Here is a 55,407-nt window from a genome sequence, read left to right on the forward strand (position 1 = left end):
CAAGCGATTCGTGTGTCATCCTCAGCGTAGAATCACAACCGATTCCGCGCCGCAACACCTATCTTAGCGCATATGCCCGCAAGGGGGGGAGATTGGCAGTTCCGCTCGCAGCGCTCCTTCCTGCAACGCTGGCGATTGGCGAAAGCCGAAGAAACATTTGATCTCCCCCCTTGCGGGGGAGATGTCCGGCAGGACAGAGGGGGGGGGGGAAGGAACGAGACGTTTGTGGCCTGGGGTTCCTCGCCGTTCCCTTGAACCATCAGCGGAAGTCCATTGATCCATCAGCAATTTGCGATGGTCTTAGGTCGCCCGCTGGGCCATAGCGTTGGGCCATGGTCACCGAAACAGCTCAGCTCGATCCCGACGCCAAGGCCCGCCGCGGCTTCCTTCTGGCGCTCGGCGCCTATTTCCTGTGGGGGCTCTTACCCTTCTACATGAAGGCGGTGGCGCATCTGCCGCTCGCCGAGGTGATCGCCAACCGCGTCGTCTGGTCGGTACCGATCGCCGCCTGCGTGCTGGTCTGGGCCGGCCGCACGGCCGATTTCAAGGCGGCGATCCGCACGCCGAAGAGCATCGCCATGGCGGCGCTGACGGCGGTGCTGATCTCGATCAACTGGGGCATCTATGTCTGGGCGATCGCGGTCGACCGCACCGTCGAGACCGCGCTCGGCTATTACATCAACCCGCTGGTCAGCGTCGTCGTCGGCGCCGTGCTGCTCGGCGAGCGGCTCGACCGCCTGCAGATGGCGGCGGTGGCGCTGGCCGCGATCGCGGTGGCGGTGCTCACCGTGGAGGCCGGCAAGCTGCCCTGGGTGTCGCTGGCGCTCGCCTTCTCCTTCGCCGCCTACGGCTTCTTTAGGAAGACGCTGCCGATCGGCCCGAGCCAAGGTTTTCTGCTCGAAGTGCTGCTGCTCTCTGTGCCGGCGCTCTGCTACATCGCCTATCTGATCGCCACCGGGCAGGACCATTTCATCTCCAGCAGCGCAAAAGACACCGCGCTGCTGATCGGCTGCGGCCCGATCACGGCGGTGCCGCTTCTGCTCTTTGCCTTCGGCGCCAGGCTGCTGCGCCTCTCCACCATCGGCATCATGCAATACATCGCGCCGACCATGGTGTTCCTGATCGCCGTGCTGATCTTCGACGAACCGTTCGGCACCATCCAGGCCATAGCCTTCGCCCTGATCTGGACGGCGCTGGCCATGTATAGCTGGTCGATGTTCAGGGGCCGCGAGGTCCGGCAGCCGGCTCCCGCGACGAGGTAGGGCATTCGTCCTCAAACCCGCCCCAGTCGCCGCACGATCATATAGACGATGCCGGCGATCACGACCGACATCGCCGTCACCACCCAAAAACCCATCGGCGTGTCGACCAGCGGCAGCCCGCCGACATTCATGCCGAACAGGCCGGAGATGATGGTCATCGGCAGCAGCACTGCCGTCATCACGGAAAGGATGTAGAGCAGTTGGTTCGACTGCTCGGTCAGCTTCGCCATCAGCTCGTCCTGCAGGAGCCTTGTTCGCGCCTGCAATTGCTCGCCCTCGTGATGCAGCGTGTGCGCCCGGTGCGACAGGCGTGTTGCCATGTCGTTGATCGGGTCCGGCAGGTCTTCGCGGTGCGAATGGTCGAGATGGCGGAAGAGGTTGGTGAGCGTCGCCATCTGCCGATGGATAATCACCAGGTGTCGGCGCGCGTCGACCAGGGCTTGCCGTTCGCTGTGCCAGGCATCGCACACAATGCGGTCCTCGATGCCGTCCAGCGTGTCGCCCATCTTGTCGAGCTCGCCCGACATGCCATCGAGCGACTGGCCCATCACCGCCTCGATCAGCTCGGCCGGCGAGCGGAATCTGCGCGTGCCGCTCTCGACCAGCTTGCGGATCTTGTCGACCGACTCCAGCGGCTGCTTGCGGGCTCCGATCAGCATCTTGTCGTTCAAGGCGAAGCGGAAATGCGTGAGCCCGCGCGCCTCGGCGAAGTCGTGCCTGAGGTCGGGCAGGTCGCCGTAGAGGAAGTCGTCCTCGAAATCGATGTGACAGCCGTGGCTGGGCGACAGGAAGGCCTCGCGCGCAGCAGCCGGCAGGGCCTGCTCGGCGGCGATCTCGTGGCGGGCGCGCATGTCGGTGATCTGGTAGCTGCGCCACGTCCAGAGCGCCTCGGCGGGGTCCTTGGTGCGCAGGCCCTCGGCGGTGAAATGATAGATGAAGAACAGCCCGTGCTCGTCGGGCAGATAGGGCGAGAGGTCGGTGCCTTCGTTGGGGACAGCGATGTTCATGGCGGCTTCGCCGGTTCTTGGTGCGGTCGGGTCGCGGGGGCGGCCAGGCAGCGTTTCTAGCATGCGCAACTCCGCTTGCGTGTGACAGTTCGATGACGACCGGCGCTCCGGCGGTCTCGTTTCCGATTGCGTGCTCTCCAAAAAATCTTCCGCGCCCCGGGAATAAAGCCCGGTCCTTCCTGGTCTTGGCTGTAGCGAGGCGAACCTTTCCCGGGCCTAGCGCCGTCAGCTCGGAGGAATGCCCACGCCAGGGAACCACCGCTACACGCAGCCACTAGAGGAGACTTCTGATGTTCAACATGACACGCCGTATGGTGCTCGGATCCGCCGCCGCCGCGGCCGCCTTCGGCATTGCCGGCAGACTGGAATTCGCGCCGGCCGCTCGCGCCGAAACCCCGATCGAGCCGCTGGTCGGCTTCTACAAATACAAGGTGGGCTCGCTCGAGGTCACCGCCGTCTATGACGGCATCTGGCGCAAGCCCCACGACCCGGCCTTCATCAAGGACGTTTCGGTCGACGACACCAAGGCCGCTCTCGCCAAGGCCGGACTCACCACCGATTTCATGCCGATCCCGCTCACCGTCGTCGTGCTCAGGATGAACGGCCGCACCATTATGATGGATGCCGGTTCCGGCGTCGGCCAGTGGCAGGCCAACGCCACGCATTTGCCGGCCAACATGAAGGCCGCCGGCATCGACTACAAGGCGATCGACACCATTATGATCTCGCATTTCCACCCGGACCATGTCTGGGGGCTGATGGAGAAGGGCACCAACGCGGCGGTGTTCCCGAATGCCGAGCTGATCGTCAACGCCGCCGAATACAATTGGTGGACCGACCCCAGCCGGCTCGCCAAGCTGCCCGAAGGCCGCAAGCCGGCGGGCAAGCGCATCGCCGAAAACTTCCCGAAGTGGAAGAACTGGAAGCTGGTCGAGGACGGCACGGAAGTGGTGCCCGGTATCCGCATCATGGCGGCGCCGGGCCACACACCCGGCCACTCCGTCTACCACGTCGATGCCGGCTCCGAGCAGTTCCTCGTCTCGGCCGACACCATGTACGTGCCGGCGCTACTGGCGCCGCATCCCGAATGGCAGGGCGCCTACGACCAGGACGGGCCGATGGCGATCGCCACGCGCCACAAGATCATCGACCAGGTAATTGCCGACAATGTCCGCATCTGCGGCTCTCACTTTCCGTTCCCCGGCACCGGCAGCTTCGTCAAGGACGGCAATGCCTACGCCTTCACCCCAACCCAGATCTGAATCGGATCCTGAACAGAAAGAGCCAACTCCCATGAAACACGCACTTTTCGCGGTGCTCGGCGCCATTGCGGTGCTGACCGCGGCCCCGATCGCCATCGCCGTGCCGGCCTATGCCGTGGACGACATCGAAGGCGCCGACGCGCCAGACCTGACGGCAGTGAAGGCCAAGATCGACGCCAAGGACTATAAGGGCGCGCTGGCCGAGCTGCGCGACCTTGCGCAGGACAACCAGCAGGCCGACGTCTACAACCTGCTCGGCTTCACGCTGCGCAAGACCGGCGACTACCAGACCTCGCTCACCTACTACGCCAAGGCGCTGGAGCTTAAGCCAGACCACAAGGCCGCGCATGAATATCTCGGCGAGCTCTATGTCGAGACCGGCGACATGGCCAAGGCCAAGGAGCAACTCGCCTCGCTGCAAAAGCTCTGCCCGGCCGGCTGCGAGGAGCTTTCCGATCTCAAGCAGGCCATCGACACCAAGGTGACGAAGTAAGGCTTTTTGAGCGCCGGTGATCGCCCTGACTACTGCCGCGAAGCGGCCGACGAAAGGGGCATTCGAGAAGCGCAGACATCGCCAATGTATGCGCCGCCCCTCATCCGCCTGCCGGCACCTTCTCCCCGTATAGTGACGGGGAGAAGGTGGCTGGTCGCGACCCTCGGCGCCTTTCCTGCAACGTTGGCGATTGGCGAAATCGTCGGCGACAGCGCCCCTCTCCCCGTCACTATACGGGGAGAGGATGCCGGCAGGCAGGTGAGGGGCGGCGCGGCGCTGGGGGGAGTCGTCAAATGCGATTGCTTTGTTCCCGTGAAGGTACCGCCTCGGGCAACGTCTCGAAATTTCTCCTGACGAAAGAATTCTAATGGAGCCGACCCATGACACCGACCAAACTTGCCGAGAAGCTTCATGCAAAGGACGCGGTCCTGCTTGCCGGCCGCCTGCTCCTGTCCCTGATCTTCGTGCATGAAGGGCTTGAGCTCGCGACCCATTTCGAGGGCGCTCAAAAGGCGATGGCAGCCCTCGGCGTCGGCACGCCGCTGCTTGTCGCCACCATCGCGCTGCAGCTCGGCGCCGGCCTGTCGGTGGCGCTCGGCATCTGGGCGCGGCTCGGCGCGATCGGGCTCGGCCTGTTCTGCCTGATGACGGCAAGCCTCTTCCACACCAACTTCGCCAGCCAGAACGAGCTCCTGCATTTCGAAAAGGATTTGGCGATCGCAGGCGGCATGTTCATCCTGGCGCTCGCCGGTTCCGGCAGGCTGTCGGTGGATGGGGTGCTGGCCAGATACGTGAAAAGCCTGCCGGTTCGAGGGGCTCTCACAACACGCTGGTGATCCCGCCATCCACCAGCGCGTCTGTCCCGTCACGAAGCTCGCCGCCGCGTCGGACGCCATGAAGACCGCTGCACCTGCGAGTTCTTCCACGTCGCCCCAGCGCCGCATCGGCGTGCGGCCGGTGAGCCAGTTCGAGAATGTCTCGGGCTTGGTTCGCATTCGGGAATCTGCTGCAGTGGCTCGGCAGCCAATGGGGGACCAATGCTCAAGTGGGGCGCTATACTCGGCATCGTCGGCTTCGTCGGTGGTTTCGTCGGCCCGGTCATCTTCACGCCGGAAGCAAACCAGGGACCGCTGCTCGGCATCTTCATCACCGGCCCGCTCGGTTTCGTCCTGGGCCTCGTCGTGGGCTCCGTCCTGCGGTTGCTGCCTGGCCGCCGCTTGGCTTCCGATGGGTCGCGCCCGCTGAATGAGCTGTCACAGCACAGTCATTTCGGCGGCCGACAATTCACGGCCGATTCCCAGCGAGGCTGCCGGTGACCGAGACGACGAAGGCTAGGTATGATGGCTCGATCCTGAGCTTCCAGCAGAAACGCGGACAGGAATCGTCTGCCTTTTTCCTGCCTTTCCTGAAACCCGACATGCGGCTGCTCGATATAGGCTGCGGACCGGGAAACATCACGGCGACGCTTGCCGTGCATGTCGGCGCCGCGGTCGGGATCGACATCCAGCCTCGCTCGATCGCGGCGGCGAATGAACTCGTCGAGCGAACCAGGATCGGCAATCTGTCGTTCCGCGAAGCCGACATGACGGCCTTGCCGTTCGACGACGAAGCCTTCGATGCCGTCTTCTTTCACGCCGTGCTCTATCATCAGGATCACCCGACGCTGGCCGGCACCTTGGCCGAGGCGAAACGGGTGCTGCGTCCGGGAGGCCTGATCGCCACGCGCGACGCCGATGTGGGCGGCAACATCCTCCATCCCGACCTGCCGGGGCTGCGCATCGCGCTCGATCTCTGGCAGCGATGGTATGAGCATGGCGAGCCCGACGCCCTCCATTTCGGCCGGCGGCAGGGCGCGATCCTGAGGGCACATGGTTTCGTGCCGGTCTGGACGGGCGCGAGTTTCGTCAACCACAGCGCCGACGCGGAAACCCGCGAAGAGACGGTGCGGGATGCTTTCCGAAGCTTGAGTTCCCTTGGCCCGAAACTGATCGAGCGGGGGCTGGCGACGCAAGTCGAACTCGATGCGGCGCTGTTGTCCTGGGAAGCGTGGGGACGCGAACTGAACGCCGTCTATCTGAGGTGTCGTTGCGAATGCGTTGCCAGAAAGCCGGCGCCATAACCTCTGCCGCGATCGATGGGTTGACGTCGAGCAGCCGGGAAAACGCGACATCGCATGGTTTCCAAGCAAACGGAGTGCCTGGCCGTGAGGCCGCCGAGCACAAGGCGGCCTCAGCCAGCCGTCCTCAGCGCTTCGGGCCGAACCCCGGATAGGGATTGAGCGGCACGATGGCCGCGATGTCCATCATGCCGGCCTCGACCAGCGGCAGGGTAGCGAGATGGCCGCGCACCTCCTTGTCGTCGGCCGCCTCGAACATCATGCCGCTGCCGGGAATATCGCCGCGGTTCCAGATCTGGCGCACGGCGCCCTGCGCATAAAGGGTCTTGCGTTGCTCGGACTCATTCGGAAGCAGCGGCGCGAAATCGGCGTCGCTGAACTTCTGGGTGTTGCGGGCGAGAAGGGCAAAGAACTGCATGGCGGTCTCCTTTGTGGCCGGTTGATGCAGGAGATATCGCGCCGGCTGGTCAGACTGTCCAAGACTGATTAGGCTAAAGTTCAGACCTGTTAGGACTTGAAGTCAAAGGGGCAAAAAATGCTCGACCTGCGCCAGGTACGATATTTCGTCGCCGTCGCCGAGGCCGGCAATGTCGGCCGCGCGGCCGAGCAACTGCACATCTCGCAATCGCCCTTGAGCCGGCAGATCATGCAGCTCGAGGAGCAGCTCGGCGTCACGCTCTTCGAGCGGGCGAAGCAGCGCGTCCATCTCAACGCCGAGGGCAGGGCTTTCCTGGCGGAGGCCCGGGCGCTGCTCGCCAATGCCGCGCGGCTGGAGGAGCTCGGCCGCAATCTTGCCAGCGGCGCCGCCGGCAGCCTCGCCATCGGCTATGTCGAGGGCGCGGTGCATGCCGGGCTGATCGCGGCGATGCTCAGGGAATTCCGCCTCGAGCGGCCGGATTTCCATCTGCAATTGCGCAGCCGCCGCACGGCGGCACAGTTCGAGGATCTGCGAAGCCGGGCGCTCGACCTCGGCTTCGTCTATTCGCCGGCGCCGCAAGGCGATCGGGATATCGAGAGCATGCTGGTCCGTCGCGAGCCGCTGGTGCTGGCAGTCCCCGAGGGCGATCCGCTTGCCTGTATCGCCGACATCTTGCCCAGCCATCTCGACGGCCGCGTCTGGGTCACCGTCGTGCGTCAACCCGACGACACCAATCGCGCCCAGTTCCTGGCGGCCTGCGTCGAGGCCGGCTTTGTGCCCAATATCGCCTATGAGACGGCCGATCCGTTGAGTTCGCTCGGCCTGGTCAGTGCCGGCCTCGGCTTGGCCACCGTGCAGGAAAGCCTGCGCGGCGCGGCGCCGGCCGGCATCGTCTTTCGCGATATGCCCTGGTTCAAGCGCAGCGTTGAAGTCCATCTCGCCTGGCGCCGCAACGATCGGAGGACGGTGATTCGGGATTTGAGGACGGCAGTAGGGCAGTAGCTGCCGTTCTTCCCTATTGCCTATTGCCCAACGCCTATCGCCTTACATCTTGTCTATCACCGCCTGCACGCCTTCCGTCGGCGCGTCCACGGACGATCCCGCCACCATAATGGCGGCCACGATAGCCTCGGGGTCGTTGACCACCAGCGGTTTCACGCGATGCGCGGTGTGGATGAAGCCTTCCTCCGCCATGTGCTCGATGAGCGCCATCATCGGGTCCCAGAAGCCCTTGATGTTGGCGAAGACGATTGGCTTGCGATGATGGCCGAGCTGCGCCCAAGTCATGACCTCGACGATCTCCTCGACCGTGCCGATGCCGCCCGGCAGCGCCACAAAGGCGTCGGATTTCTCGAACATCCTATGCTTGCGCTCGTGCATGTTGTCGGTGATCAGAAGCTCGTCGAGCTTGTCGAGAGCGGTCTCGGTCGCCTCGCGGTTGATCAGGAAGCGCGGGATGATGCCGGTCACCTTGCCGCCGGCCTTGAGCGCGCCTTCGGCGACAGCGCCCATGATCCCCTTGGTGCCGCCGCCATAGACCAGGCGCAGACCGGATTTCGCCAGCGAGCGGCCGAGCAGATGGCCAGCCTTGACATAGGCCTCGTCGCGGCCCGGAGACGAACCGCAATAGACGCAGACGGATCGAATCGTGTTCATGGCAATGATTGGTGATGGGGTCGGTTGGCGCGGTCAAGCCCAGGGACGGGCTTTTTCTTGTGAGCTTGCCGAAAACACGCTAGACCGGCGTTAGGTGGCTAAGGGGGCAGTAAAAGATTATGGCTATCAATCCTTCCAAGGCGTTTTTGTTCGCGGCGGGCGGCGTTGCCGTCGTCGCGGCGGTCGCCTACGGGTCGGGCGCGCTCGACCCCTACATCAACAAAGACAAGCCGGCACAGGTCGCGGCGCTTCCGCAAGCGGACACCAAGCAGGCTGGATCCAACACCACGTCCACCGAGGGGCGCCTGCCGCAGGCTCCGGCCAACACGATGGCCCCCGCCAACACGATGGCGCCGGCCAAAAAGATGGCGCCCGCCAACGACGCGACGGCCCCGGCGGCATCCGCGCCGGCCGTTCAGGCGCCCGCCGCCGGTCCGATATTGCCGACCTTCGACGTCGTGCGTGTCGAAGGCGACGGCTCTATCGTGGTGGCCGGCAATGCCGCGCCCAAAGCCAAGGTCGAGATCCTGAACGGCGGGACGGTGCTCGGCTCGACCGATGCCGGTCCCGACGGCGCCTTCGCCATCGTGCTCGACGATCCGCTGAAGCCGGGCGACTACACGATCACGCTGCGCGCCACCGCCGGCGGCGTCACCGTCGCCTCGGCGCAGACCGCCGTCGTCTCGGTGCCGCAGAGCCCGACCGGCCAGGTGCTGGCGATGGTCGAGGAGCCGGGCAAGCCGTCCGAACTGATCACCGTTCCGCAGCCGGAGGCGAAACCGGCCGCGCCGGCCGCCGGCCAGGCTGCCGCTCAGGCGCCGGCTGGTGCCGCAACAGCGCCGGCGGCGTCCACCGCAGCGCCAGCCACTCAGGCCCCGGCCACCACCGGCCAGGCTTCCGCCCCGGCAACGCCGGCGCCCGCGACCGCCGCGGGCGAACCCAAGATTGCCGTGGAGGCGGTCGAGATCGACGGCAGCAAGATCTACGTTGCCGGCACGGCCGATCCCGGCCGCAAGGTTCGCGCCTATGCCGACGACATGCTGCTCGGCGAGGCCAAGACCTCGCCTGATGGCCATTTCCTGATCGAGGCGAAGCGCGACATACCCGTCGGCAACTACACCATCCATGTCGACGGCCTTGCCGATGACGGCGTGAAGGTCGTCGCCCGCGCCGCCGTGCCGTTCGAGCGCGAGCCGGGCGAGTCGATCGCCGCCGTCGCGCCCAATGAAGCCAAGCCCGCCGAGGCCAAGCCTGCCGCCGAGGCGCCGGCCAAGGTCGCGGAAGCGACGCCTTCGGCTGGTGCGGCCGAGACGGTCGCGCCCAAACTCGAGCATGCCGACGGTTCCGTCATCATCCGCCGCAACGATACGCTCTGGCGCATCTCGCGGCGGGTCTATGGCCATGGCACGCGCTTCTCGACCATCTACCTCGCCAACCAAGACCAGATCCGCGATCCCGACCGCATCTGGCCCGGCCAGGTCTTCAAGGTCCCCGGCAAGTCGAAGGAAGGCGAGCCTGCCGACATGAAGGCCATGGGCGACCAGATGAGCATGCCGAAGGCGGAGTAGGGGTGGCGATTGGCTAATCTCCCCCGAGGGGGGAGATCGGCAACTCCAGCCAGCTACCCAACAGCCTAGCTTGCCCTCTCATCCGCCATCGTCTATCGCCGATGAACGATGATCGAATCCCTTTCTGAAAACCGCGCTCTCGACAGCCGCGCCATCGCCGCGCGGTTTGCCGCACTCTCGCATCCGGCGCGCATCGAGATCCTGAGGCATCTATCGGCCAGCCGCTGCTGCTCCTGCCGCGAGGTGGTCGACCATTTCGAGCTCGCACAATCGACCGTTTCGCAACATCTGAAGATACTGGTCGAGGCGGGGCTGGTCCGCTTCGAGCCCGACCGCCAGCGCTCGCGCTATGCGGTCGACCACGCCGCGCTCGCCGGCGTTGCCGGCTTGCTCGATCAACTCGTCAACTCCTGCTGCTCCAGCCGCTGACCCTCTCACCCAAAAGGCAAGACTAGTGGCCGACAAGACCGTCTCCGCCGAATCCGGCACCCTCACCACACTGCGCAATCTGTGGCCCTATATGTGGCCGGCCGACCGCGCCGACTTGAGAGCCCGCGTCACCTGGGCGACGCTGCTGCTGGTCGTCGCCAAGCTCACGCTGGTCGCCGGTCCCTATTTCTTCAAATGGGCGACCGATGCGCTCGCCCACGGCTCGAAGACGCCGCCGCCGCTGCCCGCCTTCATGCTGGCGCCGGTGATGCTGGTCGTCGCCTACAACGTGCTCAGGCTGGTGCAGCTCGGCTTCAACCAGCTGCGCGACGCGCTGTTTGCCCGCGTCGGCCAATACGCGGTGCGCCAGCTCGCCTTCCGCACCTTTGTGCATATGCATCAGCTGTCGCTGCGCTTCCATCTCGAGCGGCGCACCGGCGGTCTGTCGCGCATCATCGAGCGCGGCACCAAGGGCATCGAGACGATCGTGCGCTTCGTCATGCTGAACACGGCGCCGACCATCCTCGAATTCGCTCTCACCGCAGGCATCTTCGCCTACACCTATGGCTGGAAATATGTGGCCGTGGTGGCGGTCACCGTGTGGATCTATGTCTGGTTCACGGTCAAGGCCAGCGATTGGCGCATCTCGATCCGCCGCGACATGAACGACAGCGACACCGACGCCAACACCAAGGCGATCGACTCGCTTCTGAACTTCGAGACGGTCAAATACTTCACCAACGAGCGCATGGAGGCCGAGCGCTTCGACCGCTCGATGGCGCGCTACGAGATTGCGGCCACGAAAACCTGGACATCGCTTGGCTGGCTGAACTTCGGCCAGGGCTTCATCTTCGGTCTCGGCACCGTCGTCGTCATGTGTATGTCGGCGCTGGAGGTGCAGGCCGGCACGCAGTCGGTCGGCGATTTCGTCTTCATCAACGCCATGCTGATGCAGCTTTCGGTCCCGCTCAACTTCATCGGCTTCATCTACCGCGAGATCCGGCAGGGCTTGACCGACATCGAGCACATGTTCGACCTGCTCGACGTGCCGCAAGAGATCGTCGACAAGTCGGACGCCAGGCCGCTGAAAGTCGGTCCCGGCAAGGTCGAGTTCCGCGACGTGCACTTCTCCTACGATCCGAACCGCAAGATCCTGAAAGGCGTCTCCTTCGAGGTGCCGGCCGGCAAGACGGTGGCGATCGTCGGCCCCTCCGGCGCCGGCAAGTCGACCGTCTCCAGGCTGCTGTTCCGTTTCTACGACGTCCAGGGCGGCCAGGTGCTGATCGACGGCCAGGACATCCGCGATGTCACGCAGGAAAGCCTGCGCGCCGTGCTTGGCATGGTGCCGCAGGATACGGTGCTCTTCAACGACACCATCGCCTACAACATCCGCTACGGTCGCGTCGGCGCCAGCGAGGAGGAGGTGCGCAAGGCCGCCGAGCTCGCCCAGATCGGGCCGTTCATCGCCAAGCTGCCCGAGGGTTATCGCTCAATGGTCGGCGAGCGCGGCCTGAAGCTCTCGGGCGGCGAGAAGCAGCGCGTCGCGATCGCCCGCACCATCCTGAAGGCACCGCCGATCCTGATGCTCGACGAGGCGACTTCGGCGCTCGACACCCAGACCGAGCAGGAGATCCAGGCGGCGCTCGACCTCGTCAGCAAGGGCCGCACCACCATCGTCATCGCCCACCGCCTGTCGACGGTGATCTCGGCCGACGAGATCATCGTGCTCAAGGACGGCCAGATCGCCGAGCGCGGCACCCATGCCGCCCTGCTTGCCAAGCATGGCCTCTACGCCTCGATGTGGGATCGCCAGCGCGAGGCCACCGAAGCCGAGGAGCGCCTGCGCATCGCCCGCGAAAGCGACGAGCTTGGGGTCGTGGTGCGGCGAAGGATATCGGAGGTGAGCTAAGCGCCTCCTTCTCCCCTTGTGGGAGAAGGTGGCCGCGAAGCGGCCGGATGAGGGGTGTTCCAGCGGAGTGAGACGCTGGCATTCCCTGGAACACCCCTCATCCGTCTCGGCGCTTCGCGCCGATCCACCTTCTCCCACAAGGGGAGAAGGGAAGAACAAATTCCCCTTGACCTCAACCTAGCTTGAGCTTGCAAACTGTCAACGAGCTTCCTGCCAAGCAACCTTCCAAGAACGGAGACAGATCGAAATGAGCAATAAGAATCAACGCGATGGCAGTGTCTTCCGGGTCGACAAGTTCGTCGTCCCGGCGTCGGCGCGCGACGAAATCCTGAGCAAGGTCTTCATGACGCATGAATTGCTGCGCCAGCAGGAGGGCTTCGTACAGGACTTCCTGCTCGAGCAGTTTTCCGGCCCGGGCGAATTCAATATCGTCACGATGGTCGAATGGGAAAGCCAGGCGGCGGTCGACAAGGTGGTGCCGATCGTCAAGGCAGCCCACGAGCGCATCGCCTTCAGCCCGCAGGAAACGATCGCCCGCCTGGGCGTCAAGGCCGACATTGCCAACTATCAGCGCGTGCCGGAGGTGTAGGACGGCCAGCCCGCGCCGGGCGCAGACGCGGCGACGCCAAGCACCTGGCCGGTGCGGGCGTCGCTGACCATGTTCTCGAAGCCGCGCCATTCGGCGGCGGCGATGAACAGCGTCCTGCCGTCGGCACCGCCCAGCATGCAGGCAAAGCAGCCCCGATCGACCTCGACCCTATCGATTTTCGCACCGCCCTCGCGCACCCTGATGCAGTGCCGGTTTGGCACGTCCGCATACCAGACGCAGCCCTCGGCATCGAGGCAGATGCCGTCCGGATAGTCATTGCCGAGATCGGCCCAGACGCGCCGGTTGGAGAGGCTCCCGTCCTGGCCGATATCGAAAGCAGTCAGCCGCCTGGCGTGGGATTCGGCGACGATCAGCGTTTTGTTGTCGGGCGTTACCGCCATGCCGTTGGCGAAGGCGATGTTCGCTGCGACCTGCCGCACCGCGCCGTCTGGCCTGACCAGCACGATGGTGCCCGGTCCGAAATGCTCGCCCGGCGCCGGCGCCGGGCCGCCGCCATTGACATAAACGTTGCCGCGCCCATCGACGACGATCTCGTTCCACGGGTTTTTCGACAGTTGCCTGAGATCGGCATGGGTCACGAGCGTTCCGTCCGCTTCCTGCTTGAGCAGAACGCCCTCTCGTCCGGAGATCACGAGCAGCCGCCCGTCGGGCAGCCAGTCGATCGAATAGGGCAGGACGGCCGGCACCGTGAGCATGACCTCGCTCTTGCCGTGTTCGTCGATGGCGACAATTTCACCGGTGCCCCAGTTGCAGAGCCAGAGCCGCCCCGCTCGCCAGCGCGGTGACTCGCCAAAGGCGAGGCCCTCCGTGATGATCTTTGCTGTCCCAGCGGCGGATTTCGGCGACGGCATTGGCTGGCTCCTTGGCACGTTGTCTAGCCAAGGACGGATGAGAGGGCCGGGTTCCGACAGCCGGCGATGAAAGTCATGGCCATGAGCCGCGACACCGCCCGCCCATCCTCCCCCCATTGTTGCGTTGCGGGGAGGGGGGCTTTCGGCTATTGAGGCCGGACCTGAAACAGGGACCGCCCCAAGCCCGATGACGCTTCTCGATACGATCAAGAATACGTTCGTTCCGATCCATCGCGAGGGCTACCCCTTCATCGCCGCCTTCGGCGCGGCAACGTTGTTCCTCGGCTATTTCTCCTCGATCCTGTTCTGGGTCGGGCTGATCCTCACCGGTTGGTGCATCTATTTCTACCGTGATCCGGAGCGCGTCACGCCGGTCGACGACCGGCTGGTGGTGAGCCCCGCCGATGGCGTGATTTCGGCGGTCGGCCCTGCAGTGCCCCCGAGCGAGCTTGGCCTGGGCTCGGGCGACATGATGCGCATCTCGGTGTTCATGAATGTCTTTGCCTGCCACATCAACCGCGCGCCGGTCCGCGGCAGGATCACGCGGATCGAGCATCGCCCAGGCAAATTCCTCAACGCCGAGCTCGACAAGGCAAGCTCCGAGAACGAACGCAACGGTCTGGTCATCGACAGCCCCAACGGCACGATCGCCGCCGTGCAGATCGCCGGCCTGGTGGCGCGCCGCATCGTCTGCTGGGCCGAGCAGGGCGGCTCTATCGGCACCGGCGAGCGTTTCGGGCTGATCCGCTTCGGCTCGCGCGTCGACGTCTTCCTGCCGGTGAGCGCCGTGCCGCGCGTCGCCGTCGGCCAGACGGCGGTGGGTGGCGAGACCGTGCTTGCCGAATTCGGCGGCATCGCAGTGACGCCGTTGGTCAGGGTTTCCTGAACGGTGGGCGCGCCCTTCAAGAAATTCGAAGCCCACGCCAGCGGCGGCCCGCGTATCCGCGAGATTCCGATGCGCATGGTGCTGCCTAATCTGGTGACCGTGCTTGCCATCTGCGCCGGCCTGTCCGGCATCCGCTTCGCCTTCGAGGACCGCTTCGAGCCGGCCGTGGTCATGGTGCTGCTCGCCGCCTTCCTCGACGGCATCGACGGGCGCCTCGCCCGCATGTTGAAGGCGACCTCGAAATTCGGCGCGCAGATGGATTCGCTGGCCGATATCGTCAATTTCGGCGTGGCGCCGGCCCTAGTGCTCTATGCCTTCCTGCTTGATCGCGCCGGCTCGCCGGGCTGGATCGCGGCGCTCCTCTTCACCATCGCCTGCGGCATGCGGCTCGCCCGCTTCAACGTGCTCGCCGACGACACCGACCAGCCGGCGTGGCAGACCGAATATTTCGTCGGCGTCCCGGCGCCGGCCGGCGCGGTTCTCGTCATGCTGCCGCTCTATCTCTATTTCCTGCGGCTCGGCTTGGAGCCCAGCCGGCCTGCGGCGTTTGTCGCCACCGGCTTCACAGTGCTCGTCGCTTTCCTCTTGGTCAGCAGGCTGCCGGTCTATTCGGGCAAGAGCGTCAAGGTGCCGGGCGACAGGGTGCTGCCGGTCATCCTGGGCGTCGTGCTCTACATCCTGCTGCTGATGACCTATCCCTGGTACACGCTGACAGCGTCGGTCGCCGGCTATCTCCTGTTCCTGCCGTTCTCGGTCCGCGCCTATTCGAAGCGGGCCATGCGCGAAGGCGAGAAGGTTCCGCCTTCGGACATAGGGTAGCATCCTCGTCATCCTAAAGCGCGTCGCGATCTTTCAGATTCGCTCCCTGCGCTTTAGGTTTTTGATTCTACGCATGTCTTTGTCCCGAACCGGTCCCACTTTCGGGAGACATGCTTTAGGGCGGAGCGACGCGAAGCGGAGCGCAGACCCTAGGATGCCGTTACCTTGATCGAGGGACGCAGGCGGTCCAAAACTCGCAGCCCGAAGTTCGCAGCATTGCTCCAGGTCTTGCACCGCAGCGGCGCGGAGATGTCACACAGGATCCTAGGGTCTGCGCGCGCGTGTCGCTGCGCTTCGCCCTAGAATGACGAACCAACCTACGCCGCCACACCCAACCCCAGCCGGTCGATCGCCAGCTTGCGCGCCGAAACATAATCCGTCTTGCCGGAACCCAGCACCGGGATTTCTTCCACCTTGATGATGTCGTTCGGCACCATCAGCTCCGCCGCGCCCGCCTTCTTGCCGAACTGGCGCAGCTCCTCCGCGCTGGCGTCGTCGGCCGTGGTGACCAGCACGATGCGTTCGCCGCGCCGCTTGTCGGGCACCGCTACTGCCGCGTGGCGCTCCTCCGGCCACAGCGACTGCACCAGCATCTCGACGGCGCCCAGCGACACCATCTCGCCGGCGATCTTGGCGAAGCGCTTTGCCCGTCCGCGAATGGTGATGAAGCCGTCGCGGTCGACCGAGACGATGTCGCCGGTGTCGTGCCAGCCTTCGAGCGGCTGTAATTCGCCGGGGCGGTCGGCGGTCATGTAACCCATCATCATGTTCGGCCCGTCGAGCCACAGCCGGCCGGCGTCGCTGATGCCCTCGACCGGCTCGAGCTTCATGCGGATCGCCGGCAGCAGCCGCCCGACCGTGCCGTCGCGATTGTGGATCGCGGTGTTGACGGCAACTACAGGTGCCGCCTCGGTCAGCCCGAAACCTTCGATGATCGATGCCTGGAAACGGTCGCGGTAGACGCGCCTCGTCTCCGGCTTCACCGCCTCGGCGCCGGCCACCACGAAGCGCAGGCTGGAGAAGTCGCCGTCCTTGGCGGTGCGGGCATAGTTGGCAAGGAAAGTGTCGGTGCCGAACATAACGGTCGGCTTCACCTTGCGCGCGATCTCCGGAATGATCTTGTAGTGCAGCGGCGAGGGATAGAGGAACAGTTTCACGCCGGTCACCAGCGGCAGGATCGTGCCGCCGGTCAGCCCGAAGGAGTGGAACACCGGCAGCACGTTGAGCAGGATGTCGGACGGCGAGATCGTGACGCGCGCCTCGGCCTGCATGGCGTTGGCGTAAAGATTGCGGTGCGACAGCACCACCGCCTTCGGCGTGCCTTCCGAGCCCGAAGTGAACAGGATCACGGCCGGTTTCGACGCCTGCTGCCGCTGCAGCGGGACGCGCCAGAACAGCGCCGCCGCGACCTTGTCCAATGTCGTCACGCTTTCGCGCACGTCCTCAAGCCAGAGCATCCTGGCGCCGCCCGCCTCTACGGCGGCGACGATGTCGTCGATGCCGGCCTTCTCGATGAAGCCGCGGGACGAGATCACGGTGCGGATTACGGCCGTGCGGATCGCCGCCGTCACGCTCGCCGGGCCGGCGGTATAGTTGATCATCGCCGCCACGCGCGCCGCCGAGATCAGACCGACGAAGGACAGCACCACCCCATTGGCGTTGGGCAGAAGCAGGCCGACCGCCTCGCCGGGCGCCGTCACCGCCTCGAAGCGGCGGCCGAGCACACGCGCGCCGATGAACATCTTGCGATAGCTGAGCGCGCCCGAGATGACGTCCTCGATGATCGGATGCGAGGCGCCGACGCGATCCGCCGCATCGCGCATGCCGAGGAACAGCCCGCGGTCGAGATCAGTGCCGTAGAGCCGCGCTTCGGCGAAACGGTCGAACAGCGCGTTGGTGTTGGAGGCCATGTCGGGATTGCGGGCCACCAGCTCGGCGATGGTCATCGGTTCCAGCACGCTGAGCGACAGGCGCGGGAACCAGTGGCGCGGCGCCTTGTCCTTGGGCGTCAGCGACACAGGCAGATCGCGCGAACCGGCGACGAAGATCGGCACGATGCGGGCGTCCGCCTGCATGGCGATGCGGGTGATGGCGCGGAACAGCCGGAACGACTTGGTGTCGGGCTCGACCGTGTCTGGCAGATAGACGGCAAGACGGCCCTTGCCTTTGAGCACGCGCACCAGCCGGCGGCTGACGAAGACATGCTCGGCGTTGAAGGCGATGGTGCGGCCAAGCTCGCGCCACGGCTCCAGCCATGGCGAGCGCGCCGAGGCGTCGTCCAGAATGTGCAGCGTATCGTCCGGAAGCAGCGACAGCATCAGCGCCGGCTCGATCCGCGACTGGTGCGAGATGACATAGATGACCGGCGTCCGCGCATTGCGGGCGATGCGGATGCGATCGTCGGCAATGCGATAAGCAAGCTTGAACGGCACGTAGAGCAGCGCCTGGGTGAAGCGCAGGTCGAGCCGGAACGTCTCGATCACGCCGATCAAAAGCCAGGCGAAGACAAGGCCGGCAAGCAGCGCCAATGTCAGGATCATGCCGCTCTCTCCCAACGTCCTCCAGGGCGCGGCTCTTGGCGACCGCTTCGACGACAGAGGGTAGCGGAAGTGGAGGGAAGGTCAATGTGGCGAGCGCACGGGCCTTGCCTTCTCCCCTTGGCCCCTAGGCCGCCTTCAGCCTCCCGCTGATGAACCGGAACTCTTGGCTCTTGCCGCCGTAGCCGTAGGCAGCGGCCGGCACCTCGTGCACGAACGCGTAGCTTTCCTCATGCACGCCGCCGAGCAGGCGGCCGAAGGCGTCGAAGATAGCCTTGAGATAGGCTTCGAGCTCCAGCTTGGTGTTGGTGCCGTCCACCACTTTTATGTCGAGCCAGAAGCTGTTGACCCCATGCTCGGCCAGCGACCTGCCGCCGGCGAACCAGTGCTGCGGATCGATGTAGTTCACCGCGACCGCGGTGATGGTCGGGTCCTTGCGCAGATGCGTGGCCGTAATCCCGGCGATGTCCTTCGCGATTGCGGCGGAAAGCTTTGCGTCCGGCTTGCCGGTGACGCTGACATTGATGATCGGCATTTTTCTCTCCTTCGGATTTTGGCGCGTCGCGCATTCGATGAAAGGACCATGCCACTATTTACGCATCAACAAAATCGAATTGTTTTGTACATATACTTCGGTAATATCGAAGTATGGACACGCTCGATCCCGACCTGCTCAAAACCTTCCTCGCCTTCGTCGATGGCGGCTCGCTGGCCAGGGCGGCGTCCGCTGTCGGCCGTTCGCCGTCCGCGGTGACGGCGCAGATGCAGCGACTGGAAGAAATCGTCGGCGAGCCGCTGCTCGTCGTGCAGGGCAGGGGGCGCGGCCTGACGCCGGCCGGCGAAGACCTTGTCGGCCATGCGCGGCGTATCCTTGCCGTCCACACCGAGGCCTGGCTGGCGCTGAAAGGGGCGCGAGCCGGCGGCCGCATCGCCATCGGCACGACGCAGGACTTTGCCGATCACGGCTTGCCGGAGCTGCTCAGGGCCTTTGCCGCCAGCCACCCGCGGGTGAGGATCGAACTGCGCGTCGGCCGCTCCCTGGAGCTCGGGTCGGCGCTGCAGGCAGGCCAGCTCGACCTCGGGATCACCATGCGCCATACCCCATCGCCCGATGAAGTGGCGCTGATCAGCGAGCCGATGCTGTGGCTCTGCTCCGAAAAAGGCTTGGCGACCCGGCAGGAGGCGGTGCCGCTGGCGCTGCTCGACCCCTATTGCGGCTTCAGGGAGGCCGCGCTCAACACGCTCGACGCCGCCGGCCGGCGCTATCGCATCGCCGCCGGCAGCGCCAGCCTTGCCGGCCTGCGCACCGCGGTCAATGCCGGCATAGCGCTGACCCTGCGCACACAGCGCTTTGCCCATTCCGGCATTGTCGAGGCGCCGCGCGAGCTTGGCCTGCCGCCGGTGCCTGTCGCCAGCTTCGCCATCAGGCTTGGCCGCGAGGCCGACCGGCCGGCGCGCGATCTGGCCGAGCTTCTCGCCGGCGGCCTGGCGCTGCCGTCCTGAAGTCGCTTCGCGCTTCCAAAGAAAAGCCGACCTTTTTGCGGGTCGGCTTCTAGTCGGACGGGTCGAGGGGTTTGGGGGGACTTGGGGGGTGACCCGTCGATCTAACAATGCTTGAGTCTGATGATGGTTCCGTGACCGCGAAAATAATTTTAAGAACGCGCCGATTTCGCCTTCATCCAGTCGCGCCCGGCATGCGCGAAAACAGCGCAAAGCACGATGGCGCCGCCGATGATGCTGGCGATCGGTGGGATTTCGCCGAGGAACAGCAAGGCGAACAGGATGGCGAAGGGAACTTCCGCCGAGCCGAGCAGGCCGGCTTCGGCGGCGGGGATGAGCCGCGAGCCCTCCGTCCACAGGATCGAGGCCAACGCGAAGGAGCAGCTGAAGGTGGCAAGCAGCACCACGTCGCGGGTCGACACGGCGAGCGGATCGGTGACGAACCAGCCGAGCACGAAGAGCAGGAAGGCGGACACCGCGCCGGCCCAGACGACGGGCGTGTCGCGGAAGGCTCGCACCATGATCATGTAAAGCGCGCTGCCGGTGGTCATCAAAAGCGCCAGCGCGTCGCCGAACAGATGGCCGCTGCCGAGGCCGCCGCCCACCATGATGGCGACGCCGCAAAGCGACACGGCCGCCGCCAGCATCGTCTGCAGCCGGAATTTTTCCCGCACCAGCAAGAAGGCGAGCAGTGCCGCGATGAAGGGCGAGGTCGCATAGATGACCGCCACGTTCGCGACATAGGTGAACTTGAAGGCCGAGATGAAGGCGATGCTGGCGGCGGCGCCTTCCACCGCCAGCAGCCAGCCGCGCCAGCCGAGCCGCAGACTCTCGCGCCCGCCCGAGCGGCGCCGCCGCCACAGCACATAAAGGGTGATCAGGATCGAGCCGAAGAAACCGCGCCAGCAGGTGATGGTCAGTGGATCGGCATGGATTGACTTGGTCAGCACGCCGGTGAGCGCGAAGGCGACGGCCGACGCCGAGACCAGCGCGATGCCGAGCGTACGCTCGGCTGCAGTATCGGCGATGCCGCCCTCGGCGAGCTTTTCCGGTATGTCGAGCGTATCCGTCATGGCCCCAGACTATCTCGTTGCTGCTGACAGCTCTCTGTCATGAGCCCTAAATGCGTTTGCGAAAATGCTCGTTGACGACGATCACCAGCCCGGCGCCGATGATCAAGGCCGCGCCCACGAACACTTGCGCGCGCGGCACGTCGCCCCAGATGGCAAAGCCCAGCGCGAAGGCCCAGACCAGCGAGGTGTACTCGAAAGGCGCCACGATCGACACCGGTGCCCGCTTCATGCCCTCGAAGAGCAGGTATTGCGCGACGCCGCCGAGCGCGCCGACGCTGGCGAGAAGCACGAGCTGCAGCCCGCCGGGCATGCGCCACCAGATCAGCGCCGGCACCGCCGAAAACAGCAGGAAGTAGAAATTGTTGAGCACCAGCTGGATCATGGTGCGCTCCTGCATCGCCGTCTTGCGCAGGAGCACCACGGCGATGCCCCACAAGACGGCCGCCGCCAGCACCAGCATCACCGGCATCGACAGGCCGAGACGCGTCGGGTCGCAGGCCACGAAGACGCCGGCGAAGCCGATGAACACCGCGACCCAGCGCGGCAGCGGCACGGTCTCGCCCAGGATCACCACCGATAAAACGGTGACGATGATCGGCGCGGCGTAATAGATGGTGGTGAGCTCGGCGAGCTGCAGCGAGCGCGCGGCGTTGTAGTAGCAAAGCCAGGCGGCGAGCGTGAAGGCGCTGCGCACCAGCATCGGCCGCACGATGGGCGAGCTTGCGGTGTCGGCGAACAGCTTCCGCCCGCCGATCGCGCCGCAGGCGGCAAGGACGGTGATCGAGCGGAAGAACATGATCTGCCACACCGTCATGCCGGCGACGAGCAGCTTGATCGAGGCGTCCTGCGCCGAAAACAGGAAATAGGCGCCGGCAGTGATCAGGATGCCGGCCAGCACCCTTTCGCGGCTTTCGAGGACGACGACATCGACCATGTGTATCGGTTGCTTGCACGAAGGCGGCTCCGCCCCAAGGGACCGCTGCGCCAGCTATACGGGCGAAAGCAAATGCCGCGCTGCTCCAGCAGAGCGCTAGCGTTGGGGCAGGGGCCTGCGGAGCGGACTGGTCAGGCGCTCAGAGACTGTTTCGAAATTCGCTCTGGCGAGTCATATGGTGGTGTTTTCGAGAACCGTAGCGCAGCGGACATTTGGTCCGTGAGCAACGGAAGCGCAGAAAACGCCATCAGATGGCCGCCGGAGTAGAATTTCCAAACAGTCTCTCACTGCGTTGCCTGGTAGAGCTCCGACGCGGCCTCCTTCAGCGCGCGCCTTCCATCCGGCCTGAGATACATCATGTGGCCGCCCTCGACGACGTCGAGGCGGATCGGCTTTGCGTCGGCGAGCGAAGGGATCTGGTTCACCAGGTAGCGCGTGGCGAGATAGGGCGTGACGAGGTCGGTATAGCCGTTGACGATGACGACCCCGAGCGAAGGGTTGAGCGAGCGCGCCCGCTGCAGGTCGTTCATCACCCCGGCATAGCCTTGCCCCGAATTGCCGTAGTCCCAGTTGCGGCTGACTTCGCCGTTGAGCAGTCGGTAGCTGACATCGGTGCGGTAGTTCAGTTCGTCGCGCGCATAGGCGACGAAGGCCGAGGTCAGCACCGGCACGCTGCGGTCGAGCACCGGATCGGGGCCGGCGATGCGGGCGCTTTCCGGCGCGATGTCGCTGGTCGCGACCATGGCATCGTAAGGGCTGAGCACCTTGCCCTTGGCGCGTCGGAACTCGCGGGCGAAGAGGCCGGTCGGGACGCGGGCGAAATTGCGCTGCACAAGGTCGAGCGGCAGACCGGTGATCTCCGCCACGCGCCCGCTGGCGAGCTTTCCGCCTTGCTCCAGCCCACTGGTGAGCGCCGTCAGATAGTCGCCCAGCGCGTAGTGCTCGACCTCCGCCAGCCTGTCGCGCAACGCCTCGCCGCCGACGCCGTCGGCCTTCAATCGCGTCGCCGCCAGCGAGGGCAGTTCGAGCGCCCAGTGCAGCTGGTCGAACTGGTCCGGCCGCACCAGCATGAACTCCAGCGCCGGCGAGATCAGCACGATGCCGCTCGGGCTCAAGCCGACATCCTCCTGCAGCGTCCTGGCAAGCAGCGCCGCGCGAAAGCCGCCATAGCTCTCGCCGGCGAGGAAGAGCGGCGAAGCGGTGCGGCCGTTTTGCGCGAGATAGAGCCGGATGAAGGCGCCGACCGAGCTGGCGTCCTGGTCGACGCCCCAGAATGCTTTGGTGTCCTGGCCCGGTGCCTCGCGGCTGTAGCCGGTGCCGACCGGATCGACGAAGACGAGATCGCTCATGTCGAGCCAGCTGTCCGGATTGTCGATCAGCTTTTGCGGCGGCGGCAGGAATTCGCCGTCGGGCGCGGTCGCGAGGACGCGCGGGCCAAGCGCGCCGAGATGCAGATAGGCCGAAGCCGCGCCAGGCCCGCCGTTGAAGACGAAGGTGATCGGCCGCTCCTTCGCCGGGGCGGGCGATTGCTGCGTGTAGGCGACATAGAAAATCTCGGCCGTGACCTCGCCCTTGCCGGACAGCAGCGACAGCGTGCCGGCCTTGGCCTGGTAGTCGAGCTTGCGCCCGCCAAGGGTGAGCGAATGTTCGGTCACCTGCGGCGGCGGCAGAAGCGACAGCACGCCGCCGGCCGGCGCCGGCCGTTCAGCTGTTTGGGCGGCGGCCGGCTGCGCGAAGGCTGTGAGCGCGAGGAGGACGATGGAGACGAGCTTCAACTTGGACCGCATGAGACCTCCGCGCGAACGACCTCCGCAAAGGTATGGCCGGAGCGGGCGAAGTCAAAGGGAATTGCTGGCAGCTTTCGCGCCCCGTTCACTCCTGAGGCGCCGGAGATTGGCGAAAGCGGGCATGACAGCTGATCTCCCCCCAAGTGGCCCCAAGTGGGGAGATGTCCGGTCCACCTCCGCAGCTGCTGCGGAGGACGGGCAGGACAGAGGGGGGCGCTGTCCCGCCAGCCTTTTGGCTACTTGACGACGTTAACTTTGGCCGGCGAAGTCCGGCTCCCCAAACGCCCTCTCCAGCGCCGCGACATCGATCTTCACCATCCCGAGCATCGCCTCGGTGGCGCGTTTGGCGCGCTCGCGGTCGGGATGCGCGGCCATGTCGCCGAGGATTTTCGGCACGATCTGCCACGACAGGCCCCAGCGGTCCCGCAGCCAACCGCATTGCTCGGGCTTGCCGCCATCATCGAGAAAGGCGTCCCAGATCCGGTCGATCTCGGCCTGGCTCTCCAGTTCGACGAGGATCGAGAAGGAATGGTTGAACGGATCGAGCGGACCGGCTTCGAGCGCGATGAAATTCTGGTCGTCGAGCACGAATTCGATGATCTTGACGCTGCCGGCGGGGCCGCTCGGATTGTCGGCCGCCACGTCCGTCGTGCGGCCGATCGCCGAATTTGGAATGGTGGAGACATAGAACTCCACCGCTTGCCGCGCGTCCTTTTCGAACCACAGATGCGAGGTCACCTTGGCCATCATGGATCTCCTTCCTGTCTGACAACGGCCGAAGGACGTTCGAGTTTCGTCCGATCCGACAGCGGCGCGCCGCATGGTGACTCGGACCGCCAGCGCCTCGTTCCTTTGCCGCCAGCATACCAAGATCTGCCCATGCGCCCTCGGACAATGCTATCAACCAACAAAAGACCATTGAAAGGACAGGAAGATGGATGCGACCGCACTCAAGGCCATGCAGGCGCCGCTGAAGGAGGCCTATCGCGAAGATGCCGCCAAGGCGCTGATCACGCTCAGGGCGCGCGGCAGCCTCGACGACCAGTCGATCGCCTGCAAGGTGGAGACGGGCAGGGCGCTTGCGGTTGCCGGTCTTCATCCGGCCACCGGTGGGTCAGGCCTGGAGCTCTGCTCCGGCGACATGCTGCTCGAAGCGCTGGTCGCCTGCGCCGGCGTGACGCTGAAGGCTGTGGCGACGGCGCTGGAGTTCAAGCTCGGCAACGCCACTGTCGAGGCCGAGGGCGACCTCGATTTTCGCGGCACGCTCGGCGTCGCCCGCGACGCGCCGGTCGGCTTTCGCGAAATCAGGCTGAAATTCCACCTCGATACCGACGAGCCGCAGGAGCGCATCGATTCGCTCTTGAAGCTCACCGAGCGCTACTGCGTGGTGTTCCAGACGATCAACAACAAGCCTGTGCTGTCGGTGAGCGCACGACGTTGACGCTGCCAATCTCCCCCACGAGGAGGGAGATCAGCTCGCGCTACTGCGCGGAGGGCTCTTCGGCATCCCCCTCGTCGGTGAAGGGCGAAGCGCTCGGCACGCATTGCACGGCCCAGCCCTGCGGTGTCGGCTGCTTCTGGTATTCGGCAATCGCGTTGGTGCACTGTTCGCGGGTGTCGAAGGTGCTGGGCAGCACCACCATGCCGCCTTGCGGGCCGGCGATCACCAGATACCAGACCAACGCTACGCTGGGAGTGGCAGCCATGGAAATTCCTCTTTGCTGGATGTGGGAGTCGCGTCGATCCTAGCAACTCCCCTCGGATGGCGAAAGCAGGGCGGCGGAACACGCTTCCGCCGCCGCGTTCACAGACCCGTGAACCAAAAGCAATTCCCGGAAAAGTGTGAAGCGGTTTTCCGGTCAGGAATTGCGTCAAAACAAGAAGATAGATCTGTACGTCGTTCCCGTGAAACGACGAACCGATCTGGAGCGCTCAATTGGCGGCAAAGCAGTAGAACAGGCCGTCGCCGCCGGTGCCTTTCAGCGCCTCCTGGCTGCAGCCGCCGCGCGAGGCATGCGAGGAATTCCACGACTTCGCCGCCGCAGAATCGTCGAGGCCGGTGCGGTCATGATGACCCATCATGGCAACCCCCTCCGCGCCGCTCATCGTCCAGTCGCCGCAGGTCTGGTCGGCTATCTTCGTGCCGTCGGGCTTGGAGCCGGCCAGCATGTCGTGCCGGTTGGGCTTGTCGCCGCGGCCGTTGACCACTTCGCCTTTCTCGTCGAGCGCCGTCTGCTTGGTGATGCCGTTGGCGTCGCTGTGCAGCGAGGCAACGTCGTCGGCGATCTTCTCGCCCTTTGCGTTGAACCAGGGACCCTTGCCGATGCGGTCGCGCGCATCCTCGGCGCTGGAGGATAGATAGGCGTGCCAGGTCTTGCCGGTGACGCCGGCCGCTTCCGCCAGCGAGGCGCAATGCGCGTCGGCACCCTTCAAGCCGCCGAGATCGGCGCCTTTGCCGGAGCCGACACTGGTGACGAAGAAGCTCATCCTGGCGTCTTGCGACAGCGCCGAACTTGCAGTGGCGGCAAGTCCCGCGGCAGTGACGGTGGCGGCAACGAGAAGAAGTCTGCGCATATCGGTCCTCCGGTTTCGAATGTTCCACATTCGAGGAACGTTGCCGGAGGCTTGTTTAATCCGTCTCGAGGCGGGTTTATTCCGGCTGCCGGTAGGCGACGAACCGATTGCGCCTGGCCTGGAAGATCAGCCCGGTTTCCTTCAGCGTAGGGCTTGCCAGCGGCACGATGCGCTTGGCGATCTCGGAAGGATGCGGCAGCGTCTCGGGATCTTCACCGGGCATGGCCTGCGCGCGCATCGCCGTGCGGGTGGCGCCCGGATCGGCAGCATTGATACGGAGCGGCAGACTTTCGGTCTCATGCGCCCAGGAGCGCATCATCGTCTCGACCGCGGCCTTTGAAGCCGCGTAGGGGGCCCAGAAGGCGCGCGCCGAATGGGCGGAGGAGGCGGACATGATGATGGCACGGCCGGCGTCGGAAAGCCTGAGCAGCGGGTCGACCGAACGGATCAGGCGCCAGGTCGCGGTGACGTTGATGGTCATCACCTTCTCGAAGGTCTTTGCCTCGACATGGCCGATCGGCGAGATCACGCCGAGGATGGCAGCGTTGGCCACCAAAATGTCGAGCTTGCCCCAGCGCTCATGGATCGCGCCGCCCAGCCGGTCGATGCCGGACATGTCGGTAAGGTCGAGCGGCACCAGCGTCGCCTGTCCGCCGCCATCGGCCTTGATCGCATCGTCGAGCTCTTCCAGGCCGCCCACGGTGCGGGCAACCGCGATCACATGCGCGCCGGCGGCTGCCAGTTCCCTGGCAATGAAATAGCCGATGCCGCGCGAGGCGCCAGTGACGACCGCCACGCGGCCGGAAAGGTCGAGGGAAGTCAACGGGCAACTCCGAAGATTGGCAGTTCATGTCCGCCGTGCTGCGAGATCCCGCTCGTCAGCTTGGGCGATTGGCGAAAGCCGCGATGAGAGCGCAATCTCCGCCCTTGCGGGGGAGATGCCCGGCAGGGCAGAGGGGGGTGTGAAGGATCGCCAACCTCTGAATTGGTCCATTCGGCGTGTGCAAGAATTACCTGCAGGTCGGCGGGACAGTACCCCCCTCTGTCCTGCCGGACATCTCCCCCGCAAGGGGGGAGATCGGATGTTGCGCCGGCTTCGCCAATCGCCAGCGGTGCAAAGCTGGGCCATGCGCGACCCGCAAATCGCGGCGGTTTTTGCGAACCTTCGAGAATCACAGTTTCGACAAAGCCCTACGACCCGCCGCTCGCCAGCAGCGACAGCGTGCGCACATTGTCGTGGCCTTCGAAGTCGAGCAGGCGGGTCGGATATTGGCCGGTGAAGCAGGCGTCGCAGAATTGCGGCTGGTCGCTGTCGCGGCGCGCTTCGCCGACGGCGCGGTAGAGTCCGTCGATCGAGAGGAACCCAAGCGAATCGACGCGGATGAACTCCGCCATCTCCTCGACCGACATGCGCGATGCGAGCAACTTCGACTTCTCCGGCGTGTCGACGCCATAGAAGCAGGAAGCGCTGGTCGGCGGCGAGGCGATGCGCATATGCACTTCCCTGGCGCCGGCGTCGCGCACCATCTGCACGATCTTCTGGCTGGTGGTGCCGCGCACGATGGAATCGTCGACCAGCACCACGCGCTTGCCCTCGATCATGCGGCGGTTGGCGTTGTGCTTGAGCTTGACGCCCATATGGCGAATGGAATCGACCGGCTGGATGAAGGTGCGGCCGACATAGTGGTTGCGGATGATGCCGAGCTCGAAGGGAATACCCGCGGCCTGGCTGAAGCCGATCGCGGCCGGCGTGCCGGAATCCGGCACCGGAACGACGATGTCGGCCTCGACCGGGCTTTCCTGCGCGAGTTCCGCGCCGATGCGCTTGCGCACCTCGTAGACGTTGCGGCCTTCGACGGTGGAATCCGGCCTCGCGAAGTAGACATATTCGAAGATGCAGAAGCGGGTCTTCTGCGGCTCGAACGGGAACAGGCTCTCGATGCCCTTGGAGGTGACGACCACCATTTCGCCGGGCTTGATGTCGCGCACGAAGCGGGCGCCGATGATGTCGAGCGCGCAGGTCTCGGATGCGAGGATCCAGGCGCCGTCGAGGTCGCCGAGCACCAGCGGCCGGATGCCCAGCGGGTCGCGGCAGCCGATCATCTTCTTGGCCGTCATCGCCACCAGCGAGAAGGCGCCCTCGACCTGGCGCACCGCATCGATGAAGCGCGAATTCAAATCGCGCTCCTTGCTGGTCGCGACCAGGTGCAAAAGCGTTTCAGTGTCGGAGGTCGAGGAGAAGATCGAGCCCTGCTTTTGCAGCGCGCGCTGCACGGTCAGCGCATTGGTGAGGTTGCCGTTATGGGCAACGGCAAGGCCGCCTTCGGCGAGTTCGGCGAAGAAGGGCTGGATGTTGCGTATACCGGCGCCGCCGGTGGTGGCGTAGCGCGTGTGGCCGATGGCGCGGTTGCCCTGCAGGCTGTCGATGACGCGCTGCTTGGTGAAGGTGTCGCCGATCAGGCCGACATGGCGCTCGACGTGGAACTGGGTGCCGTCATAGGAGACGATGCCGGCCGCTTCCTGGCCGCGATGCTGCAGGGCATGGAGCCCGAGTGTGACGATGGCCGCGGCATCCTGCCGGCCGAAAATACCGAACACGCCGCACTCGTCGTGGAAATGATCGTCGGCCTCGGCGGAAAGGACTTTGCCTGCATCTGCCGTTGAGTCTGCCATTGGGGGCTCAAGCTCCGCTAAAACCGCCATATAAGGCGATCGCCCGTCGAACGCAACGCACGCGATGCCGCATTCATAAAATGCCTCGGGCCAGCGCTGGCCCGAATTTCAGTTTGCCGGCGCCGGAGCGGGAGCCGGGGCAGGCGCTGGAGCCGGCTCGTTGTCGGCCGGCGCCTCGCCTTCGCTGTCGTCGGGTACCGGCGCGTTGTCGTCGCCGGTGGCCGGCGGCTCGGCCGCGGGCTGGTCGTTCGTCGCAGGCGCGCCGGCCTGCGGCGTGCCTTTGTGCGTATATTTGTTGACGAGCTCCTCGGTGTTCTCGGGCAGCACGCTTTCGAGCTTGGCGCCGATCGTCTCGAGCAGCGGCCGCGACTTGGCGTTGGCGACCCAGGCGGGCGCCTTGGCGCCGGCCAGCCAGTTGAAGAACAAAAGCGCCACCGCGACGACCAGGATGCCGCGCGCGGCGCCGTAGAGGAAGCCGAGCGTGCGGTCGAGCGCGCCGATGCGCGAATCGATGATCCAGTCGGCGATCTTCATCGTGATCACCGAAACGACGATCAGCGCGATGACGAAGACGATGCCGGCGGATGCGGCCATCGCAATCTTGTCGTTGTCGACATAGGGCTGAACGTAGGGTAGGACCGGCTTGTAGAAGAAGAAGGCCGCCGCCGCCGCCGCTGCCCAGGACACCACCGACAGCACTTCGCGGGAAAAGCCGCGCACCATGGCAAGCATTGCCGAGACCAGGGTGAAGCCGACGAGAATTCCGTCAAGCAGCGTAATCGGCATGTCTTTCGCCCCACATCATGAGCCGCATCACTCCCCTTCGTCGGCGCGGCTGCGTCGTGAGCCGGCTATGCGCGCCACGAGGTCGGAAAGCTCGGTGGGCTGGAAAGCGCCGGCCCCGATTCCCCCGGCAAGTTCCTCGCTGCCGAGAGGCAGCACCGCGCTTCCGAAACCCAGCTTTTCGGCCTCTTTAAGGCGCTGCTGCGCATGCGCAACCGGCCTTACCGCGCCCGACAGGCTGATTTCGCCGAAATAGACGCAATCGGCGGGAAGGGCAAGACCGGTGAGCGAGGAAACAAGTGCTGCGGCGACCGCGAGATCGGCCGCCGGCTCCGAGATGCGATAGCCGCCGGCGACGTTGAGATAGACATCATGCTGGCCGAAACGGACGCCGCAATGCGCTTCCAGCACCGCCAGCACCATCGAGAGCCGCGCGCCGTCCCAGCCGACCACGGCGCGGCGCGGCGTGCCGAGTGAGGAGGGCGCCACCAGCGCCTGGATCTCGACCAGCACGGGCCGCGTGCCCTCCATTCCCGCGAAAACCGCCGCGCCCGGGGATTTCGCGTGACGCTCGCCGAGGAACAGCTCGGATGGATTGGAGACTTCGCGCAGGCCCTTGTCCGACATCTCGAAGACGCCGATCTCGTCGGTCGGCCCGAAGCGGTTCTTCACCGTGCGCAGGATGCGGAAGTGGTGATTGCCTTCGCCCTCGAAATAGAGCACACCGTCGACCATGTGCTCGACGACGCGAGGGCCGGCGATCTGGCCTTCCTTGGTGACATGGCCGACGAGCACGATCGCGGCCCCCGTGGATTTCGCATAGCGGATCATGGCTTGAGCGGCCGCCCGCACCTGGGTGACGGTGCCCGGGGCCGAATCGGCAAGGTCTGTCCACAGCGTCTGGATGGAATCGAGGATGACGAGGTCCGGCCGCTTGCCGTCCGCGATCGTTGCCAGGATGTCCTCGACATTGGTCTCGGCGGCGAGCTCGACCGGCGTCGAGGCGACGCCGAGGCGCTGGGCTCTCAGCCTGATCTGCGCGACCGCTTCCTCGCCAGAGACATAGACGATGCGGTGGCCTTTCGAGGCGAGCGCTGCGGCCGCTTGCGTCAGCAGCGTCGACTTGCCGATGCCGGGGTCGCCGCCGACCAGAAGCGCCGAGCCGCGCACGAAGCCGCCGCCGGTGGCGCGGTCGAGCTCGCCGATGCCGGAAACGATGCGCGGCGCGTCCTCGATGTCGCCGGCCAGGCTGGTGAGCACCACGGCGCGGCCCTTGCGGGCATTGCGCGTGTTCGCAGGTCCCGAGCCGATGCCGCCGGCCGTGCCTTCCTCGACCAGCGTGTTCCACTCGCCGCAGGCATCGCATTTGCCCGCCCAGCGCTGATGCACGGACCCGCAATTCTGGCAGATGAACTGGACGCGGGGTTTGGCCACGCTGTTACCTTCCCGCCAGTTGGCGAGCGCCGCGATCCTTCGCGCCCCCCTCTGTCCTGCCGGACATCTCCCCCACAAGGGGGGAGATCGGATTGCGCGACGGCTTTCGCCAATTTTCAGCGCTGCAGAAAAGAATGCCGGCGCGAGCGAGAGCCAATCTCCCCCCAAGTGGGGGAGATGTCCGGCAGGACAGAGGGGGGCGCCGTAGAGCGCGATCATCCGCCATTTGCGGTGCGGTCACGAACACGCCTACTCGAACCTTTCCGGCAGATGATGCTCTTCCGCCAGATCGGAGAAGCGCGTGAACTCGCCGTGGAAGGCGAGGCTGACCGAGCCGGTCGGTCCGTGGCGCTGCTTGGCCACGATGACCTCGGCCTTGCCGCGCGCCTCGTTCATCTCGTTTTCCCACTTGATGTATTCGTCGGTGCCGAGCTTCGGCTCGCGGTTCTTTAGGTAGTATTCCTCGCGATAGACGAACAGCACCACGTCGGCGTCCTGCTCGATCGAGCCCGATTCGCGCAGATCCGAGAGCTGCGGCCGCTTGTCGTCGCGGCTTTCGACCTGGCGCGACAGCTGCGACAGCGCGATGATCGGCACGCCGAGCTCCTTGGCCAAAGCCTTCAAGCCCGTGGTGATCTCGGTGATTTCCTGCACGCGGTTCTGCGAGGCGCGGGCGCTCGAGCCCTGCATCAGCTGGATATAGTCGATGACGATGAGGTCGAGGCCGCGTTGGCGCTTCAGCCGGCGCGCGCGCGCGGAGAGCTGCGCGATAGAGATGCCGCCGGTCTGGTCGATGAACAGCGGGATCTTCTGCATCGTCTGCGAGCAGGCGACCAGCTTCTCGAAGTCCATCTCGGTGATCTCGCCGCGGCGGATCTTCGATGACGAGATTTCGGTCTGCTCGGAGATGATGCGGGTGGCGAGCTGTTCCGACGACATTTCAAGCGAGAAGAAGCCGACCACGCCGCCGTTGGCGGCCTTGAACGAGCCGTCGGCCTGCTGCGCCGGTTGATAAGCCTCGGCGATGTTGAAGGCGATGTTGGTGGCCAAGGAGGTCTTGCCCATGCCCGGGCGTCCGGCAAGCACGATCAGGTCGGAAGGCTGCAGGCCGCCCATGCGGCGGTCGAGGTCGCGCAGGCCCGTGGCGATGCCCGACAAGTGGCCGTCGCGCATATAGGCGGCGTTGGCCATGTCGACGGCGGTCTTGACGGCATCGTTGAAGCTTTCGAAGCCGCCGTCGTAGCGGCCGGTCTCTGCCAGCTCGAACAGGCGCCGCTCGGCGTCCTCGATCTGGTCGGAGGGCGACATGTCGACCGGCGCGTCATAGGCGATGTTGACCATGTCCTCGCCGACGGTGATCAGCGCGCGGCGCGTGGCGAGGTCATAGATGGCGCGGCCGTAATCGGTGGCGTTGACGACGGTGACCGCCTCGACGGCCAGCCGCACGACATATTGCGCCACCGTCATGTCGCCGACCTTCTCTTCCGCCGGCAGGAAGGTCTTCAGCGTGATCGGCGTCGCGATCTTGCCCATACGGATGAGCTCGGCCGCGACCTCGAAGATGCGGCGGTGCAGCGGCTCGTAGAAATGCGCCGGCTTGAGGAAATCCGAAACCCGGTAAAAAGCGTCGTTGTTGACGAGGATGGCGCCGAGCAGCGCCTGCTCGGCCTCGATGTTGTTCGGTGCCTCGCGATAGAGCGGTTGCTCCGCGACGCCTATCTTGGGCGCTGCTTCTGCCATGATGTCCCCGATTCCGATCCCGCTTCCTCGATATCAGAACTGGACAAGCCGGTGCTGACTTATATGCAACACTGGGTTTCGAACCGGCCTTGATGCTCGCGATTCACAGCCAAAATTTTTTCGTGGAAAGAACGGGATTGACTCGAATCGAAGACAACAAGGCTAGCTGTTTTCGACCGTGAACAAAACAAGAAAATGCATCGCTCGTTCCGCGCTGGGTTAGGTCAGCGTGTCGCCCCAGTCCGCCCGCCGCGCCGCCTTGAACACATCGCCGTCGCGTTTGCTGAACAACTGCTCGCCGGCGCTGCCGTCGGCCTGGCAGAGTTTGAGCACGACCTTGCCGGACCCGATCTTCGGCGGCGCGATCACCCGCGCCGCGCGCGTCGGCGCCGGCTGTCGCGAGGCGGCGAGATAGATGAATTTCTCGTCCTCCCACGGCACGTCTGCCTCCTTGGTCAGCCGATGCAAGCGCGAGCGGGCGACGCGGCGCGCAAAATGGCACCAGTCGGGCGGTGCGAGCGGGCAGGGCGCCTCGTGCGGGCAGGGCGCCGAGACATGCGCGCCGGCTTCGATGAGCCGTGTCCGCACGGCGAGGATGCGCTGCCAGCCGGCCGGCGTGCCTGGCTCGACGATCATCAGCGTGTCGGAGGTCAACCGCCAGAGCCGGTCGACGAGCTTCGGCAGCGAGGCCGGCGCGATCTCGTCCAGCACATAGGCCGCGCTGACCAGGTCGGCGGGCTCGAAACCTTCGAGATCGATGGTGGCGTCGCCAGCGACCCAGCTCGCGCGAACAGCGACCGTGCCGGCCGCCAGCGACTGCCCGATCTTGCGCACCGCAGCGCTCGCCTCGACCAGAACCGCCCGTTCGAGCTCAGGCCAGGCGTCAGCCGTGGCCCAAAGCATCGTGCCAGGCCCGGCGCCGACATCGAGCAGGCTTTTCGGCTGGAAATCCGGGCGGGCATCTGTCAACGCGTCGAGGCTGGCGCGGACGGCGGCGTAGGTGGCGGGCAGCCTGGTCGCCAGATAGGCCCTCACCGCCATGTCTTCGCCCATGTGCAGGCGGCCGTCGCGCAGCTCGGCGCGATAGCGTTCCGAAAGCGTGCGCGCCGCCTGTTTCAGCGCCGGCAGCGGCACCTTCTCGAGCAGGCTGTCGACGCCTTGCCGGAGTGGAGCGGGCAGTTCCATCTCAGGCTCCCTTAGAATCAAAGAGATAGAGCATGATGTCGTCCGAAAGCCGCTTCACACTTTTCGGCATCATGCTCTGGGCGCGAGCAGGATAACCGAGGCGCCGACGACGCAGAGTGCTGCCCCGCCAAGGTCCCAGCGGTCGGGCCGCACGCCTTCGGCCAGCCAGAGCCAGGCAAGCGAGGCGGCGATGTAGATGCCGCCATAGGCTGCATAGGCGCGCCCGGCGGCGTTCGTGTCGACCAGCGCCAAAAGGAAGCCGAACAGCGCCAGCGACAGCAGACCCGGCGCCAGCCAGAGCGGCGATTTTTCCAGCCGCCACCAGGCCCAGAACGAAAAGCAGCCGCCGATCTCGGCAAGCGCCGCTGCGATGTAGATCAGGTAGGTCATGAAAAGGCCTCGCGAACGAGACCTTTTTCGTGGCGTCAGGTCGCGATGGCAAGCGGCAATGCGCAGCTACTCGACCTTCTTGCGGCGGGTCGGCTTCCTGGCGGCGGCAGGCGCCGGCTCCTGGTGGCCCATGTCGCGCAGCTCCAGCGCCTTCTCGCATTTGGCCATGTAGTCGCGCGTCATCGGCAGCGTGTCGTTCTTCTTGGCGAGTTGGATCTGGAAGATGACCAGATCCTGCCATCGGAAGGCGGCTTCCGAGGCGGCGAGGTAGAACTCCCACATGCGGCAGAAGCGCTCGTCGTAGATCGCCTTGGCCTTGTCGCGGTTGGCGGCAAAGCGCATGCCCCAGTGCTTCAGCGTCTCGGCATAGTGCAGCCTGAGCATCTCGATGTCGGTGACAACCAGACCCGACTTCTCGACTGCCGGCATCACTTCGGAAAGCGCCGGGATGTAGCCGCCCGGGAAGATGTATTTGCGGATGAAGGCGCTAGTCGCCCACGGCACGCCGGACCGGCCGATGGTGTGGAGCAGCATCACGCCGTCTGGCTTCAAGAGCGTCGCCGACTTGTCGAAGAAGGTGCGGTAATGGTTGACGCCGACATGTTCGAACATGCCGACCGAGACGATGCGGTCGAAACGTTCGTTGAGCGCGCGATAGTCCTTGATGTCGAAATGCACCCGGTCCTGCAGGCCCATCGCATGCGCGCGGTCGGTGGCGACGCCATGCTGCTCGGTGGACAGCGTCACACCCTGCACGTCGACGTCGAAGGTCTTGGCGAGATAAAGGCCGAGACCGCCCCAGCCCGAGCCGATGTCGAGCACCGTCTGGCCGGGCTTAAGCCTCAGCTTGGCGGCGATGTGGCGCTTCTTGGCGAGCTGCGCTTCGTCCAGCGTCATGTCGGGCTGTTCGAAATAGGCGCAGGAATACTGCATGTCCTCGTCGAGGAAGAGCTTGTAAAGCTCGCCGGAAAGGTCGTAGTGGCGCTGCACGTTGCGGCGCGAGCGCGAGGCAGTGTTGATCTGCTGCAGGCGACGGAACGCGTGGCGCAGACCCTCGATCGCCTTCGACCACGTGGCGTCGATGCCGCCGCTGCCCATGTTCTGGAAAGCGATGCGCATCATGCCCAGCACCCCACCCTCGAGGATGTCGAGTTCGCCGTCCATATAGGCCTCGGGTACGGCCAGCATCGGATCGAAGCTGATGGCGCGCTCGGCATGCGTGGTCTTGATGTGCATGTGCACGGGTTCGCCGCTGCCATCGCCGAAAGTGACTGTCGAGCCCTTCGGCCCGGTGACCTTGAGATTGCCCGTGCGCACCAGGCGGTCGAGAATGCGCTTCAGAAGAATATTCATGACCAAATGTCCCTCAAGGTCAGGCCGACTTCCGCGCGTGGCCCCAAAACGGCGTCGGTTTCGGGAAGGGCCTGCGCGAAAGTCACAGGCACTACGTCGTCATTGCTGCGTCCAAAGGACGCGCGACGCTGTAGTCTGCCTCAAGATATGGGGGTTCGAAAAGTTCCATTTGGCATAAAAATGCCCGGGTCGCATGCCCGGGCATTAGTCCAGAATTCTGGAGGGCCTGCGAGCCGGAGCGACGCTCCGGCTCTGTCGATCGGCCCGTAGGTTGGGTCTTGTCGATCAGGCGTTGTCTTCGCCGCCTTCGAACTCGGCGTTCGGGTCGAAGAAGTTCTCCGGCCGGGCGTTGTCGTTGATGTCCTCGCCATAGATGGCTTCGGCCGTCGTCAGCGTCTCGCCCTTGGCCTGGCGCTCCGCCTCTTCTGCCGAGCGGGCGACGTTGAGCGTCACGGTGACCTCGACTTCCGGGTGCAGCGCGATCGCCACGTTGGAGAGGCCGATGGTCTTGATCGGCTGGTTGAGCTCGATCTGGTTGCGGCTGACGGAGAAGCCCTCGGCGGTCAACAGTTCGGCGATGTCGCGGGTCGACACCGAGCCGTAGAGCTGGCCGGTCTCGCCGGCCGAGCGGACGACGATGAAGCTCTTGCCGTCGAGCTTCTCGGCGACCTGGCTGGCCTCCGACTTGCGCTCGAGGTTGCGAGCTTCGAGCTGGGCGCGCTGGCCCTCGAACTTCTTCTTGTTGGCTTCGTTGGCGCGCAGCGCCTTGCCCTGCGGCAGCAGGAAGTTGCGGGCGAATCCGTCCCTGACCTTGACGGTGTCGCCCATCTGGCCGAGGCGGGAAATGCGCTCGAGGAGAATGACTTCCATGGTTTCGTTCCTTCGGTTTGGCGTCATCCGGGATGACGTCGGATTCTTGTGGAACAGGTCAGGAAGCAAAGGGCGTCGTCGCCGGTGTCGCTGTCCTGCCTGTCAGGCAGTTAGAGGTTTATGGCCTCAACTCGGGATTTGAACCTATCCTCCGCGGCGCCCGTCGCCGTGGGGTCGACGCGGGCGGCAAGCCGCCCGCATCAATACGTCCAGCTTAGCGAACCACGTAGGGCAGCAGGCCGAGGAAGCGGGCGCGCTTGATCGCCTTGGCGAGCTCGCGCTGCTTCTTCTGGCTGACGGCGGTGATGCGCGACGGCACGATCTTGCCGCGCTCGGAAATGTAGCGCTGCAGGAGACGCACGTCCTTGTAGTCGATCTTCGGGGCGTTGGCGCCGGAGAACGGGCAGGTCTTGCGGCGGCGATGGAACGGGCGCCGGGTCGGGATCTGGTTGATGTCGACCATTATTCTGCACCCCCTTCAACGTTTTCTCGCGGACGGCGCGGACCGCGGTCGCCGCCGTCACGGTCGCCGAACGAACGCGGGCCACGGTCAGCGCGGTCGCCGAACGAACGCGGGCCGCGGTCACCACGGTCGCGGTCGCCGAAGCCGCCGCGCTCGGAGCGCTCTTCGCGCTTCTGCATCATCGCCGAGGGACCTTCCTCATGCGCCTCGACCTTGATGGTGAGGAAGCGCAGCACGTCTTCCGACAGGCCCATCTGGCGCTCCATTTCGTTGAGCGCGGCCGGCGGGCAGGTGATGTCCATCAGCGTGTAGTAAGCCTTCCGGTTCTTCTTGACCCGGTAGGTGAGGGACTTCAGTCCCCAGTTCTCGATCCGGCCGACCGATCCGCCGTTGGCGGTGATGACGCCCTTGTACTGTTCGACAAGCGCATCAACCTGCTGCTGCGACAGGTCCTGCCGGGCAAGAAACACATGTTCGTAAAGAGCCATTATGTTTTACTGCCTTTCTTCGTTTCTCTCACCGGCCCTCGCGGCTAAGCCTCTGCAACTTGTCTGACCCGTCTTCGGAGAGCGGGGAAGAAAGGAGCATCGCGAGACGGTCGAGAGCGGAGACACGGGAGGCCAAAAGCGCTTACGGCTTCATGACGCGGTCTTTCAGACCACGGCCCTCCGTTCAGCCCCCAGCAAGGACCGGCAGATTGCCGGCGTCTATACAGCAATTCGCAAGGAAGGCAAGCGCGGCAGACAGGATCGGCGATTCCACGATGCTGCAGGGTCGGAAATCTCCGGCGTTCGCGGATTGGTCACCGGCTCAGCTCATATGCGCGACCAGCGGGACCACGGTCTCCGGGAAGAAGTCGGGCGCGGTATGGCGCTTGCCGAACATCATGTCGTATTGGATCAGCCTGAAATCGTTGATCGCCGGATCGATCTTCTTCTGCCTCGCCCAGTCGGGCGTCGCTTCGCCGGAGGGCGACAGCAGAAGGTTGCGGTCGACGACCCGGTAGCGCTCGCGCAACGCGCCGAGGAAGCCGGTGTAATAGGGATGGGTGATCCCGGCCGTGGTGAGGATATGGTAAGGCAGGAAGGCCGGGCTCACCGCGCCCAGGTTTTCGACCGGACCGGAGTGGTTCGACCAAATGATCAGCGGCGTGTCGTGATGGTCGAGCGCGGCCTCGGGCGTCGGCTCCTTGCGTGGCGCGACATTGTCCTTGAGAAAGCCTGTCTCGACATAGACCGGGCCGAGCGGCGGCAGATGGTCGCCGAAGAAGGCGATGATGGTCGGCCGCTCGCGCTTCTTCGCCCAGTCGATCAGGCGCTGCAGGCCGCGATCGGCATCGGCCGAGCCCTCGGCATAGGAAAGCAGCGATTCCCGTGCCCAGGTGCTGATCGGCGCGTCGACCGCATGGGTCGGATTGTAGTAGCGGTACGGCTCATAAGGCCCGTGGTTCTGCAGGCTGACCGCGAACAGGAACACCGGGTCCTCGCTGGTGTCGGCTTCGCGGATGATCTCGTCGGTCATTGCTGCGTCGGAAGCCAACGGTCCGCGCTTTTCCATCGGCGGCAGCGTTTCCTCCGAGCGGAAGTCGCTGAAACCGAAATCGGCATAGACGGCGCCCCGGTTCCAGAACCAGTTGGTGCCTGGATGGATGGCACGCGCCCGGTAGCCCTCGCTTCGCAGGAAGGTCGCCAGTGACGGCGTCGGCGTGCGCACATATTGCTGGTAGGGGATCGAGCCCGCCGGCAGGAAGGCGTTGGAGAAGCCGGTCAACGCCTCGAATTCGATATTGGCGGTCATGCCGCCGAATTCCGGCGAGAACATCGAGCCGGAGCGCAGCGCGCGCACCGTCGGGATCGGATCGGGCTTGATGCGGACACCGGGAAGCTCGGTCGGATCCCAGAAGGATTCGCTCATCACCACGATGATGTCGGGCTTCTCGTCCGGCACCGTGGCGGCGACTTCGGGGCGCACGATCGCGTCCATCGTCTTCTCGGAATAGCCGGGCGGCGCCGAGACATGCGCCATCGGAACGTTCATCGCGAAGGCGAGCGCAAAACCGTTCGAGGCATAATTCTCCTTCTGGTCCCACATGATCGGGATGATCTGCAGCCTGTCGCGCGTCCACGAGAAGGTGGCGTAATCCATGATCGAGACGAAGAAGGCGAGCAGCGGCACGGCCAGCGTCAGCCGCGCCAACCGTCCCTTCCGGCTGAGGATCGGCACGCGCCGGCGCCAGTGCCGCCAACCATAGACGAGCAGCGCCAGGCTGCCGATGATCGCCACGCCGAGCAGCGCGGCCGTCCAGGGGCGCTCGCGCACCAGGAGCGGCATCAGCGCCATGATCTGGCGGGCGTAGAGGAAATCGGTCGGATAGAGCGGGTCGCCGAGATAATGCGATTTCTGATGGCCGACGAAGGCCAGCGCCAGCGTCAGCGGCGCGACGATCATCAGGCTCTGATGGCTGCGGCCGAGTACGGCATCGAGCCCTACCAGCACCAGCGCGAAGACGACGATGGTGGTCCATCCCGGCTTGAAGGGCTGCAGGAAGAAGTCTACCGTGCCGAAGAAGTCGCCGCGCACGATCCATTCAATGGCGAACACCAAGAGCGCGGAGGCAAGCAGCGTCGCGAGACCGTAGCGGACGATCGGCCATCTCCGCCCCGGCAGATAACCGGTGGACGGATCGTCTTCCAAGAATTGCGGCACGCGCTGGGCCGTGCCTTTCCTGATTCTTGCCACGTCGCTTCCCCCGGCCCTTGCCGCGCTTCTTGCGTTCGCGCTTCGCGTCTTCCACACGCGTCACGCTTCTGTCATCGAAATGTCACGCAAAGCTAGCGCCTGTGGCGGAAATAAGAAGAGCCAGCAAACGATTCGTGAGCGGTTTTCATCAGGTGTGATCACCAAAAAGCCTTACGGAACAGGGACTCGGGCCGGATTTTCGGGCTGAACTGGGCTCTGGGCGGGCAGCCTCGGACTTGACTTGGCCGTCCGCCTCGCGTCAGAGGCAGGGAAAAACCAGTCGCTGGAGACTTGAAAATGGCCGTCGCATTCACCTTTCCGGGACAGGGCAGCCAAGCCGTCGGCATGGGCAGGGACCTCGCCGATGCCTACCCCGAGGCGCGCCGGGTGTTCGAGGAGGTCGACGAGGCGCTTGGCGAAAACCTGTCGAAGCTGATCTGGGAAGGGCCTGAAGAGACGCTGACGCTGACGGCCAACGCCCAGCCGGCGCTGATGGCGGTGTCACTTGCGGCGCTGAGGGCGCTGGAGTCGCGCGGCTTTTCGCTGAAGGACAAGGTGGCCTACGTCGCCGGCCATTCGCTCGGCGAATATTCCGCACTTGCCGCGGCAGGTTTCGTCTCGGTCGCCGATGCCGCGCGGCTGCTGCGCATCCGCGGCAACGCCATGCAGGCGGCGGTGCCGGCTGGCGAAGGCGCCATGGCCGCCATCATCGGGCTGGAGCAGGCCGATGTCGAAGCCGCCTGCGCCGAAGCGGCACAAGGCTCCGCCAAAGGGGCGGTTTGCCAGGTCGCCAACGACAATGGAGGCGGCCAGCTGGTGATTTCCGGCGCCAAGGCGGCCGTCGAGCTGGCGGCGAAGCTCTGCACTGAGAAAGGCGCCAAGCGGGCGCTGATGCTGCAGGTCTCCGCTCCCTTCCATTCGGCGCTGATGACGCCGGCCGCGGATATCATGCGCGAGGCGCTCGCCGGCGTGGCGAAGAGCGCGCCCGTGGTTCCGATCGTCTCCAACGTCACCGTCACGGCCACCAACGACCCGGACGAGATCGCCCGCCGCCTGGTCGAGCAGGTGGTCGCTCGCGTGCGCTGGCGCGAGACGGTGGAATGGTTCGGCCAGAACGGTATTGCGACGCTCTACGAAGTCGGCGCCGGCAAGGTGCTGTCGGGCCTGGCGCGCCGCATCAACCGCGACATCGTCACCGGCGCCATCGGCACGGCGGCGGAGGTCGAGACGGCGCTGGCGGCGTTGGGATGAGCCCCTGCTTTCGTCATTCTAGGGCGGAGCAAGGAGCGAAGCGACGCAGCGCAGACCCTAGAATCCATGCCGTGACTTGGAAGTGCCGCTGCGGTGCAGAATTCTGCTCCGTTGCATCCTTCGGCCAATGTTACGGCATGGATCCTCGGGTCTACGCGTCCGCTTCGCTACCGCTCCGCCCGTGGATGACGACGGGAAGGAAGCCTTCGCTAATGTCCACGCTTGTCTAGCGTGACTTGGACGATATGACGTATACGGAACGCGACTGCTTGCAGCCGTCTGGAAAATGAGGTTGGAAAAATGTTCGAACTGACCGGCCGCAAGGCGCTCGTCACGGGCGCATCGGGAGGCATCGGCGAGGCGATTGCCAGGGTGCTGCACAGCCAGGGCGCCGTCGTCGGCCTGCACGGCACCCGTGTGGAGAAGCTGGAAGCCTTGGCGAGCGACCTCGGGGAGCGCGTAAAACTCTTTCCGGCCGACCTGACGAACCGCGACGCGGTCAAGGCGCTCGGACAGAAGGCGGAGGCCGACCTCGAAGGCGTCGACATTCTGGTCAACAATGCAGGCATCACCAAGGACGGCCTGTTCGTGCGCATGTCGGACGCCGATTGGGATTCCGTGATCGAGGTGAACCTCACCGCCGTGTTCCGGCTCACCCGCGAGCTCACCCATCCGATGATGCGCCGCCGCCATGGCCGCATCGTCAACATCACCTCCGTGGTCGGCGTCACCGGCAACCCGGGCCAGACCAATTACTGTGCCTCCAAGGCCGGTATGATCGGCTTTTCCAAGTCGCTGGCGCAGGAGATCGCCACCCGCAACATCACCGTCAACTGCGTCGCCCCGGGCTTCATCGAATCGGCCATGACCGGCAAGCTCAACGACAAGCAGAAAGAGACCATCATGGCGGCGATTCCGATAAGGCGCATGGGCACCAGCGCCGAGGTCGCCTCGGCCGTCGCCTACCTCGCTTCCAATGAGGCGGCTTACGTTACGGGCCAGACCATCCATGTGAATGGCGGCATGGCGATGATCTGAGGACGGTCAGCGACATTCGCCAGGCAAACTGATCTCTCGTCCCGGACCTCAGTACGTGACGGTGACGACGACCGTGTCGGTATAGACGCCGGCCGACGGCGTTGCCTGTGGCGGCACGCGGCCATAGACGGTCAAGTTCTGCGCCACACCGCTTCCGGTTCCAGGCACCGTGCTGCCGGGCGTCGACGAGTCGCCCCATGGCAGTGTCCGGCCGGCATCCCTGTAGAGGCCGTAGGTTACCGTTTCCGCACCCTTCGACATTTTGCGCGCCGTCGGAGGCGAGCTGGTCGTGCCGCCGTTAAGAGATACGCTATAGGCCGCCGCCGGCGTGCAGGTGACCGAAATCTGGCCGGTCGCGTCGACATTGGCGTCGAGAACCCCCGTCGATCCGAAATCGATGTTCTGGGTCGACACGAGGCAATTGGGGGCGACCGTGGCACTCACCGTGAAGGATGGGCTTGGGGCCAGGATACCGAAACCCGAATCGCAATTGTTGCCGATGCTGTAGCGATAGCGAAATTCGGTATATGCGCCGGAAAAGGCCGAGAGATAGCTTCCGGGCGGCGTCGTTCCCTGACCGCCGAATACCGTGCCGTAGATGGTCGCCGTGCCGGACGCCGCGCCCAATATGTTCGGCGTCAATGCCAACGCCGGTGCGCGGGAAGCATATGCCCAAGTGTAAGTGCCCCAAACCACGCTGCGCGCCGAATCCGAATAGAGCTGATAGTTCAGACTGTTGGCTCCGTTCAGCATCTGACGGGCATTGGCCGACGATGCGCCTCCCGTGCCGGCCCCGAGATTGGGGCAAATCAGGATTCGCTGTCCCACCAAACCAAGGCAATCCATGCTGATCGTGGCGGTCGAGTTGGTCTGGCTGCCCGACAGCGTGTCCACCGAACTGAAGCTCATGTTGGAAACGCTGAAGCTGCAACTTTGCGCCCGGGCAAGCGAAGGAATTAGGGCAATGGCCAAGAGGATGATGGTGCGAAGCATTTTTCCGTTTTCAGCGACAGGCTACGTCCTTGATCGCCACTTGCTGGCCAGGCTCGGGCTTATAGGGGAAGTTGGCCCGGCATGAGGTGCCGTCCAGGAGGTCGATCACAACGGCGTTCTGGGCACTGAGGCCGCGGATGTAGGCCTGACCATCGTAGCCAATAACGAATTCTTCCGAGCTACCTTCGACACGACCCTTCAGACCGGCCTCCAGCGGCACGCCGCTGCTGCCGACCAGGGTGATCAGCGCCGCTGAAGGAACTTGCGCCACGCCGAACTTCACGACCACGCCGCTGCGATCGGCGGGCATCACGACTTCCTTGGTGGCCGGAACGTCCGCGTCGGCTGGCAGGTTCTTGGGATCGATCGAGACTGTGTTCGGCTCATAGGACTTGAGGCCGGGGACCAGAATACGCCCTTGTCGATCGGTCTTTCCAACCGGCCTGTTCTGGAATTGGACGTCGACATCCGGGGCGCCGACCTCGACGACGGCGAAAGCGTCGTCGATGCGGTTCGTTGCGAACACCCCACCACCTGCCATGGCAATCGCGCCGTCCATTTGCGCGGTCGCCCTGACATCCTTGCCGTATTGTTGAACGCCAGCCTCGAAGCGGGCGAAGGGCGAGCGGAAGCTCGCCGCGGCCGAACGGTTAGGCGTGTCGCCTTCCGAGGTTCGTACCCGCCAGCCAATGCTGCCGTCTTCCAGCCGCTCGGACTTGGCGATGTCGGCTACCACATTCAGGCTGTCGGGTCCTTGCTCGACCCCGGTGGACGCCGTGATATCGTCGCCGAACGGAACGGATACTCCTGCGAAGACACCGAAACTGCTGCGATCCTCGAGGTCGGTAAAGGCCGTGGCATAGAGGCTGCTTCGTTTGAATATCTGCTGGCTGTAGGAAAGGCCGACGATCTGGCTCTTTTGACCTTCGGCGCTTTCGAGGTGAGTATAGGAGAAGTTGAGGCTGGAGAAGTCGACTGGTGTCGGAATGCTCAGGGTCATTTGGTCGATCGCCCGTGGCACGCCGGCGCTGAAGATCGGAATGTCGCCTGCATTGGAAAAAGAGGGCTCGGCTGTCACCGAGGCGATGTCCTCATAGTCGCCGAATGCCCGTTGGATTTGGCCGTGGATCGACCAGCCGTCGTAGCCCATCTCCAGCGATGCGTTCACAAGCGAGCCCGTGCGCCCGTCATGATGGCTGCCCGCAACCGCAATAGAGGCCGCGCCGTAAGGGCCGAGGGGGAAGGCGGCACCAGCTCCTGCATTGATCAGATCCTTGCCACCCTCGGCATGACCTTCGAGGGTCAGCCAATTCGTGAGACCGTAGCGCGCGGTGGCAACACCAAACGCCTGGCCGTCATAATCGTCGGATTCGATGCCGAAATTGCGCCGAGGAAATCCAATCTCCGCCGAGAAATCGAGCAAGCCCTGACCCAGCATGTCGCTGGACGTATAGAAGGGGAGCCTGGTCGTCGTCTCGCGACCGAGACTGTCCCTCAACACGACCTGCGCTTCGCCGGCACCTGCAAACACCGGCAGGTTGGTGACCTGGTAAGGGCCGGCCGGGATGTTGCCGGTGTAGGTGCGGACGTTCTGGGTATAGACTTCGAGCGTCGAGGGTACGGCCGCGGTCCCTCCAAAGGAGGGCAGCGGCAACGTGACCAGATCGGGTCTCAAGGCGAAGTTGCGCTCAGCCTGGATGCCGCCAAGGTGGACGGGTCGCGTCCAGGAAAGCCCACCGGAAATGAAGTCGCCCGCCCGATAGGTTATCAGCCGTTCCGGATCGGAATAACTCCATGTCGTGTTGAGCCGTGTAACGCCGCCGAATTCACCATCCGAGTAGCCGGCAATGAAATTTTGGCTGAGCGTGCCGAACGGGCCGAACAGCCGCGCGTCGAAGCCGCCGGAAACGCCCTGGAACAAGTCGACATCTCGCTGGAACAATTTGTTGGAGCTCGCAAACAGCGAATAATTGAGCACTGCGCCATAGCCCGACTGCGGTTGAACCTGGTCTCCCTTCTTGTCAGCGCCGATGTCGACGATGCGTGCGGCACGCCCCTCGTTCGTGGTTGTGACGTAGAGGCGCTGGGTGGCTTCATCGATGCGAAAAGACACGCCGGGAAGCCGATCGAGTCTGATCAGGCCGTCGGCGCCCGCAGCGCTCTCCACCGGCTTCAGACCGACCTGTGTCAGCTCGTCCGGGGTTGCCGCCAGGCCATCGTCCGGGAACTGTGTGAAGGTGCCGATCAGTTCCGTCGAGACATCGTTGATGAACACCTCGAGATAAAGGTTGCGGCGTTCCGTTTGGACGGGAGCGGGATCGGCAATTTGCGGCTGCGAATCCTGCGCGTTCGCCGGCAGGATAGGAACAAAAATACCTGCAACGACTGCCGCGATCCTACTGCCCTTTGATTGCAACTTGGGCATTGAATGGTCCAAAGTCGCTCTGCGCCTTCAGTGTGACAGAGCTCCCGGACAGCGATCTGCTGCTGCCGATCGGCCATTGCATGGTGGCGCCACCCAAAACGTAGCCGACCAAACCGCTGCGACTGCCGAGCTTCTTGCCGCCCTGCATCAGATTGAGATTGGAAAGTCTGAGGCGGCTTTCACCATTGTTGCGCGCCGTCAGCACGAGGCTGCGGCCCGCCCGCGATAGGCTGAACGACATCTCAGGGGACTTTGCGCCCGGGTTGCGAAAGAAAACTGGCACGGAATAGCGAAGCACGAGAGTGACCGTGCCAGCCTTTCTGCGGGACGGATCGGGCAATTCGTCCACCAGCACCCGGTAACTCTCCTCGGAGCGTACGGGGACTTTGCCCGGGCGCACAACACGAACCACATAGTCGGCATTTGGCCCGAGTTGCGTCGATGGCGGGCTGGCGACCACATCCGAAGTTGGCTCCAGCCGTTCTACACCGCGCACCTGGCTCCATTTGAAAACGCGAAGCTGCACGTTGATCGGCTGCTTGGCGTCATTATGCAAATTGAGCACGGCGGCGCTGTCGGGGGCGATCAGCTCCAGACTGGTCGGGGCTACTCTAAGAGAGGCCGCTTGTGAAACGCTCGCACACAGCAAGAAGAATGCGGCGGCGCCGATGCGTGACACGGATCGCATGTCGTCCCTCCGTCGGAATGGTCAGTAGGTTACTGTGATCGCAACCGTGTCCGTATAGACGCCTGCGGCTGGTGTCGCCTGCGGCGGCACCCGCCCATAGACGGTCAGGTTCTGGACGTTGCCGTTACCTGTCCCGGCCAACGTGTCCGTACCGATCGTCACGCCCCAGGGCTGTGTGCGACCAGTGTCACGGTAAAGCGTGTAGTTGACCGTCGCGGCACCCGGCCCGGTCATTTTGCGAACCGCAACGGTCGCGCCGGCGCCGGCTCCGGCGCTCAGGCCGACATTGTATGTCTGACCGGAGGTGCATTGCACGCCGATGGTGCTGGTTTGATCCACGTTGGCGTCGATGACCCCTTTCGAACCGAAATCCAAGTCGTTAGCGGTCTGGACCTTGCATTCGGCAGTGATGGTAATGCGGACCGTCAGGTTGCCTGTTGCAACCGCCGCGACGGCCGGGCCAGTGAACATTGACTGGGCTAGGATAGTGGCCGAAGCAGCCAGGGATAGGATGCGCATCCGGTACTCCCGTCGTGGGGCTTCCTCTTTGTGAGAAAGCCTGACAGCCAGTACCCGCCCTGTGTGTTTCCCTATGCCACAATAGATCCAGCGATTCAATCAAGCCGTGTGACGACTGATGCTTCCGGGATTGATTTGTCGTCTGTTCGTTATTTGTTCGCCGTGACATAAGTATATATAACATAAGTATATTAGGAGGTATTCATTCGACGCCGGCTAGCTCCAAAAGCTTGCCGGGCTTCATCGAATCGGAAATGACCGGCAAGCTCAACGGCAAGCAGAAAGAGACGATCATGGCGGCGATTCCGGCGAGGCGCATGGGCACCAGCGCCGCATCGGCCGTCGCCTACCTCGCTTCCAATGCGGCGGCTTACGTTACCGGCCAGACCATCCATGTGAATGGCGGCATGGCGATGCTCTAGGGTGTGTTGGGATTCAGGTCAGGCCGAGCTGAGTCTCGATACACCCCGACCGATCAAGGTCCGGCGGGCTGTGAAAACAGCCATTTCGGCTTGGACGCCCGCCTTTTTTCGTGTAATGCGGCCGGCAACCCGGCGGTTCGGGCAAAAACCGGTCCTGCGGCTTGCGTTTCCCGCAGGACCATCTTTCAGCTTGATTAGCGGCATTCCGCCCGCTAACGAAGACAAGACAACATAAGACGAGGCCCCAAATGAGTGACACCGCAGAGCGCGTCAAGAAGATCGTCATCGAGCATCTCGGCGTCGATGCCGACAAAGTGACGGAGCAGGCGAGCTTCATCGACGACCTGGGCGCGGACAGCCTCGACACGGTCGAACTCGTCATGGCGTTCGAAGAAGAGTTCGGCGTCGAGATTCCGGACGACGCGGCCGAGACCATCCTCACCGTCGGCGACGCCGTGAAGTATATCGACAAGGCCTCGGCCTGAGGCTTTCCGCGGGAATTACCGGGGAGGACCTGCGATGAGGCGAGTCGTCGTCACGGGCCTTGGCCTGCTTTCACCGTTCGGCATGGGCTTCGAGCATAGCTGGAAGGAATTGCTTTCCGGCCGCAGCGCCGCCCGCCGTGTCACCGAATTCGAAGTGGACGATCTTGCCTGCAAGATCGCCCACATCGTTCCGCGCGGTGACGGCTCCAACGGCACCTTCAATCCCGAGGCCGTGCTCGAGCCGAAGGAGCTGCGCAAGATCGGCGACTTCATCCTCTATGGCATCGCTGCCGCCGACGAGGCGCTGGCCGATTCAGGCTGGAAGCCCGAGACGCATGAGGATCAGTGCGCCACCGGCGTGCTGATTGGTTCTGGCATCGGCGGCATCGACGGCATCGCCGAGAACGCGATGATCCTGAAGGAGCGTGGCCCGCGCCGCATCAGCCCCTTCTTCATTCCTGGACAGATCATCAATCTGGTCTCCGGCCAGGTTTCCATCCGGCACGGGCTGAAAGGCCCGAACCACGCGGTCGTCACCGCCTGCTCGACCGGCGCGCACGCCATCGGCGATGCCGCCCGGCTGATCATTTGGGGCGATGCCGACGTCATGGTGGCCGGTGGCGCCGAGGCGCCGGTTACGAGGCTTTCCATGGCGGGCTTCGCCGCGTGCCGCGCGCTCTCCACCGAGCGCAACGACACGCCTGAGACCGCGTCGCGTCCCTATGACCGCGACCGCGACGGCTTTGTCATGGGTGAGGGCGCCGGCGTCGTCGTCCTGGAAGAGCTGGAGCACGCCAAGGCGCGCGGCGCCAGGATCTATGCCGAGGTCACCGGCTACGGACTGACCGGCGACGCCTATCACATCACCGCTCCGGCCGAGGACGGCGACGGCGCGTTCCGCTGCATGACGGCGGCGCTGAACCGGGCGAAGCTCTCGGCCGCCGACGTCGACTACATCAACGCGCACGGCACCTCGACCATGGCCGACACGATCGAGCTTGGCGCCGTCGAGCGGCTGGTCGGCAATGCGGCTTCCAAGATTTCGATGTCGTCGACCAAGTCGTCGATCGGCCATCTTTTGGGCGCCGCGGGCGCCGCGGAAGCGATCTTCTCGATCCTCGCCATCCGCGACAACATTGCCCCCGCCACCATCAATCTCGACAATCCGGAACGCGAGACGGCGATCGATCTCGTGCCGAACAAGCCGCGCCAGCGCCAGATCGATGTGGCGTTGTCGAACTCCTTCGGCTTCGGCGGCACCAACGCCTCGCTCGTCTTCCAACGCTACAATGGCTGAGCATTCAGCCCGGGCGATTCCAGGAACGGTGCGAAGCGGTTATCCGTCCTGGAATGCTCAGAAGCGAGATAGCCGGCAGGTCCGCCACCTGCCGTCATTTTTGCCAAATTTGTCCCTACGCTTCGGCTAGGGGATTCGTTGCAAGATCAGACGGTAGGGCGCCATGAATACAAATCCGGGCGGCGGCGCAGAATTCGGACAGCGTCAGACGCGAGGCCCGATCGTGCCCAAGACAGCCGCCGAGGCGCTGCGCCCCGAGGCCGGCACGCCGCCGCCGTCGAAACGCTCGCGCGCGTCGCGCAGCCAGGTCGTCGTGTTCCTGAATTTCTTCCTCTCGGTGGTCATCCTGGTCGTTCTCGCCGCCGGCGCGGCGCTCTATTTCGGCATGCAGGCTTTCGTCGAGCCAGGTCCGTCGGCCAATGGCGATACCTTCATGGTCAAGCCGAACACCGGCGTGCAGGAGATCGCCGACCAGCTGGAGCGTCGCGGCCTGGTCACCGATGCGCGCATCTTCAGGCTGGGCGTGCGCGCCACCGGCAATGATGCCGCGCTGAAGGCCGGCGAATACGCCATCAAGCCGCGCGCCTCGATGCGCGAGATCATGGAGCTGTTCAAGAGCGGCAAGTCGGTGATGTATTCACTGACCATTCCCGAGGGGCTGACGGTCGAGCAGGCGCTGCAGCGCGTGGCCGACCAGGAGGCGCTGACCGGCGACATGCCGACGACCCTGCCGCCAGAGGGCAGCATCGCCACCGACACGCTGCGTTTCACCCGCGGCGCCACCCGGCAGCAGATGATCGACAAACTGGTCGCCGATCAGAAGAAGTTGGTCGAGGACGTCTGGGAGCACCGCGCGCCCGACCTGCCGATCGCCGACATGGGAGACTTTGTCATCCTGGCCTCGATCGTCGAGAAGGAGACGGGCAGGAGCGACGAGCGCTCGCGCATTGCCGCCGTCTTCCTCAACCGACTGGCCAAGGGCATGCGGCTGCAGTCCGACCCGACCATCATCTATGGGCTGTTCGGCGGCAAGGGCAAACCGGCCGACCGGCCGATCTACCAGTCCGACATCGACAAGCAGACACCCTACAACACCTATCTGATCAAGGGCCTGCCGCCGACGCCGATCGCCAATCCGGGCCGCGCGGCGCTCGAGGCGGTGGCCAATCCGTCGAAGACGGACGACCTCTATTTCGTCGCCGACGGCAATGGCGGCCATGTCTTTGCCGCGACGCTGGAAGAGCACAACCAGAACGTCGCCCGCTATCGGGCGCTGCAGAAGAAGCAGGAGGACGCCGCCGCCAAGGCCTCCGGCCAGACGACGGCGCCGGCCGCTCCCGACGACAATGCCGACGGCGGCAATGCCGGCACCGATTCCGGCGAGAATGGCGACGCCGCCCAGTAGGCTGCCTGCCGCGCATCCGTCTCGTCTCCTTTGACGCCGGGCCGTATTCATGTTTTGAGGAAGAACATTAGGCGCCGGCCGAAGGTCAGCGTCTTGCAAGGGTGCGCATGTTCGGGCAATCGCTCCCGGATATGCGACAGGGGGTGATACGCGTTATGAACGTGCAGAGCATGACCGGTTTCGCGCGGGCCGTCGCTGAACGCGACGGCACGTCGATCGCCTGGGAGGTGAAATCGGTCAACGGCAAGAGCGTCGAGGTCAGGCTGAGACTGCCGCAAGGCTTCGACCGGCTGGAACCCGCTGTACGGCAGACCGTGCAGAAGCGCTTCGCTCGCGGCAATTTCCAGGCGACGCTGACCGTCGGCCGCGCCGTCGCGCAGCAGGCGCAGCCGGTGGTCAACGAGGCTTTCCTGAAGGATCTGGCAGGGCTGGCCAAGCGCCTGCAGGAGCAGTTCGGCACCCAGCCCGCGACCGCCGACGGGCTGCTTGCGCTGCGCGGCGTGCTCGACATCCCGGAAGCCGTCGAGACCGAGGAGGAGCGTGCCGCCCTCGACGCGGCGACCCTGTCCGCGCTGGAGACGGCGCTCGCCGGCCTGGAGCACGCAAGGCAGAGCGAGGGGGCAGCGCTGCGCACGCTGTTGTCGGGCCACATCGACACCATCGAGGCGCTGACGCTGAAGGCCGAGGCCGACCCGTCGCGCGAGCCGGCGGCGATTCGCGAGCGTATCGCCGAGCAGGTGCGTCTGCTGATGGATGCGTCGGCCAATCTCGACGCGGTCCGGCTGCATCAGGAGGCGGCCTTTCTCGCAACCAAGGCCGACATCCGCGAGGAGATCGACCGGCTGAAGACGCATGTCGCTTCCGCGCGTGTGCTGCTCGGCAGCGGCGGCGCCGTCGGCCGCAAGCTCGATTTTCTGGCGCAGGAATTCAATCGCGAATCGAATACCCTGTGCTCCAAGTCGAACGCCGCCGCGGTGACCGCGATCGGGCTGGAGCTCAAGGCGGTGGTCGACCAGTTTCGCGAACAGGTCCAGAATCTGGAGTGACGGAGATGGTTGCCAAGGAGCTGACGGCTGCCAGGGACGTGGGAGCCCGCATCCGCCGCCGCGGGCTGATGCTGGTGCTGTCGTCGCCGTCGGGCGCCGGCAAGTCGACGATCGCGCGCAACCTTCTGGAAAGTGATTCGAGCCTGGAACTGTCGGTCTCCGTCACCACCAGGCCGCGCCGCGGCTCGGAGATCGAGGGCGTCCACTACCATTTCCGCACGATGCGCGAGTTCGAGCGGCTGCGCGATTCCGATGCGCTGCTGGAATGGGCCGAGGTGCACGGCAATTTCTACGCCACGCCGCGCGAGCCGGCGGAGATGGCGCTGGCCGAAGGCCGCGACATGCTGTTCGACATCGACTGGCAGGGCGCCCAGCAGCTCAAGGAGAAGATGCGCGCCGACATCGTCTCGATCTTCATCCTGCCGCCCTCGATGAAGGAATTGAAGGCGCGCCTGAAGCGCCGCGCCGAGGACCAGGAGCAGGTCATCGAGACCAGGCTGAAGAACGCCCGCGTCGAGATCGAACACTGGAAGGAATACGACTTCGTCATCGTCAACGACGATCTCGACCGCGCCTTCGCCGAGGTCCGCGCCATAGTGACGGCGGAGCGGCTTCGGCGCGACCGGCGGCCGGGCCTGTTCGACTTCGTTTCCGGGCTGCTGGACGAGAAGACGGGATAGGCAGTCTTTCCTTCTCCCCGTTTACGGGGAGAAGGTGGCCCGAAGGGCCGGATGAGGGGCTGTGGCGGCTCGCGAAGCGCAAAGGTCAACCAGACGACCCTCACTTGCGACCTGCCGCCGCCGCCCGTCTCTCCGCAAAATGGGCCTTGGCCTGATCGTCCGGAATGTCGGACCGGCTGTCGTCGAGGGCTTGCTGAACCTTGGCACGAAACCATAGGTCATACGCTTTGTTGTGCTGAGCTTGTTCCTTGATCAGCGCCCTGCGTTCGTCGCCGCTCAATCCTTTGGCGTCGCCTTCCTTCAAGGCGGCCCCCATGCGCGGTGACAGCTTTAGGCCTTCGACAGCGCAGATCTTTTCGCCTTTGTCGCGGGTCAAAACGAATTTACCGGCCCTGCTCTGGCGCGAGGCGACAACTTTGTTTTTCATGGGGTCATACTATCACGCCGCGGTTTTCGGACAATTGACCGCATCACAGCCCAATCCCTCGACCAGAATAAGGTTCCTGCTGAGGGCAGCGTCGCGAACCTCAAGTGCCGCTGCGTATTCGGCAGAGCGATACCAGCGCCGTGCGGTTTCGATATCCGGGAATTCGACGACGATCAGCGGCCCGGGCTTCCAGTTGCCCTCCAGCGTCTCCACTTCACCGCCACGAACCAGATAGCGTCCGCCGTGCTCTGCGATGGAGGCTGCGGCGCGGGTTCGATAGGATTCGAATGCCTCCGCGTCGCGGATTGTGACATCGGAAATGACATAGGCAGGCATTTTGCACTCCGGACTGCTCGCCTGCCTATCTATGGCAATGGTACCGGAATTCCAGCCGACGCGCCGACTGCCTATAGGGCGTTCGTCAGCCTCACGAACTCTTCCACGCTGAGCGTCTCGGCGCGGCGTGTCGGGTCGATGCCGGCGCGGGCGAGCAGCGCTTCGCCGCCCAGGCTTTTCACGCTTTGCCGCAGCATCTTGCGGCGCTGGCCGAAGGCGGCTTCGGTGACGCGGCCCAGCCTCTTGCCGTCGGCGGGCAGGGGAGATGCGCGCGGCACCAGATGCACCACCGAGGAGGTGACCTTGGGCGGCGGGGTGAAAGCCTGCGGCGGCACGTCGAAGGCGATTTTTGCCTCGGTGCGCCAGCCGGCCAGCACGCCGAGCCGGCCATAGGCGTCGCTGCCCGGACCGGCGGTGATGCGCTCGGCCACCTCGCGCTGGAACATCAGCGTCATCGATTGATAGAAGGGCGGCCATTCGGCCATCGTCAGCCAGCGGATCAGCAATTCTGTGCCGATATTGTAGGGCAGGTTGGCGGCGATCTTCACCGGCCCGCCATTCGCCTTGCCGGCCAGGGCGGCGAAATCGGTCTTCAGCGCATCGCCGGGAATGACTTCGAGCCGGCCGGGATAATGGCTGGACACCTCCGCCAGCGCCTCCAGGCAGCGCTCGTCGCGCTCGATGGCGATCACACGCTTGGCGCCGTTGAAAAGCAGCGCCCGGGTCAGGCCGCCGGGGCCGGGGCCGACCTCGATCACCGTCGCTTCGCCAAGCTCGCCGGCCGCGCGCGAGATCTTGCTGGTCAAATTCAGGTCGAGCAGGAAGTTCTGCCCGAGCGCCTTCTTCGCCTGCAGCCCGTGGCGCTCGATCACCTCGCGCAGCGGCGGCAATCCGTCGATGGTCGTGCGCCCCCCGCTCAACCCTAGCCTCATGCGGCCGCGGCGTGGCGGCCGCTGTCGGCAAGCCGGCGCGCGAGCCTCAGCGCGGCAATCAGGCTGTCGGCGCGCGCAATGCCCTTGCCGGCGATATCGAAGGCCGTGCCGTGGTCAGGCGAGGTACGGATGAAGGGCAGGCCGAGCGTGACGTTGACGGCCTCGTCGAAGGCCAGCGCCTTGGCCGGGATCAGCGCCTGGTCGTGATACATGCAAAGCGCCGCGTCATAGCCGGCGCGCGCCCGCGGGTGGAACATGGTGTCGGCCGGCAGCGGTCCGACGGCATCGATGCCTTCGGCTTGAAGGGCCTCGACGGCCGGCAGCACGATGAAAAGGTCCTCCGAGCCCATCGCACCGCCTTCGCCGGCATGCGGATTGAGCCCCGCGACGGCGAGCCGCGGCCGCGCGATGCCGAAGCGGCTTTTGAGATCGGCGGCGGTGATGCGGCCCGTGGCCACGATCAGTTCCGTCGTCAGGACTTTCGGCACCTCGGCAAGCGCGATGTGGATGGTGACCGGGACGGTGCGCAGTTCGGGTCCGGCAAGCAGCATCACCGGCGTCACCTCGGCGCCGGTGTGGCGCGAGGCCAGATGCGCCAGGTACTCGGTGTGGCCGGGAAAGCGGAAGCCGGCGTCGTAGAGCGGCTTCTTGGCGATGGGGCAGGTGACCACCGCGGCAGCGTGGCCGGCGAGGCAGTCGGCGACGGCGCGGTCGATCGCTTCGATGGTGCCCGCGGCATTGGCCGGATTCGGCTTTCCAGGACTGTCCAGATGACGGGCGTAGAGCGGAACGACGGGCAGCGCGCGGGGAAAATGATGCGCCGCTTGCCCAGGCGAGGTTTCCATGATCGCTATCGTTGCGCCGACTTCGCGCGCGCGGGCCTCGATCAGGGCCGGATCGGCGAGCAGATAGAAGGGCGGCACGCCGGCGCTGTCGCCCGCCTGCCAGGCGGCGATGGCAATCTCGGGTCCGACACCGGAGGGATCGCCGACGCTGAGCGCCAACGGCGCATCGGTTTTGCGCATGCTCATGGTGTCCTGCGGGCCGCCGTGCCTGCCTCGCGGCAGAGCAGGCGGATCGAGCCTTGTTTTGTCATGCGCCGAAACGGCCTAGCGCTCGACGATGGTGGCCTTCTTGCGCAGTTCGTCGACATATTTCTTGCTGAGCTCGTCGGCGTCCTTGTCGTTGCTGCCTTCGGCCTGGAACACCATCTGCGCCGCCTTGTCGTCGGAAACCTCGCGCGAAGAGCAGATGCCGATGAATTCGACGCCCCGCTCGGTCTCGCGCGTCGGGGTCGCGCCACCGACCTTGGTCGCCTTGATCTGGTCGGCCCAGTCGGACGGCAATTGCGGCGCCAGCACGCGGCCGAGATCGCGCACCGTGACGTCGATCAGCCCCTTGGCGAATTCGCGCGTGGTGTTGCAGCCGTTGAAGCGGGCGCGCATGGCATCGGCCTCGCGCTTGCGCTTGGCGAGCGTGGCCGAGCGCTCGGACGCCGGCACCACGAAGATCACCTGCTGCAGCATGTATTCCATGGCGGTCGGCTTGGAGCCGCCCTTGTCGAGCATGCGGCGGACCGCGTCCTGCTCGGTCACCGAGCCGCCCTCGCCGGAACGGTAGCGCGCGCCGAGCGCCTGGTTCCAGGCCATCTGCGCACGGATGAATTCCTTGAAATGCTCCTTGGTGACGCCCGATTGCGACATGATCGCGTCGAGCTTCGCCAGCGGCATCTTGTTGTTGGAAGCAAAGCGCTGATAGGCGGCATCGACCTGCTGGTCGGTGATGCGGATGCCGAGCCGCTTGGCCTCGGCAAGGCGCAGCGTCTGGTCGATCATTTCCTTCGCCGCATCGCCTTTCTTGCGTTGCAGTTTGAAGAATGCGGCGCGGTGCGCGATGTCGCCGGTGGTGATCGGTATGTTGTTGACGATGTATTTGATCTGGCTGGCGAACGCCGGCGGCGTCATCGCCGTGATCGAAACCGAGGTCGCCGCAACCAGCAGCGCGAATCCTGCCGAAAACAGGTATTTCCTCATCTCACCTTCCCAATTCTTACCCGCCACGATGGCGCCGCACGTCCTCCGAACGCATGCGCTGCGTGGTCCACCCCTTGCCCGTCCTATGCGGCGAAACGATGTCGCCGGC

At 64.9% G+C, this 55,407-nt stretch carries 55 protein-coding genes and 2 pseudogenes; 23 read left to right on the forward strand and 34 right to left on the reverse strand.

Annotated elements, in window-relative coordinates:
- Nucleotides 1-332: 332 nt before the first annotated feature.
- Nucleotides 333-1,262 carry an EamA family transporter RarD gene (gene rarD, locus P9236_RS20815; RefSeq protein ID WP_278076400.1) on the forward strand — a complete coding sequence of 310 codons (930 nt, stop codon included), beginning with the start codon at nucleotides 333-335 and terminating at the stop codon, nucleotides 1,260-1,262.
- Between the two features lie 11 nt (nucleotides 1,263-1,273).
- Here the strand turns inward: rarD and P9236_RS20820 are convergent, their stop codons facing one another.
- A complete protein-coding gene (locus P9236_RS20820; RefSeq protein ID WP_278076401.1) occupies nucleotides 1,274-2,269 on the reverse strand; it encodes a transporter in 996 nt (331 codons plus the stop codon).
- 290 nt (nucleotides 2,270-2,559) lie between these two features.
- Here P9236_RS20820 and P9236_RS20825 point away from each other — a divergent pair, with 290 nt between their 5' ends.
- The 3 genes from P9236_RS20825 to P9236_RS20835 all read left to right on the forward strand — a co-directional run bounded on the left by P9236_RS20825 (nucleotide 2,560) and on the right by P9236_RS20835 (nucleotide 4,860).
- The gene (locus tag P9236_RS20825; RefSeq protein WP_278076402.1) at nucleotides 2,560-3,531 is read left to right on the forward strand and encodes an MBL fold metallo-hydrolase; all 972 of its coding nucleotides are present in this window, start codon (nucleotides 2,560-2,562) and stop codon (nucleotides 3,529-3,531) included.
- A 31-nt stretch (nucleotides 3,532-3,562) separates the two neighbouring features.
- Nucleotides 3,563-4,024, forward strand: coding sequence for a tetratricopeptide repeat protein (locus P9236_RS20830; RefSeq protein ID WP_278076403.1), 462 nt, complete (start codon nucleotides 3,563-3,565; stop codon nucleotides 4,022-4,024).
- A 380-nt stretch (nucleotides 4,025-4,404) separates the two neighbouring features.
- On the forward strand, nucleotides 4,405-4,860 hold the full coding sequence (locus P9236_RS20835; protein ID WP_278076404.1) for a DoxX family protein: 456 nt from the start codon (nucleotides 4,405-4,407) through the stop codon (nucleotides 4,858-4,860).
- On the opposite strand, the pseudogene P9236_RS20840 reads toward P9236_RS20835, so the two are convergent.
- A pseudogene (locus P9236_RS20840) lies at nucleotides 4,844-5,004 on the reverse strand (SDR family oxidoreductase); the annotation flags it as partial. The gene P9236_RS20835 and the pseudogene P9236_RS20840 overlap by 17 nt on opposite strands.
- A gap of 57 nt (nucleotides 5,005-5,061) precedes the next feature.
- On the opposite strand from P9236_RS20840, the gene P9236_RS20845 reads away from it, so the two are divergent.
- Both P9236_RS20845 and P9236_RS20850 read left to right on the forward strand, forming a co-directional pair.
- Nucleotides 5,062-5,340 carry a hypothetical protein gene (locus tag P9236_RS20845; RefSeq protein WP_278076405.1) on the forward strand — a complete coding sequence of 93 codons (279 nt, stop codon included), beginning with the start codon at nucleotides 5,062-5,064 and terminating at the stop codon, nucleotides 5,338-5,340.
- Complete coding sequence (locus P9236_RS20850) at nucleotides 5,337-6,143, forward strand: class I SAM-dependent methyltransferase (protein WP_278076407.1); 807 nt, start codon at nucleotides 5,337-5,339, stop codon at nucleotides 6,141-6,143. The genes P9236_RS20845 and P9236_RS20850 overlap by 4 nt, the downstream gene beginning before the upstream one ends.
- 124 nt (nucleotides 6,144-6,267) lie before the next feature.
- On the opposite strand, the gene P9236_RS20855 is transcribed toward P9236_RS20850, so the two are convergent.
- Nucleotides 6,268-6,558 (reverse strand): muconolactone Delta-isomerase family protein, encoded by a 291-nt coding sequence (locus tag P9236_RS20855; RefSeq protein ID WP_278076408.1) that lies wholly within the window; start codon nucleotides 6,556-6,558, stop codon nucleotides 6,268-6,270.
- Between the two features lie 117 nt (nucleotides 6,559-6,675).
- On the opposite strand from P9236_RS20855, the gene P9236_RS20860 reads away from it, so the two are divergent.
- On the forward strand, nucleotides 6,676-7,560 hold the full coding sequence (locus P9236_RS20860) for a LysR substrate-binding domain-containing protein (protein WP_278076410.1): 885 nt from the start codon (nucleotides 6,676-6,678) through the stop codon (nucleotides 7,558-7,560).
- A 42-nt stretch (nucleotides 7,561-7,602) separates the two neighbouring features.
- On the opposite strand, the gene P9236_RS20865 is transcribed toward P9236_RS20860, so the two are convergent.
- Nucleotides 7,603-8,214: a TIGR00730 family Rossman fold protein gene (locus P9236_RS20865; protein WP_278076411.1), complete on the reverse strand. Its 612-nt coding sequence runs from the start codon at nucleotides 8,212-8,214 to the stop codon at nucleotides 7,603-7,605.
- Between the two features lie 119 nt (nucleotides 8,215-8,333).
- Between P9236_RS20865 and P9236_RS20870 the strand changes: the two genes are divergently transcribed.
- From P9236_RS20870 to P9236_RS20885, 4 genes are all read left to right on the forward strand, one after another.
- Entirely contained in the window at nucleotides 8,334-9,782 is a 1,449-nt protein-coding gene (locus tag P9236_RS20870; RefSeq protein ID WP_278076412.1) for a LysM peptidoglycan-binding domain-containing protein, read from the forward strand.
- A gap of 108 nt (nucleotides 9,783-9,890) precedes the next feature.
- Nucleotides 9,891-10,211, forward strand: a complete 321-nt coding sequence (locus tag P9236_RS20875) for a metalloregulator ArsR/SmtB family transcription factor (RefSeq protein WP_278076414.1) — start codon at nucleotides 9,891-9,893, stop codon at nucleotides 10,209-10,211.
- 25 nt (nucleotides 10,212-10,236) lie between these two features.
- On the forward strand, nucleotides 10,237-12,120 hold the full coding sequence (locus P9236_RS20880) for an ABC transporter ATP-binding protein/permease (RefSeq protein ID WP_278076416.1): 1,884 nt from the start codon (nucleotides 10,237-10,239) through the stop codon (nucleotides 12,118-12,120).
- A gap of 247 nt (nucleotides 12,121-12,367) precedes the next feature.
- Nucleotides 12,368-12,709 carry an antibiotic biosynthesis monooxygenase gene (locus tag P9236_RS20885; RefSeq protein ID WP_278076417.1) on the forward strand — a complete coding sequence of 114 codons (342 nt, stop codon included), beginning with the start codon at nucleotides 12,368-12,370 and terminating at the stop codon, nucleotides 12,707-12,709.
- On the opposite strand, the gene P9236_RS20890 is transcribed toward P9236_RS20885, so the two are convergent.
- Complete coding sequence (locus tag P9236_RS20890) at nucleotides 12,688-13,581, reverse strand: SMP-30/gluconolactonase/LRE family protein (RefSeq protein ID WP_278076418.1); 894 nt, start codon at nucleotides 13,579-13,581, stop codon at nucleotides 12,688-12,690. The two genes, P9236_RS20885 and P9236_RS20890, sit on opposite strands and share 22 nt — an antisense overlap.
- Before the next feature lie 148 nt (nucleotides 13,582-13,729).
- On the opposite strand from P9236_RS20890, the gene P9236_RS20895 reads away from it, so the two are divergent.
- A complete protein-coding gene (locus P9236_RS20895) occupies nucleotides 13,730-14,467 on the forward strand; it encodes a phosphatidylserine decarboxylase (protein ID WP_278076603.1) in 738 nt (245 codons plus the stop codon).
- A 75-nt stretch (nucleotides 14,468-14,542) separates the two neighbouring features.
- A complete protein-coding gene (locus P9236_RS20900) occupies nucleotides 14,543-15,286 on the forward strand; it encodes a phosphatidylcholine/phosphatidylserine synthase (RefSeq protein ID WP_245460369.1) in 744 nt (247 codons plus the stop codon).
- Nucleotides 15,287-15,603: 317 nt separating this feature from the next.
- On the opposite strand, the gene P9236_RS20905 is transcribed toward P9236_RS20900, so the two are convergent.
- Nucleotides 15,604-17,826: an AMP-binding protein gene (locus tag P9236_RS20905; RefSeq protein WP_278076419.1), complete on the reverse strand. Its 2,223-nt coding sequence runs from the start codon at nucleotides 17,824-17,826 to the stop codon at nucleotides 15,604-15,606.
- Nucleotides 17,827-17,950: 124 nt separating this feature from the next.
- Nucleotides 17,951-18,358, reverse strand: coding sequence for a 4-oxalocrotonate tautomerase family protein (locus P9236_RS20910; protein ID WP_278076420.1), 408 nt, complete (start codon nucleotides 18,356-18,358; stop codon nucleotides 17,951-17,953).
- 113 nt (nucleotides 18,359-18,471) lie between these two features.
- Between P9236_RS20910 and P9236_RS20915 the strand changes: the two genes are divergently transcribed.
- On the forward strand, nucleotides 18,472-19,326 hold the full coding sequence (locus P9236_RS20915; protein WP_278076421.1) for a LysR substrate-binding domain-containing protein: 855 nt from the start codon (nucleotides 18,472-18,474) through the stop codon (nucleotides 19,324-19,326).
- 149 nt (nucleotides 19,327-19,475) lie between these two features.
- Here the strand turns inward: P9236_RS20915 and P9236_RS20920 are convergent, their stop codons facing one another.
- The 4 genes from P9236_RS20920 to P9236_RS20935 form a co-directional block, all read right to left on the reverse strand.
- The gene (locus P9236_RS20920; protein ID WP_278076422.1) at nucleotides 19,476-20,396 is read right to left on the reverse strand and encodes a DMT family transporter; all 921 of its coding nucleotides are present in this window, start codon (nucleotides 20,394-20,396) and stop codon (nucleotides 19,476-19,478) included.
- 46 nt (nucleotides 20,397-20,442) lie between these two features.
- A complete protein-coding gene (locus P9236_RS20925; protein ID WP_278076423.1) occupies nucleotides 20,443-21,330 on the reverse strand; it encodes a DMT family transporter in 888 nt (295 codons plus the stop codon).
- A 284-nt stretch (nucleotides 21,331-21,614) separates the two neighbouring features.
- Nucleotides 21,615-23,117: a peptidase S10 gene (locus P9236_RS20930; protein WP_278076424.1), complete on the reverse strand. Its 1,503-nt coding sequence runs from the start codon at nucleotides 23,115-23,117 to the stop codon at nucleotides 21,615-21,617.
- A gap of 249 nt (nucleotides 23,118-23,366) precedes the next feature.
- Entirely contained in the window at nucleotides 23,367-23,864 is a 498-nt protein-coding gene (locus tag P9236_RS20935; RefSeq protein ID WP_278076425.1) for a VOC family protein, read from the reverse strand.
- Between the two features lie 187 nt (nucleotides 23,865-24,051).
- Here P9236_RS20935 and P9236_RS20940 point away from each other — a divergent pair, with 187 nt between their 5' ends.
- Nucleotides 24,052-24,558, forward strand: a complete 507-nt coding sequence (locus tag P9236_RS20940; RefSeq protein WP_278076426.1) for an OsmC family protein — start codon at nucleotides 24,052-24,054, stop codon at nucleotides 24,556-24,558.
- A gap of 40 nt (nucleotides 24,559-24,598) precedes the next feature.
- On the opposite strand, the gene P9236_RS20945 is transcribed toward P9236_RS20940, so the two are convergent.
- The 14 genes from P9236_RS20945 to P9236_RS21010 all read right to left on the reverse strand — a co-directional run bounded on the left by P9236_RS20945 (nucleotide 24,599) and on the right by P9236_RS21010 (nucleotide 39,321).
- Nucleotides 24,599-24,823, reverse strand: coding sequence for a hypothetical protein (locus P9236_RS20945; protein ID WP_124996320.1), 225 nt, complete (start codon nucleotides 24,821-24,823; stop codon nucleotides 24,599-24,601).
- 226 nt (nucleotides 24,824-25,049) lie between these two features.
- The gene (locus P9236_RS20950) at nucleotides 25,050-25,691 is read right to left on the reverse strand and encodes a hypothetical protein (RefSeq protein ID WP_278076428.1); all 642 of its coding nucleotides are present in this window, start codon (nucleotides 25,689-25,691) and stop codon (nucleotides 25,050-25,052) included.
- Between the two features lie 76 nt (nucleotides 25,692-25,767).
- Entirely contained in the window at nucleotides 25,768-26,514 is a 747-nt protein-coding gene (locus P9236_RS20955) for an SDR family NAD(P)-dependent oxidoreductase (protein WP_278076429.1), read from the reverse strand.
- 368 nt (nucleotides 26,515-26,882) lie between these two features.
- The gene (purF, locus tag P9236_RS20960; RefSeq protein ID WP_278076430.1) at nucleotides 26,883-28,364 is read right to left on the reverse strand and encodes an amidophosphoribosyltransferase; all 1,482 of its coding nucleotides are present in this window, start codon (nucleotides 28,362-28,364) and stop codon (nucleotides 26,883-26,885) included.
- Between the two features lie 108 nt (nucleotides 28,365-28,472).
- A complete protein-coding gene (locus P9236_RS20965) occupies nucleotides 28,473-29,150 on the reverse strand; it encodes a CvpA family protein (RefSeq protein WP_278076431.1) in 678 nt (225 codons plus the stop codon).
- Between the two features lie 27 nt (nucleotides 29,151-29,177).
- Complete coding sequence (gene radA / locus P9236_RS20970; protein ID WP_278076432.1) at nucleotides 29,178-30,581, reverse strand: DNA repair protein RadA; 1,404 nt, start codon at nucleotides 30,579-30,581, stop codon at nucleotides 29,178-29,180.
- Nucleotides 30,582-30,830: 249 nt separating this feature from the next.
- Nucleotides 30,831-32,321, reverse strand: coding sequence for a replicative DNA helicase (locus P9236_RS20975; RefSeq protein ID WP_278076434.1), 1,491 nt, complete (start codon nucleotides 32,319-32,321; stop codon nucleotides 30,831-30,833).
- Nucleotides 32,322-32,540: 219 nt separating this feature from the next.
- Nucleotides 32,541-33,506, reverse strand: coding sequence for a small ribosomal subunit Rsm22 family protein (locus P9236_RS20980; RefSeq protein ID WP_278076435.1), 966 nt, complete (start codon nucleotides 33,504-33,506; stop codon nucleotides 32,541-32,543).
- Nucleotides 33,507-33,575: 69 nt separating this feature from the next.
- A complete protein-coding gene (locus P9236_RS20985; RefSeq protein WP_278076436.1) occupies nucleotides 33,576-33,896 on the reverse strand; it encodes a YnfA family protein in 321 nt (106 codons plus the stop codon).
- A 66-nt stretch (nucleotides 33,897-33,962) separates the two neighbouring features.
- On the reverse strand, nucleotides 33,963-35,249 hold the full coding sequence (locus P9236_RS20990; protein ID WP_278076437.1) for a cyclopropane-fatty-acyl-phospholipid synthase family protein: 1,287 nt from the start codon (nucleotides 35,247-35,249) through the stop codon (nucleotides 33,963-33,965).
- A gap of 285 nt (nucleotides 35,250-35,534) precedes the next feature.
- Nucleotides 35,535-36,119, reverse strand: coding sequence for a 50S ribosomal protein L9 (gene rplI, locus P9236_RS20995; protein WP_278076438.1), 585 nt, complete (start codon nucleotides 36,117-36,119; stop codon nucleotides 35,535-35,537).
- A gap of 214 nt (nucleotides 36,120-36,333) precedes the next feature.
- A complete protein-coding gene (gene rpsR, locus P9236_RS21000; protein ID WP_006203718.1) occupies nucleotides 36,334-36,582 on the reverse strand; it encodes a 30S ribosomal protein S18 in 249 nt (82 codons plus the stop codon).
- Nucleotides 36,582-37,070, reverse strand: a complete 489-nt coding sequence (gene rpsF / locus P9236_RS21005) for a 30S ribosomal protein S6 (protein ID WP_278076439.1) — start codon at nucleotides 37,068-37,070, stop codon at nucleotides 36,582-36,584. Before rpsF ends, rpsR begins: the two co-directional genes overlap by 1 nt.
- Nucleotides 37,071-37,392: 322 nt before the next feature.
- Nucleotides 37,393-39,321 (reverse strand): LTA synthase family protein, encoded by a 1,929-nt coding sequence (locus P9236_RS21010; RefSeq protein ID WP_278076440.1) that lies wholly within the window; start codon nucleotides 39,319-39,321, stop codon nucleotides 37,393-37,395.
- A gap of 297 nt (nucleotides 39,322-39,618) precedes the next feature.
- On the opposite strand from P9236_RS21010, the gene fabD reads away from it, so the two are divergent.
- Complete coding sequence (fabD, locus tag P9236_RS21015) at nucleotides 39,619-40,572, forward strand: ACP S-malonyltransferase (RefSeq protein WP_278076441.1); 954 nt, start codon at nucleotides 39,619-39,621, stop codon at nucleotides 40,570-40,572.
- Nucleotides 40,573-40,872: 300 nt separating this feature from the next.
- On the forward strand, nucleotides 40,873-41,610 hold the full coding sequence (fabG, locus tag P9236_RS21020; protein WP_278076442.1) for a 3-oxoacyl-[acyl-carrier-protein] reductase: 738 nt from the start codon (nucleotides 40,873-40,875) through the stop codon (nucleotides 41,608-41,610).
- Nucleotides 41,611-41,658: 48 nt separating this feature from the next.
- On the opposite strand, the gene P9236_RS21025 is transcribed toward fabG, so the two are convergent.
- Genes P9236_RS21025 through P9236_RS21040 form a run of 4 tightly spaced genes read right to left on the reverse strand, consistent with a single transcriptional unit; the run spans nucleotide 41,659 to nucleotide 46,235 of the window.
- The gene (locus P9236_RS21025; protein ID WP_278076443.1) at nucleotides 41,659-42,603 is read right to left on the reverse strand and encodes a spore coat protein U domain-containing protein; all 945 of its coding nucleotides are present in this window, start codon (nucleotides 42,601-42,603) and stop codon (nucleotides 41,659-41,661) included.
- Between the two features lie 10 nt (nucleotides 42,604-42,613).
- A complete protein-coding gene (locus tag P9236_RS21030) occupies nucleotides 42,614-45,028 on the reverse strand; it encodes a fimbria/pilus outer membrane usher protein (protein ID WP_278076444.1) in 2,415 nt (804 codons plus the stop codon).
- Nucleotides 45,000-45,716, reverse strand: a complete 717-nt coding sequence (locus P9236_RS21035; protein ID WP_278076445.1) for a molecular chaperone — start codon at nucleotides 45,714-45,716, stop codon at nucleotides 45,000-45,002. The genes P9236_RS21030 and P9236_RS21035 overlap by 29 nt, the downstream gene beginning before the upstream one ends.
- A gap of 21 nt (nucleotides 45,717-45,737) precedes the next feature.
- Nucleotides 45,738-46,235, reverse strand: coding sequence for a spore coat U domain-containing protein (locus tag P9236_RS21040; protein WP_278076446.1), 498 nt, complete (start codon nucleotides 46,233-46,235; stop codon nucleotides 45,738-45,740).
- Between the two features lie 233 nt (nucleotides 46,236-46,468).
- Between P9236_RS21040 and P9236_RS21045 the strand changes: the two are divergent.
- The 6 genes and pseudogenes from P9236_RS21045 to gmk all read left to right on the forward strand — a co-directional run.
- A pseudogene (locus P9236_RS21045) lies at nucleotides 46,469-46,657 on the forward strand (SDR family oxidoreductase); the annotation flags it as partial.
- A gap of 248 nt (nucleotides 46,658-46,905) precedes the next feature.
- A complete protein-coding gene (locus tag P9236_RS21050; RefSeq protein WP_006203723.1) occupies nucleotides 46,906-47,142 on the forward strand; it encodes an acyl carrier protein in 237 nt (78 codons plus the stop codon).
- A gap of 34 nt (nucleotides 47,143-47,176) precedes the next feature.
- Nucleotides 47,177-48,439: a beta-ketoacyl-ACP synthase II gene (fabF, locus tag P9236_RS21055; RefSeq protein ID WP_278076447.1), complete on the forward strand. Its 1,263-nt coding sequence runs from the start codon at nucleotides 47,177-47,179 to the stop codon at nucleotides 48,437-48,439.
- A gap of 163 nt (nucleotides 48,440-48,602) precedes the next feature.
- Nucleotides 48,603-49,844: an endolytic transglycosylase MltG gene (gene mltG, locus P9236_RS21060; protein WP_278076448.1), complete on the forward strand. Its 1,242-nt coding sequence runs from the start codon at nucleotides 48,603-48,605 to the stop codon at nucleotides 49,842-49,844.
- 155 nt (nucleotides 49,845-49,999) lie between these two features.
- Nucleotides 50,000-50,890: a YicC/YloC family endoribonuclease gene (locus P9236_RS21065; RefSeq protein WP_278076449.1), complete on the forward strand. Its 891-nt coding sequence runs from the start codon at nucleotides 50,000-50,002 to the stop codon at nucleotides 50,888-50,890.
- 5 nt (nucleotides 50,891-50,895) lie between these two features.
- Nucleotides 50,896-51,570 (forward strand): guanylate kinase, encoded by a 675-nt coding sequence (gene gmk / locus P9236_RS21070; protein ID WP_278076450.1) that lies wholly within the window; start codon nucleotides 50,896-50,898, stop codon nucleotides 51,568-51,570.
- Between the two features lie 100 nt (nucleotides 51,571-51,670).
- On the opposite strand, the gene P9236_RS21075 is transcribed toward gmk, so the two are convergent.
- The 5 genes from P9236_RS21075 to P9236_RS21095 all read right to left on the reverse strand — a co-directional run bounded on the left by P9236_RS21075 (nucleotide 51,671) and on the right by P9236_RS21095 (nucleotide 55,298).
- Entirely contained in the window at nucleotides 51,671-51,997 is a 327-nt protein-coding gene (locus P9236_RS21075; protein WP_278076451.1) for a type II toxin-antitoxin system RelB/DinJ family antitoxin, read from the reverse strand.
- A 12-nt stretch (nucleotides 51,998-52,009) separates the two neighbouring features.
- Nucleotides 52,010-52,333: a DUF1330 domain-containing protein gene (locus P9236_RS21080; protein ID WP_278076452.1), complete on the reverse strand. Its 324-nt coding sequence runs from the start codon at nucleotides 52,331-52,333 to the stop codon at nucleotides 52,010-52,012.
- Between the two features lie 71 nt (nucleotides 52,334-52,404).
- The gene (gene rsmA, locus P9236_RS21085) at nucleotides 52,405-53,253 is read right to left on the reverse strand and encodes a 16S rRNA (adenine(1518)-N(6)/adenine(1519)-N(6))-dimethyltransferase RsmA (protein WP_278076454.1); all 849 of its coding nucleotides are present in this window, start codon (nucleotides 53,251-53,253) and stop codon (nucleotides 52,405-52,407) included.
- Between the two features lie 8 nt (nucleotides 53,254-53,261).
- Nucleotides 53,262-54,290, reverse strand: coding sequence for a 4-hydroxythreonine-4-phosphate dehydrogenase PdxA (gene pdxA, locus P9236_RS21090; RefSeq protein ID WP_278076604.1), 1,029 nt, complete (start codon nucleotides 54,288-54,290; stop codon nucleotides 53,262-53,264).
- An 84-nt stretch (nucleotides 54,291-54,374) separates the two neighbouring features.
- Nucleotides 54,375-55,298 (reverse strand): peptidylprolyl isomerase, encoded by a 924-nt coding sequence (locus P9236_RS21095; RefSeq protein ID WP_278076455.1) that lies wholly within the window; start codon nucleotides 55,296-55,298, stop codon nucleotides 54,375-54,377.
- Nucleotides 55,299-55,407 lie beyond the last annotated feature (109 nt).

This window comes from Mesorhizobium sp. WSM4884, from assembly GCF_029625675.1.
Lineage (GTDB): Bacteria > Pseudomonadota > Alphaproteobacteria > Rhizobiales > Rhizobiaceae > Mesorhizobium.

Coding starts and splice junctions, on each gene's coding strand:
- rarD (WP_278076400.1), top strand. CDS start 333: ATGGTCACCGAAACAGCTCAGCTCGATCCCGACGCCAAGGCCCGCCGC.
- P9236_RS20820 (WP_278076401.1), bottom strand. CDS start 2,269: ATGAACATCGCTGTCCCCAACGAAGGCACCGACCTCTCGCCCTATCTG.
- P9236_RS20825 (WP_278076402.1), top strand. CDS start 2,560: ATGTTCAACATGACACGCCGTATGGTGCTCGGATCCGCCGCCGCCGCG.
- P9236_RS20830 (WP_278076403.1), top strand. CDS start 3,563: ATGAAACACGCACTTTTCGCGGTGCTCGGCGCCATTGCGGTGCTGACC.
- P9236_RS20835 (WP_278076404.1), top strand. CDS start 4,405: ATGACACCGACCAAACTTGCCGAGAAGCTTCATGCAAAGGACGCGGTC.
- P9236_RS20845 (WP_278076405.1), top strand. CDS start 5,062: ATGCTCAAGTGGGGCGCTATACTCGGCATCGTCGGCTTCGTCGGTGGT.
- P9236_RS20855 (WP_278076408.1), bottom strand. CDS start 6,558: ATGCAGTTCTTTGCCCTTCTCGCCCGCAACACCCAGAAGTTCAGCGAC.
- P9236_RS20860 (WP_278076410.1), top strand. CDS start 6,676: ATGCTCGACCTGCGCCAGGTACGATATTTCGTCGCCGTCGCCGAGGCC.
- P9236_RS20865 (WP_278076411.1), bottom strand. CDS start 8,214: ATGAACACGATTCGATCCGTCTGCGTCTATTGCGGTTCGTCTCCGGGC.
- P9236_RS20870 (WP_278076412.1), top strand. CDS start 8,334: ATGGCTATCAATCCTTCCAAGGCGTTTTTGTTCGCGGCGGGCGGCGTT.
- P9236_RS20875 (WP_278076414.1), top strand. CDS start 9,891: ATGATCGAATCCCTTTCTGAAAACCGCGCTCTCGACAGCCGCGCCATC.
- P9236_RS20885 (WP_278076417.1), top strand. CDS start 12,368: ATGAGCAATAAGAATCAACGCGATGGCAGTGTCTTCCGGGTCGACAAG.
- P9236_RS20890 (WP_278076418.1), bottom strand. CDS start 13,581: ATGCCGTCGCCGAAATCCGCCGCTGGGACAGCAAAGATCATCACGGAG.
- P9236_RS20900 (WP_245460369.1), top strand. CDS start 14,543: ATGGTGCTGCCTAATCTGGTGACCGTGCTTGCCATCTGCGCCGGCCTG.
- P9236_RS20905 (WP_278076419.1), bottom strand. CDS start 17,826: ATGATCCTGACATTGGCGCTGCTTGCCGGCCTTGTCTTCGCCTGGCTT.
- P9236_RS20910 (WP_278076420.1), bottom strand. CDS start 18,358: ATGCCGATCATCAATGTCAGCGTCACCGGCAAGCCGGACGCAAAGCTT.
- P9236_RS20915 (WP_278076421.1), top strand. CDS start 18,472: ATGGACACGCTCGATCCCGACCTGCTCAAAACCTTCCTCGCCTTCGTC.
- P9236_RS20920 (WP_278076422.1), bottom strand. CDS start 20,396: ATGACGGATACGCTCGACATACCGGAAAAGCTCGCCGAGGGCGGCATC.
- P9236_RS20925 (WP_278076423.1), bottom strand. CDS start 21,330: ATGGTCGATGTCGTCGTCCTCGAAAGCCGCGAAAGGGTGCTGGCCGGC.
- P9236_RS20930 (WP_278076424.1), bottom strand. CDS start 23,117: ATGCGGTCCAAGTTGAAGCTCGTCTCCATCGTCCTCCTCGCGCTCACA.
- P9236_RS20935 (WP_278076425.1), bottom strand. CDS start 23,864: ATGGCCAAGGTGACCTCGCATCTGTGGTTCGAAAAGGACGCGCGGCAA.
- P9236_RS20940 (WP_278076426.1), top strand. CDS start 24,052: ATGGATGCGACCGCACTCAAGGCCATGCAGGCGCCGCTGAAGGAGGCC.
- P9236_RS20945 (WP_124996320.1), bottom strand. CDS start 24,823: ATGGCTGCCACTCCCAGCGTAGCGTTGGTCTGGTATCTGGTGATCGCC.
- P9236_RS20950 (WP_278076428.1), bottom strand. CDS start 25,691: ATGCGCAGACTTCTTCTCGTTGCCGCCACCGTCACTGCCGCGGGACTT.
- purF (WP_278076430.1), bottom strand. CDS start 28,364: ATGGCAGACTCAACGGCAGATGCAGGCAAAGTCCTTTCCGCCGAGGCC.
- P9236_RS20965 (WP_278076431.1), bottom strand. CDS start 29,150: ATGCCGATTACGCTGCTTGACGGAATTCTCGTCGGCTTCACCCTGGTC.
- P9236_RS20975 (WP_278076434.1), bottom strand. CDS start 32,321: ATGGCAGAAGCAGCGCCCAAGATAGGCGTCGCGGAGCAACCGCTCTAT.
- P9236_RS20980 (WP_278076435.1), bottom strand. CDS start 33,506: ATGGAACTGCCCGCTCCACTCCGGCAAGGCGTCGACAGCCTGCTCGAG.
- P9236_RS20985 (WP_278076436.1), bottom strand. CDS start 33,896: ATGACCTACCTGATCTACATCGCAGCGGCGCTTGCCGAGATCGGCGGC.
- P9236_RS20990 (WP_278076437.1), bottom strand. CDS start 35,249: ATGAATATTCTTCTGAAGCGCATTCTCGACCGCCTGGTGCGCACGGGC.
- rplI (WP_278076438.1), bottom strand. CDS start 36,119: ATGGAAGTCATTCTCCTCGAGCGCATTTCCCGCCTCGGCCAGATGGGC.
- rpsR (WP_006203718.1), bottom strand. CDS start 36,582: ATGGTCGACATCAACCAGATCCCGACCCGGCGCCCGTTCCATCGCCGC.
- rpsF (WP_278076439.1), bottom strand. CDS start 37,070: ATGGCTCTTTACGAACATGTGTTTCTTGCCCGGCAGGACCTGTCGCAG.
- fabD (WP_278076441.1), top strand. CDS start 39,619: ATGGCCGTCGCATTCACCTTTCCGGGACAGGGCAGCCAAGCCGTCGGC.
- fabG (WP_278076442.1), top strand. CDS start 40,873: ATGTTCGAACTGACCGGCCGCAAGGCGCTCGTCACGGGCGCATCGGGA.
- P9236_RS21025 (WP_278076443.1), bottom strand. CDS start 42,603: ATGCTTCGCACCATCATCCTCTTGGCCATTGCCCTAATTCCTTCGCTT.
- P9236_RS21030 (WP_278076444.1), bottom strand. CDS start 45,028: ATGCCCAAGTTGCAATCAAAGGGCAGTAGGATCGCGGCAGTCGTTGCA.
- P9236_RS21035 (WP_278076445.1), bottom strand. CDS start 45,716: ATGCGATCCGTGTCACGCATCGGCGCCGCCGCATTCTTCTTGCTGTGT.
- P9236_RS21040 (WP_278076446.1), bottom strand. CDS start 46,235: ATGCGCATCCTATCCCTGGCTGCTTCGGCCACTATCCTAGCCCAGTCA.
- P9236_RS21050 (WP_006203723.1), top strand. CDS start 46,906: ATGAGTGACACCGCAGAGCGCGTCAAGAAGATCGTCATCGAGCATCTC.
- fabF (WP_278076447.1), top strand. CDS start 47,177: ATGAGGCGAGTCGTCGTCACGGGCCTTGGCCTGCTTTCACCGTTCGGC.
- mltG (WP_278076448.1), top strand. CDS start 48,603: ATGAATACAAATCCGGGCGGCGGCGCAGAATTCGGACAGCGTCAGACG.
- P9236_RS21065 (WP_278076449.1), top strand. CDS start 50,000: ATGAACGTGCAGAGCATGACCGGTTTCGCGCGGGCCGTCGCTGAACGC.
- gmk (WP_278076450.1), top strand. CDS start 50,896: ATGGTTGCCAAGGAGCTGACGGCTGCCAGGGACGTGGGAGCCCGCATC.
- P9236_RS21075 (WP_278076451.1), bottom strand. CDS start 51,997: ATGAAAAACAAAGTTGTCGCCTCGCGCCAGAGCAGGGCCGGTAAATTC.
- P9236_RS21080 (WP_278076452.1), bottom strand. CDS start 52,333: ATGCCTGCCTATGTCATTTCCGATGTCACAATCCGCGACGCGGAGGCA.
- pdxA (WP_278076604.1), bottom strand. CDS start 54,290: ATGCGCAAAACCGATGCGCCGTTGGCGCTCAGCGTCGGCGATCCCTCC.
- P9236_RS21095 (WP_278076455.1), bottom strand. CDS start 55,298: ATGAGGAAATACCTGTTTTCGGCAGGATTCGCGCTGCTGGTTGCGGCG.